Consider the following 57,671-nt stretch of genomic DNA (forward strand, 5'->3'; position numbering starts at 1 on the left):
TTCTTTTTAAATTCAGAGGTGAAGGTTCGTCGTTGTTGTTTTGGCATTGTAGAGATCCGCTCCTTAGCATGATAGGTTTATTCTACAAGCCCTTATTTTTTCTGTCCAACTAAGTGTAGACGATCCACGATCCAATATTGTGAAACTACGAGAGATATGGGGCGATTAATGATCTGGACTGCCCCTGCATTCTTCACAGTAGGTATATTCCTTTACCTTATATGTGTAATCATATTACGTTCAATAAACAAGTACTATTTTTGGCTGCAAACTTTAGCTTTTGTGTTGGTTGGAATCATCCCCGTTTATATTGTACCTTTGATTGCGGGGTTCTTTAAGACTGAGAATCTCTCCTTTTTATTTTCACAAGAGGGAGTATTATTTCTTTTGTTTTTCTCAAGCATCGCTGTTGTCTCTTCTTATGGAACCTGGGTAGCACAGAAAAGGCAAGCCAAGAGACCTTTTGTAATTCTATCTGTTCTAATCCTTGTTCTTTTTATAGTAGTCTAAGACAGGTTTTGTATGTACTACATCGAAAAGGGTCTCCGAATACAGGAGGAATATCTCTATGTATAAAACTTTCTGTTTGTTCTTATTATTATTCTCTTTTGCCCTGGTGAGCTGCACCCATAACAAAGAACCCAATCTGGAACATTCTACCCCCAGCGGACCTACTATCGCTTTGACGGTAGCAGTCTTAGGTAACAGCAAATATCCGGCCATACCACGTGTAAGCTATGTGAACGTTGGATTTAACGACCTGAATCAAAAGAACAGCAGAACGTTTGATGGTCTCATCATTTCCAAGGAGTATTTCGATGAGGCAGCACAGCCTATGAATAAAGAGTTTTTGAAACATATAAAATACCCTGTTTTCTTCATTGGAGCTGAAGAAATTTCAACAGCAGCGTTCTATGTAGACGGACTTGCCTTAGATCAGATTAAGGGTGACGACACATATGCATCCGGATTTGTCCGTACGGAACAAGGTGAATATAAGACTTGGGGACTCGGTCTGCCCAATGAACCCACCGATACGGATAAGGGGCTGAATATCCTGGTTAGAATCTGTAATATTTTGCAGGAGTACAAAATCAGTAAAAAGCCATAGATTTTTGCACTGAAGAGTGAAATTTAATAGGTTTCCTGGCTGTTAGGGAGATTCCCAATTTAAACTTAACAGTAGCTGTGCTCCAAAGAAGCCCTTGGCTTTGAGGGGTGTTTTTTGTTCTTAGAGAAGTGAGGCAGGGGGCAAGTTTGTGATTGCAAATTATAAATTTTTATGACGCTCCAAAATAGGCATACACACAGACTGGCTGCCGCGCATAGCCTATAGTGTAAGCATTTTCTTTTTATACGAAAAGGAGTGTGTTGGTCTACATGGCGGACAAGGAAAAGCATTATTTTGCGCGCGGCAATACAGCTGCTGGATTATATACGTTGTTTGAATCGGTGCTGGAGGGCCTCCAGACGATCTATGTACTTGGCGGCCGCACCGGGGCGGGAAATGCACGGGTGCTTCAAGAACTGGCTGCGGCCTGGAGCAGCAGAAATCTGACCCTGCACTATATTCACCAGCCGTTGGACAGCAGGCTGCTCGAAGGGATCATTCTGGAGGAGCAGCGGATTGGCGTAGTAGACGGCAATGCCTGGAGCGCGGACGCGGTGCTTGAAGGAGCTGAAATCCGCTATATTGACATGGAGAAGCTGCTGGATGCCGAAGCTCTAGAGCCATTCGCGGAGGAAGTGGCCGAACTGGATAAGCAGATCGCTCTGACTTACGAGGAAGCGTATGATACCTTTAACCGGACGCTCCGGATTCATGATGAGTGGGAGAAATTTTATATTGATCACCTGGACCGGGCTAAAGCGGATCAGTTGGCGGAGGATTTTGTCCAGCAGCATCTGGCTTCGGCAGAAGGAGCCGCAGGCAGCGGCAGAGAAATTCACCGTTTCCTCGGAGCAGCTACCTGGCAGGGAGCGATGGATTTTGTCCTGAATTTGACCCAGGATCTGAACAGCCGGATCTTTGTAAAAGGACGCCCAGGCTCAGGCAAATCGACACTCTTCAAAAAAATCGCCGCTGAGGCTAAAAACCGGGGCATCGACACGGAAATCTACCACTGCGGCTTCGACCCGAACAGCCTGGATATGCTGATCTTCCCTCAGCTCAGCCTGGCCATATTCGACAGTACCGCCCCTCATGAGCACTTTCCATCCCGGCAAGGCGATACGATCCTCGACGTCTATAAGCTTGCGATTGCGGAGGGAACGGATGAGAAGTACGCGGATGAAATCGCGGCGATCAAAGACCGCTACACCCGCTCCATGAAGGAAGCGATCGCTCTTCTGGAGACGGTTAAGGACTACCGCGACCGTATTACCTCTATCTACAATGATGCTCTGGATCTAAAGGCACTTCATGTGCTTACCTCTGACTTGCTGGCGGAAGTGGGAGCACAGGTTGCTGCGAGACCGTAACACGGTTGACCGGAAATGGACATACGACTGAGGTGCCAAAATACGGGCAGAAGGAGCCGAGCATTAGAGCTTGGACCCGAGGGCTTGAAATCCCTAGAACTTGAAACCCTAGAGCCTAGAGCAATGAGCAGTCAGAACACCAGGAAACGGGCCATTGAACACCGGAAAAAAGAGTGCCGCGGACTGCCACCAGGCATGGTAAGGAGAAGACAGACCGCGGCATATGCTTATACACTCTGATGGCATTTAGTAATGCACATAGAGTAAAGTTCATACAGTAATGCACATACAGCCAATCCAGGAATGTTCGCTTCTTCGGTAACGATTGGTAAAGCTCATACAGTAATGCACATACAGGAGAGCCATACAGGAAAGCTCATACAGGAAAGACCCTTCAGCATCCGCCTAACCGTGGTGCTGAAGGGTCTTTGCATTGAATTGGGAATGAAGTATCCTCGTGAGATTTGATCGCTTTTGAATAGGGAGAGGGAGCAGCCTTCTGAGCGGCGTGTGCTAAAGAGTCCCTCGGGTTTCCTCATCCAACCTCCCCGCATCGAACAGAGAATGGGCCTGCCCTCTTGAACGGATGAGGAGGGCAGGCCCCTTTTTAGTAAGTCTGGTTGTTAGTAAGGTGATCCGAGCTATTTTACTTCAGCGTGTAAGGAAGCTCAAAGATCCACAGGTCGGTTCCATTCTCCTTGGAGTCCGGCTTGTCCACACCAAAGTCATTGTCATTAACAATGACCAGCTTGTTGCCGCCGACAAGGGAGATCCCTTCAATTTTCTCGTTCGGATATTTGAAGTCTACCGCATTCAGAATCGTCTTCTTGCTAACCGGAGTAACGCCAGCTTTGATCAGCTCGGCAGGTGTGAGCTGTTCCAGTGTTTTGCCTGCTTTGCTTGTATCGTCATACTGCCCCAGGATATTGGTCGCTTTGGACAGATCGATCTGATAAATTTTCTTCAGCTGGGACTTGTCGCCTGCGTTCTTGTCCCGCTCGTCAATCAGCAGGGTATTCTCGTTGATCACGTTCAGGTCGGAGATGACGATATCTCCCTGCTTCAGATCCTTGAACTGCTTCGCATCGTCTGCAATATAAGCGTATTCCGCCACAGGCTGGAGTGTGGCCAGGTCCAGCTTTAGAATCCGCAGGGTGCGCGAATTGTCCACACTCTTATCGGGAAGGCGGAGCGGGCTCTGCATAGCCATGTACAGCCACTTGCCGTCCGGTGTAACCCCTACGGCTTCAGCTCCGCGGTTCTGGCGGCGGTTCAGGTAGGAAGCTGGCAGCACGTCCTTCAGTGGAAGCTCCGGTGTGTTCAGCTCAGCGCTGATTCCTTTGGGAGCGAGACGCTGCACGAGAGTACCATCGCGCTTCACTTGGACAAGGTATGGACCGTATTCATCCGAGATCCAGAACGTATCATCCTTGGGATTGTAGGCGAGGCCCTCCACATCCAGACCGTAAGGATCATAAGTGATAACGTTCTCAGCGGCCTGATCATAAGGCACTTCATCCCGTGACTTCAGGTTAGGCAGCCCGGTAATTTGGCTTGTGCCTGTGACCGGGTCTTTACCGTTGATTTTGAGTGGGATGGTCTCGAGCACCTTGATTTGATCTTGGTCCAGCTGGATTTTGTAGATGGTTGGTGTGTAATTAGGCAGCGGGAACGTCCGGCGCGTTGTGCCTTTGACGTCCACCTCTCCGTTAGGACCGCGGTCGGCGGTTGTGTAGAACACATTAACCGGGTCCCCCGGAAGATGGGCAAGGGAGGAGCCGATGCCAAACTTGATGCCCTTGGCGAGGTCTGGCTGATTCAGTGTATATTTGCCAGTCAGTTTGGGCTTGGCGGTCAGGGAAAGGGCTCCACTGATGTTGTCCCAATCCTCATAGACGCTTACTTTTGTGCTTTGGCCGTTCACCGTATACTCTAATTCTGCGGCATGAGCTCCCGAGGAGAGCAGGGGAAAGCTTCCGACCGAAAGGGCGGCTAGAGCAGCAGCGAACCATTTTTTCGATGACATATGTAAAAGACTCCTTCCATTCCTGTTTCATCGACTATTTTCGACGTATTTACGTTTATTCTAGTGTTGTTTTATTAACGGAATGTATGTATAACATTTGTTCTGTGTAAAACGTAAAAAGAGCATAAAGAGACTTCTCTTCATGCTCTTTCGTATGCTGTAGAACTGCCCGTTCCTTGCTGGGCCGGACGCCTGCTCCAGAACAGCCGGAGCGACATGCTGGCGCACCACAGGGAGAATATCAGGAACAGAATAGCCCAAAGCACGGCGGGCAGCGGGGTCATTCGTGCCAGATTGGCGGCGTCGCCTGCCTCTCCGGGACTGCGGATCGCAGCAAGAACCAGTGTGAGGGGCCCCATAACAGACTCCTCCAGACACAGGAAAGCCAGCAGCAGGTAATAGAAATTTCGAACAGCCGGACCCAGGAAATAGATGATCCCACTGATCAAGAGAAATAAACCAAGCCACCAGACACCGAATCCCCTATGCACAAAAAACACCATCATCAGCAGGGCGATTCCCATGAGGCCGATTAGCCCGGCCGCCTGCCTTCTCCGCTGATAACCGAGGAAGAGCAGCAGGGCGAACAGGGCGGCTAAGGTGTAGCCTGCCAGCGAGACCAGAATGGAGCTCCAGCCGGTGGACAGCAGGGAATACGTAACACCGCTGTGATCCGCATTGAGCTCAATCCGCATCACTCGGCCGGATACCAGGAGGGTGACAATGGCATGCCCCAGCTCATGCACCATGGTGTCCACTGTTCTGAACCAGGAAGAGAACGGAATAAGACGGGTGAGGAATGCCGAACCAAGAAGAAAAAGAATGGTCTTTAGCCATTTGTTCATGGAGTGGACGAGTTCCCTTCTATATAGAATAAAAAATAGATGCGGCTTGCTCTGGTATGAAACGGGTGGAACTTTTTGCTACAATAAGATAGTATGCGGAATAAATCCTCTACCCTTATACGTATGAAGTTAAGGAAGGGTTCATGGATGACCTTAGGGATTTTAAATTTGATGGGAGGTTAACAAGCATGAATGTATCTGAAGCGATTAGAAATAGAAGAAGTATCGGGAAAGTTAAACAGGACGACATCCCCGTAGAAACGATTGAGCGTATTCTTGAGGCGGGTACGTGGGCACCCAACCACAGATTGACCGAGCCGTGGAAATTCTTCGTACATAGAGGGGAAGGGCGGCAGCTTATCGGGAACGCCATGGCGGACATTGCGCTTGAGAAATATGAGGACCCGAACTCGGAGGAAGCCCACAAGGCGGTGGAGACCGCTCAGAGCAGACCGTTTCGCTCGCCGGTGATCATCACCGTGGCCGTGACGCCAAGTGACAAGAAAGGCGTAGTTGAGATTGAGGAATACGGGGCCGTCTTCGCCGCGATCCAGAACATGCTGCTGGAGATTCACAGCTTGGGCCTTGGCGCTGTCTGGAGAACCGGGGACCCGTGCTATCATACGAAGATGAACGAGCACTTCGGGCTTCGTCCGCAGGATAAAGTCCTTGGCTTCATTTATCTCGGCGAGCCGGACGTATCTGATCTTACAGGCAAGCGCACCCCATTCCAGGAGAAAACGGTGTGGGTGGATACACCGGAGAAAATTAAAGCTGACCAATAGAATGTCCCATCTCCAGAATCATTTCACACTCCTGCCTATTGATAATTTTTAAGTTCAACTTAGTATAGACAGGGCGGGACTGTTTTGCAGCCTAATTGTTTGAAAAGTCGCAAGGACATTTCAGGTTATGGGCCAAGCAAGTAAGTAAGCCCTCATACACGGACTCACATCCGTCTATGAGGGCTTTTTTAATCTTAATTATAGTTCCGGCGTATTCTTACTCCACCGCAGCCACCTCAAACACCGGCAGCGAGAGCGTCTGCCCACCCAAGGTGACATCCTCATTCTGGGCGGCCAGGGTTCCTGATACAGTAGTGTCTCCGACACTCATCAGACTGTTTGATTTCAGCAGGACATAGCTGTCTCCGAGTACAGCTAGCGGACCGTTGTCCGTAATGCTGACAATGCTGCATGTGAACTTCACTTTTTCACCGGGGTGCTGAAGCAGATCTTCGATCCGTATATCTTGATATTCAGATTCCGGTTTCACAGGTTCCCGGTACTGGTAGGCGCTGCCCGTCCAGGCATACACCGCGGTTCCCCCCGCTCCATTTCCTTCCGGGTTGTTCACCAGCAAGGTCCCGTCCTTCATGACCTGGTATCCATCTGCTTCGAACTCAAACAGCCTGCTGATTCTCTGGCCCCCTTCCACACCGAAGGCTGTGTAGTAGGCCAGGCGTGTTGAGGATTCGCCTTCTACCAGAATTACCGGCATGGTGCTGGTGCTCAGCTGTTTTTCGAAGGAAAGGCCTTTGATCTTTCTGCCCTGCACAAGCTCACTGCTGGATACCATCCGGGTCTGGCCCGAGGCATCCATGGCTGCATAGTAGATCCGGCCCGTCTCGTCTGATCCAGCCGCGTACACCTGTGCCCCGTAATTACCGCTTCCGCCAATCACATTAGCATAGTTCCGGCTGCTGTCCGCCGCCTGCAGGAGCCGGAGGGGCTCCGCCTTGGTCCAGGCCAGCTTGGCTGCGGAGATCTCCTCCGAGGTGTTCTTGTATGTGGACACCGCCTCATAAATAGCGATTGCCTCTTGGAACTCCCCCCGCGCGACCATCGCCTTTGCCTTTTTGATCAGACGGCTGTACTGCGTAGAGATATAGCCGGTCAGCGGCGACTTCACCTTCGCGGACTCCACGAAATTCACGAAGTCCCGTCCATGCTGAGCAAACGCTGTATAGTTCCCGGTCTTCAGATCGGCCCGCAGCATTTGATCCGCCAGCAGCTCTGCGGTTTTCTTAATCCAAGGAGCTTTTAAATTCAGCTGCTGATACCGGCTGTGAAGGGAGAGGGCTTCACTTAACATATTGGTGAACATGCCCTGCCCGGAGAGCTGGGACAGCTTCCGGCTGTCATATTTCTTGAACTTGGCGGACAGGCTGGCCGTCCGTTTGGCCTCGCTGCCGTAGTATCCGGCTGGCAGCTGCACCAGCAGCTCGCGGAACGACTCATTGGCATAGGATCGCTGCTCCAAATTGTTGTCCATCTGCCGGGTGAAGCGCTGCTCGAACTCCTTGAGCTTAGCCGCAAAATGGTCTGTGACTTGATAGGAAAGCGAGATTTGCTTGTAATAACGACTATATTGGCTCCCTGTCTTCATATACTTATTACGCAGGACAGACAGGTCCGAATAAGCCTGGATGACTCTTGTGTAATCCTCATCGGAATCAGGATCAGCCGAGACAGCCGCTCCATCCAGAGAGGCCAGTCTTGACTTGATTTCTGTGATCGGCGCCAATTCGGCCAGCCGGGTACGGATTTCACCTTCCTTGTATTCAATCCAGCGGTTATTTGCGGCTTTCTGGTACCACTCCTCGGCAGCCACCAGGTTCTTGCTCTTGTAGTAGCGATCAGCTTCCGCAATCCAGGCCATTTTCCGATTGATATAGTAGCCCTTAACCGCAATTAGCGCCAGCATCACACTGCACAATGAAATCATCAGATTACGCAGGGTTAGCGCATTTTTGATCGTCAGTAGAAATAGTCTCATACGTTATGTCCAAGTTTCTTATCTGTATTTTGAAAATCAGGGTCCCATTGGTACTTGCTGTTATAAATCTCGGCAACCTCCACAGCCAGATTGCTGAACTGCAGGTGCGGATCTGTTGTAACGATCCGGAACAGGCGCAGAAAACGGTCTTTGGGCAGCAGCCGTGCATACCTGCGGATGAACTCTGGATACAGCGTCACATACCGCTTCATCCGGACAATGGCGCCTACTGTGGCAGCCAGGATCTCCTTGCCGCCAGGCATGCTCAGGAACTCCGCTTCATGGTCCAGCACATACAGCAGCGTCCGTTCCTTAATCAGCTCAGGCTTGATCTTGGCAATTTCGCCGATGTACTCCGCAAGCCCTTCGTCAAAGTGGAACAGCAGCAGCGATTCAAGCTGCAGGTCCATATCCCGTCTTAGGATGAATGAGCGCAGCAGAGAGAGCTGCTGAAGGCGGTTGCGGTCACTGTCAACCAGCGTCCCGATCTCCCGAAGCATCTCGTAAGCAAGCCGCTCATTGTCTGGACGGATACCGACAGCTGCTTCGATATTAAGCCGGAGCCCCTGAATCAGCCGGTCCTGCTCCTGATTGAACCATTTGGAGAGCTTGCGTGGGGATTCCGTCTGCACCATCTGCCGCTGTACGATCCAGAGCAGCACGGTTAGGGCCAGCCCGCCCCCAAGACAGATTGCAATTTCCTGGAAGGTCGAGCTGAACAGCACGCCAGCCAGGGTCAGGAACAGGGCGACCAGCCGCTCCGTCTGCATTGAGCGCTTGGTGAGGCGAACCGCCATATGTTCTACAGGGATGAAGGCTGATTTGCCGCAGTGCATGCACTCTTTTTCCCAGAGAACCGTGAAATTATGACAGCTCCGGCATACCCTCAGCCGTTGAAAGGCATATCTGGTGCGCTTGAGCGGAGTGATCTGGACAGGAATTTTCTTCATCATGAGCGCTCCTGCCTGTCGTTAATGAGGGCCAGCACCTGACGGTCAATTTCCTCGCGAGGAAAGGGACGCTTGCGGTGAGTATAGTAGAGGATTATCCGGATCACTACAAAAAGAAACAAAATTCCCAAACATCCGTATGCAATCATATTACCGAATCCTTTCTATGGATAAGAGGTGTTTCCCGTCATTATAAAAGGCTTCTCTTCCTACTTCAAATAAGTTCAGATCCCCGGCGAAAAGCCGCACGAAGAGACATAATGGTTTGAACTTTGCGGTGTTTAATTATATCATAAAGGCATAGTAATGGTAGAAATAGTAAGTGTTATGTCGTATTATAATAGGTTTCCGTCATTTTAACGCTATCTTAATATCTTCTTAATAATATCTTAAGACCTGTTCCATAGAGTAGTATTATTCCGATTTCAAGCGAAGGAGTACCCGTATGGTTCCAAAGAAAAAACTAACTTTAGCGCTGCTGCTTGCCCTGTCCCTGCTCGTTCCTTTGGCAAGCGGGCTTCCAGTGGTGGAAGCAGCCCAGCAATCCTCACATATCGATGCCGTACTGGTTGTGGATGACAGCAACTCGATGAACAAGAGCGACCGCAACAAAATCAGCAATGAAGCCATGAAAATGTTCATAGATATGCTCTCCGCAAAAGGGGACAAAGTAGGCGTGGTCGCCTACACCGACCGCATTCAGCGCGAGAAGGCGCTGCTTGAGATCAAGTCCCCGGGAGACAAGGAGGACCTGAAGCATTTCATTGACGGGCTGGACCGTGGGGCCTACACCGATATTGCGGTGGGGGTGAAGGAGGCGGTCAAGGTGCTTCAGGACGGGGCGGACCCGTCCCACGAGCCGATGATCGTCCTTCTTGCCGACGGCAATAACGATTTCAATAAAACCTCCGGCAGAACCCAGGAACAGTCGGACAAAGAGCTGAATCAGGCGCTCGATGAGGCGAAGAAAGACGGAGTTCCGGTCTATACGATTGGACTTAACGCGGACGGCAAGCTGAACAAAGCCAGCCTTGGAGCGATTGCTCAGAAGACCGGGGGCAAGTCCTTTGTGACCGATACCGCGGATGATCTGCCGCAGATTCTGAGTGAGATTTTTGCCAGCCACCTGAAGCTGAAGATCGTTCCTATTCAGTCAATTACGGCGAACGGCAGCTATCAGGATGTCACGGTAAACGTGCCGAATGCGAATGTGCTTGAGGCGAATATATCGATTATGTCCTCCAAGCCAGTCGAAGCTAAGCTGTATGACCCTTCGGGCAAAGAAGTGGCTATCCCGTCAAGCAACGTTATGGTATCGAAGTCCAGAACCTACTCTCTGATCAAGCTTCTTAAACCGGATCAAGGTGACTGGAAGCTGAAGGTTAAAGGGGTGGCCAAGGACAAGATTGATATAAACCTTGTTTTCAACTATGACATGGAGCTGACGATGGACCCGGTTTCATCCAAGACCTACAGCAAGGGCGACAAGATTGATATTAATTCATACCTGGTCAGTGCCGGGAATAAAGTTCAGAACAACAGCTTGTATAAGGATATGAATGCGGTTCTGGTCGTGAAGGACCTGGATACCGGCCAGACCTCGGAGCTCAAGCTGGGTAATACGGGGGACCGTTTCAGCGGCACCTTCGAGATCCCGGATAAGCATAATTATGAGATTAAAGTACGCGCCGAAGAAAAGAGCTTCTACCGCGAGACCCCAGCTGTCAAGATCAATACCAAGAGTGCAGCGGCGGGCAGTGGAACAACGGCAAGCCCGGGGGATAAGGACAAGAAACCTTTTCCTACCTTGTATGTGATCCTTGGTGCTGTGGGTCTTGCAGTCCTTCTGGCGGCGGCCTACTTCCTGCTCCGCATGTGGCAGCGGGCGAACCAGGGCTTCGTCGGCCAGATGGTCATCGAGATCCGGGATGAGAATACCGGGGAGAAGACTTATCCGCAGTACAAGAAGCTGGCCGCCTTCAAAGGCAAGTTCAACCTTCATCAGCTGCTGCAGCTGGCTCCTGAGCTTCGGGAGACGGAGAAGATCATCTTCACGCCAGGCAAAAACGACCGGATCGTGCTGAAGAACCTCAGCCCGAATACAATTGAGAAATCCGGCCGCGCCGTCGATGCCAGCAAGGGGCTTGAGCTGAAGAGCGGCGACCGCCTCACAATCCCGCTGATCGGGGTGGATCAGACGATCCTGCTGGAATATCTGGTGTAAGGTTTGGTAAATTGGGATGCCTGCCTGGGTGCTCTGGAGGCCGCTGCGCTGCCGGATCGTTCTTCCGATCGCTGTTGTCTTCTGATTTCCTTGATTAGATAGTAGAGGATGAAATCAGAAGACAAAGGCGAACGCTGCGCTTCTCCAGAACGATTCCGGCTGCTCCGCTGGGCTCAAGCACGGAAGGCAGCTTCCCAAATTTAACAAGCGGTTTGTTTGGGGTAAATGTATCAAAAGTGGCGTTTTGATCGTTATAACTATGGGATCAAAACTTTGAACATCTTTTTGGAAGGTAGAGTTTCTGTAAAAACGGGCAATTTGCTTGGCCTGACTTGCCATTTTTGAAAGATGGTTGTGGCATGAATTTATCTCTCCTGCACACTAAGAAGTGTACTTATTGTTACTTTAATTAAAGTTTCTTGGCTCTACCTTTAGTCCGTTTTAGGTTCGGGTAGCACAGCTACTGTCTAGACTCATGAGTGGTCGGGAGCTGTGTCTTGGAATTTGGTAACGAAATCGCTGGGGTTAGCAAAGGGAGTGTTCTTGTGGATGATTCTTGTTGATGATGGCTCCTGCCGTAGGCGACAAGGCCAACAATCCGTGAGATTCTTGGCGACGGTAGCCCCTGACAGGGGTAACGAGGCTAGTGGATGGATTACAGCCAGAGCACCCGTAACTCCTAGGGAAGCCCCGCATGCGACGGAGATTTCCCCCCTGAGCATGTAACAATATCGCACTAGCCCAGCGGAGAGGATGGAATCGTTCTGAAGAAGCGCCAGCGGTCGCCTTTGTCAGCGGATTTCCACTCTAAGTGGACAATCAAAGAAATCTGCTGACAACAGCGATCGTAAGAATGATCCATCCGCGGAGCGGCCTTCGAACCGAAGATGGATGCTCATCGCACAGCCCTCGGAACGTATAAGGCTGAGCATTCGCAATGAGATCATTAGGCAGGCTTAAGAATGATCCATCCGCGGAGCGGCCTCTGAACCAACGAAGGGTGGCCGCTTGCAACCTGTTTTCACTAGAAACGTAATTTACTCATCAACACGTGCCTATATCGCACTCACCATAAATCGAACTAATGAATTCAATTATTCGGAGCAAACAGAAAGAGATGATTTGTTTGCTCCGGCCACTTTAGGGGGTCAACTTATGAAACCGATAGTAAGAGAACATATTCAGCAGCTGGACGTTTCGCTCGGCGGAGGTATCGTCAGTGAGAAGATTCGTGTAGACACCATCGACAATCCGATTCTGATCATCGGCCTTGGCGGTACCGGGATCGACGCCCTGCTGCGTCTGAAATACCAGATTAACCGCAGATTCAAGCTGCCTGAGGACCCGATCTCCAAGAAGCGTCAAGAGAAGCCGAACAATGTGGAATTTCTGGCTTTTGAGACGAACGAGCAGGACCGGGGCAAACGCTACAAAGGCATCGGCCTCGATCCAATCAATGAGTTCGTGCTTCTGTCGAACGCTGAAATCGGCGGCCTGCTGCAGAACCGCAGCATTTTGGAACCTTACATTACGGAATGGCTGTCGCCCGAGCTGAGTATTACCGATGGCATGAATGGAGCTGCTGGGGTGCGTCAAGCAGGGAGACTGCTGCTGTTCACCAAGATCAACCAGGTCGTTCAGGCGATCGACAAGAAGATCAAGACGCTCTCCGTAGGTACTAACAAGAAGCTGATGGTGTTCCTGCTCACCGGACTTTCCGGCGGTACAGGCAGCGGTACGTTCCTGGATATTGCGTATATTGTACGGGGGATTATCGAGAGAGACCATGGCTCAGCCGGCATCGACCGCGTGAATACATTGGGGTATCTTTTCACACCGGACATCAACCTTGCCAGCAAGGCGCTAAGTGAACATACCCGTGAATATATCAAAAAGAACGGTTACGCTGCCCTCAAAGAGCTTGACTACTGGATGAACGTGGACAGCCGGGGCGAGCGGTTCCGCCAGCAGTATGGAAACATTTTGACCGTTAATTCCCCGCTTCCGCCGTTCAACCTGTGTCATTTGATTTCGGCGACCAATACCGAAGGCAAGCTGCTGGAGAACGCTTATGATTACTGCATGAACGTCACGGCAGAGAATATAACGAACTTTATGGCGAGCGAGGAGAAGCAGTCTGGCGAGGAATTTGCCATTCATGACTATATCAGCAACATCCGTACGAATATCGCCCAGATGAACAAGGTATACCCGGCGAACTATGAGTACAACATTATCGGGGCCTCCTCAGCGGTGCTGCCGATTGAGGAAATGACCACTTATCTGGCTTTCCGCCTGTTCGGCAAAATGGAGAAAATGTTCCACAAAGCGCCGAATCAGGACGATGTGGAGAAGTTCGCACGCAAGCTCGGTATTGACCTCGATACGATGGTCAAAACATTCGAGTCCCGCGTTCCCGAGCCGCTTCCGGGCTATCAGAACTCCGAGCGCCTCAGCTATACCAACGTGGTGAAGCAGCAGGTTGTGAATATGGATACGGAGCTGGAGCAGAACTTCCTGGCCCGCGCCCGCGAAGAGTACATCAAGGCGAAAAAGCAGCTTCCGGGCGAAATAGTCTCACAGTTCTCGGATCAGATCCGCCGCCTGTTCCTTCATCCAGAGCAGGGACCGTTCTATGTCTCCCGTCTGATCTATACGGAGAAGGGCTTCAGTCTGCTGAAGATGCTGCTGTCCTATATTGAGACGCTGCGGGAGAACCTGACGCGCATCCCGCGGGACATTGAGGCGGCAAGGGAGCAGTCGGAAGAGAAGCTGGGCGATGCCAAGAGCGCCTTCGTGTCCAAGGACAAGAAGAAGAACGCTTATATTGAAGCGAAGATTAATGAGTACTGGCTGCATGCCGATGTGGAACGCACAGAGCAGATGATTGAATTTTACGAGGACCTGTATGACCTGTTGAACAAGGAAAATAACCGGATTTACAACGTATTTACGGAAATTTTGAACGCGCTGAACTCGATTTTTGCCAAAAACGGGGACATCCTCCTCAATGGAGAAGAGCAGGAGGATCACAAAGGGAACAAAACGTACTACTGGAATATTGTCAGTGTGCCTGACATTTCCAAAGTGGTTGGCAACTTGATGGATTCCAAGGATGTGGATGATCTGATCCGCGACTTCGCTCAGGAGCTGCTGGATCATTCCAACCAGTGGATCAAGGAGCAGGAGATTGACATTGTCAGCTCCATCTCCGAATTCCTTACCGACAAGTTCGGTGATCTGATCACCCAGTCGATGGAGGACTTCCTTCTGATGAAATATGGCAAGGATGAGTCGATCGAGAAATTCGTAGAACGCAACATCGCCAGCAAGCTGGATGATGAGGCTGTTCCGGTATTCCATTTAAGCAACAGCTCAGGCAATCTGTACTTCCCGTCCTGGGGCTTTGTGTCGGTGCCGGTTCAGGCGCCAAGCATCCTCAAGGGGATCAAGAACTATCAGAACAACGCGGTGGGCAAGTCTCACTTTACGGTCAAAGAAAGTGAAGTGAAGAACCGGATTTTCTGGCTGAATACGAAGAACGGGGTACCGCTCTTCGTCTATACCCCGCTGAAGGTGTATGAAGAGAGTTATGAGCGCACAATTTTGGATAAGGAAGGCATTGGGCGCCACCTGGTGCAGACGGACAAGAACAACTGGACGTATCTGCCTTCCCCGATTCCTGAGAAGTCGTGGGGCGATGTATACTCGAATGCCCGTGTTCAGGCTTACAATGCCCGGGTGCGTGCCGAGTTCGACAAGGCCATTGAGCTGAAGGTAATTACCGAGAAGAACATCGACCAGAATACAAGCAACCGGTATGAGGTTGTCTTGACCCGGCCGTTTAACCTGGCCGAAACGCTCCGGCCTTATGATATGCAGGTGTCTTCAAACAAACCGAATCTGGGAGAGGTCAAGCGCGCTCTTTCTGAGCTTAGAAGGCTGCTCTCCCAAGGATTAGAGCGGGAAGGCAGCAAGGATATTTTCGGCAGCATTAATGAAGATATGGCCAAGGAGAACCTGATCCGTTCCCCTGAACTGCTAGCCCGTGTCCGTGAAGAGCTGGAGAAGTACCGGGTGATTCAGGAGCAGGCTGCTTCCCTGGAGGCTCTGCTTGGACAACATCAGGATGAGGAAAAATGGCTGGATCAGTTCATTGAGGCGTTGTACACCGGAACGATTACGAAGAAGGGTGCGCTCTACGTATACGACCGTGATCCGGAGGAGGAAGCCTGGGAACCGTTTGCGAATCTGATGAAGAGCCGGAACTTCGCGGAGTTTGAAGTGTATGGCAGCTTCCGCGCTCTAGACGAGAAGAGCCGCAGCACCCTGATGCGCAAAGCGGATCGCCGCGATGCGGAGATGACCGCTTCCGAGGACATCACTCCGCTCCTGTCGAAGCTGGAAGAGCTGTATGAGGCTTTCCTGGAAGCTAGAGACCAGCTGGAGTACGAGCGGGTGGAGCTTGCCAATGGGGAGGAAGCTTACCAGTTCTACAAGCAGATGACAACGAAGCTGAACGATATCCGCAGAAGGTTGAAATAGCTTATGAGACAACTATTAGAGCAGTATGCAGCCGATTACGCTGCGGCGGAGGAAGGCTTAAGCCGCAAGCAGGATGATCCGAGCAGCATTCATTATCCCGCGGTCTACCTGTTCATCGGGGATAGAATCGCGGAGGCGATTGATCCGGTCATTCGGATTCATGATAAGAAATGGGATAACAGTGCAGGGGTGATGTACTTTCATCTGACTTCACAGGAGGGATCGGCGGCAGGGGTAACGGCCGCCTTTTCCCCTTCTTATGGAGAGGGAAGGCCTTTCCCGCCCGCACAGGAGCATCCGCGCGTAGTCCGCTACCGGGTGCCGGAGCCCAGGTATGCGGTGCCTGAAGAAGCCGGGCCCAAAACCTGGCGTCCCGACTTGTACCGCGCCTTCTACCGGGAGCCGCAGCCGCTTCTGGAGCTTAACCGGGCCCTGCGGCGGGTCAGCCAGCGGATTGCAGATTACGGCAGATTGTACTCTTCTTTCGACCGGATTCATCTATCTGTGATCACACAGGCAGGAGATCCTCTGAACGTGTTCGTGCCGGAGGTAACTATACTGGCGAATACGATCTTCGGCCAGTCCTTCAAGTCGGTCCAGACCGACCTGTTCACACTGGTCAGCGAGCGGGAGGATGCCGAGGCCTTTGGATATACCGGGGCTGCGGGCATTGCTTTCCTACGGGAGCTTGAGCTGATGCAGCAGACCGATTATACCTTTACGGCCCCGCTCTTAATGACCGAGGACGGTCTTTCCATCCCGGTGAGTCATCCGGCGTCTCCTTTGTTTGATCTGGTCTATATTTTGTCAGACAAGAATGAGCGGGGAGTAACCCCGCCAGGGGGCATGCGGGACAACGATGAGATCATCTGCCAGATCAGCCTGCTGAAGAACCGGCAGCGGAAGGATTCGCAGTATGAGTCCGTGTCTGGCGCAGCATACAACAACACCTCCTTCAAAAATAACATCATGACCGAATCCGGCCGGCAGGGCTATGTCTCGGCCGGTTTTGCCAAGGTGAAGCGGCCGAATGAGTCCATTGCCCTGACTGTGCTCTACCACTTCTACAGGCAGCTCATCCGGCGGATGAACGGCCCCTTGGAGTGGAAGAACACGGAGAAGCTGGCTTTCTTCGGCCTGGATGCAGACACCTTGGCCGGGCAGGCGCGGCGGATCGTCCCTGACGAGTCGCGGCTTGCCGATATGAACGGCATCATGACCCAAGGGGTCAGCTTCGCTGCGCTGCGGACAATGACGCTTCGCGAAGCGGAAGCCGCGTTGTTCGGTGGCGGCGGCGAGCTGTTCTTCCGCGATAACTATCAGCGGGAGGTCGACAGCGCACTGGCCGGGCTCCGGCTGGATGAGGAGCTTGAGGCCACAGTGCGCCGCAGCCGGAATCTCCACCCGCAGGTGGGATTATTCCACCTTGCGGAGTGGACGGACGACGCCGGGGGGCCGGGCAGCCTGCGGGAGGTCTACCGCTCACGGATTCGTGAGCTGGCCGGCCAGCTTGAATCGGCGAAGGCTGAGCTGGATCAGACCTATCAGGGCCTGGTCCAGGATCAATCTTTTCCTCGTATGCCGATGATGGATAAGCACAATGTGCGCAGCTTTATCCGGCATTTTATCAGCGTGGTATATACCTTGAAGGTGGATATCCTGCTGTTGGATACCCAGCTGAAGCTGGCCCGCCGCCTTGAGGCAGAGCTGGACCGCCTTCATGCTGGCTTTAGAATGCAGACGCGGCAGCTGGAGGAGCTCGAAGACACGCTGCGCGGGAGCGCTGTGCAGAGCATCCGGCTGGCCGATGACTATATCGGGCAGAACCTGATGGAGTACTACGAGCGGGTGACCGAGGAGGTTATGGCGGAGCTTGAAGCCCGGCGGGGAGCGGACATCTGGTTCGACGACCGGTATATGGGGAGCCCTGCGGCACTTATGGAAGGCGGGGTTCACAGCCTGGTGGATCGGATGATTCTGGTATGCCGCAGAGATATTCTTACAAGTGGACCGTTCGCGCAGACGTTCGAGGAGGAACTGCTTCGGCGTGCGAATGTGGCGGTGGAGTATGACAATAAGCAGGTGCTCTCCAAGGATGAACTGTTCAAGAAGCTCTACCGCACACTGGAGGAACACGCCGTCATTAATGTCAGATTGTTCGACTACACGCATGAGCACCGGTATGAGGAGAAGTATTTCTTCGGGGATGCCGGGAGTGAATTTATGAAGTATGCGATGGATGCGGATGAATCGTCGCGGATCTACAAGTTGGGTATGGTCCATGAGAACCGCACCAGCGGGGTAGAGAAGCTGTGCCTGATGGGTGGTTTTCATCTGGAAGACCTCATGTTCTACCGCAACGGCAAAATCTACTACGAGACTTATCTGCAGAACGGATACAGGTTCCACGGGATAGATCCGAAGGACCTGCCGGAGCTAAGATAGCTGCTTGGACGCTCTGTGGTGACATAACAATTTGCCATAGGTATCCACGGAAATAATAAATAGAAAGGGTGCGTGGTTACAATGCAGCGAAAATTCAATCTGCTCCTCACACTGTTCAGTCTGATCGGGGGCGCTGTAGGTTTCGCCATTGGGGAATGGCTGCTGGGTGATTTGAGTGGACGATGGCCGAATATCGTTGTGATCGGCCTTTATTTTGGAATTATGGCTCTGTGTGTAGGGCTGTTCTGTCTTGTGGCGGAAATGATTAAACCGCGCTTGAACGGCATGTCCTGGCGGCAGCGTTATGTGGATGCTTCCTGGAAGCTGCTGGTCCCGGCAACCTTAGGCATCCTGCTTGTGGCCGGGCTTGCGTTGGAATTTGTCTATGAGCTGAACGGCGGGGGCGTCAAGCAGGTTAAGGATATTGTCATGATTATGGACAGCTCAGGCAGCATGAAACAGAATGACCCGAATAATGACCGGTATGATGCCGCCAAAAAGCTGGTGGATGAGATGGATGGGGACAAAAGGGTTGCTGTGTTCACATTCGATGATAAAGCCTCCCTGGTGCAGCCGTTTGTCAGCTTAAGCTCCCGGTCGGCCAAGGATGAAGTGAAGACAGCGATTGATGGCATCCAAGCCACGGATGGGGGGACAGACATCGGCCTTGCGTTAGGAGACGCGATGAAGCACATTACGGCAGAAGGTACGCCGGATCAGAACACGATGGTGATCCTGTTGTCGGATGGAGTTAGTAATATTGATCTGCAGACAGCCCTAGCGGATTACAAAAGCAAGCAGATTAAAGTGAATACGGTCGGTCTGAACCTGGTTGATTCCGCGGGTTCAAATCTGCTCAAGGAAATTGCGACAGAGACCGGAGGAACCTATAGCGATGTGGCTAAGGCCGGAGATCTTAAGTATGTGTTCCGCCAAATCTATGACAAAGATACGCTCGGTGAGCGGACCCTGGTGACCGAGCGGACCGGACCTGCCGCAGACAGCACGTATTATATGATTCTGCGAATCGTGGCTCTTGTTGTTATTGGGGCAGCCCTTGGGCTGGCGCTCGGCCTGATCTTCGATAACCGTTATCTCGCCCGCAGCTTTGGCATCGGCGGGGTGGTCTCGGGTCTGCTGGCCGGCCTGATTCTGGAATTTGGCCTAAGCGGGCACGGGTCCGCTGACATGCTCTGCCGCCTCTGGGCTGATCTGGTTCTTGCCGGAGTGATTACCTTGTTTGCCTGGATTATTCCGGTTAAGGAGCATTTTAAGGCTTCTGGAGGTCGTGTTCGGCCAGGGCAGGCTGGAAATGCGGACGGATTCGGAGGCAGACGGAAGGACAGCTCCAGCAGAGGGTTCTGACGGAGGGTTTTGGGAGAGGGGCTTGAGCAAGTCTTATTAGGGCGCGCAGCAGGCTCTATATTAGGCCAAAAGCAGACCAGAAGTAGGCCAAAGATTAAGCCCAAGCAAGCCTTGCGTGTCTTTATATATCAAACCCAAGCAAGCCTGCTTGTTTCCACTGATGCACATGACGGTGCAAACCGCCATACTCAAGCACGAGCCACAGGAGGAGAAGAACGATGCGGTTTATCGATCAGGATGAGCCATCTGCCCCGGTCCCGTTCCCGGTGATCGGCGAGCTGACCCACCGGGTTGATGATGACCGGTGTACACTGCGCTGGCGTTGGCCGGAGGGAATCCAGGCGGTGTATATCCACAAGTCTCCGGCGGGAAGCGGGGGAGCGGATTACCAGGCTTCCGTGCCTCCTGCCGGGGAGCTGCGGCTGTATACCCGGGATGAGTACAAGGCCAATAACGGCTATCACGACCGGATTCAAGAGATCGGTCAGCTTGTGTATACCGTGTATGCCAGCTGGTCTGAGCAGGGGGATACCCTGCTCGCCAGGCAACATGACGGTGCCAACCGGACGGTGGCCAGCACCGGCAAGGCGAAGATTTATTACTCGGTCCGCGAGAAGAACGGTCTGTTCAGCAAATATAAAACCGTACAAATCACGGTGACCGCCGAGGTCCCGGTGGCCAAGGATGTACTCTGTTATGTGAAGAAGCAGGGAGGGTATCCGGCGGACCGGGAGGACGGTACCGTGTACCCGTTTGTCACCCCTTTTGCTGCAGGAAGAAATGTGCTTCCGGTCATTGAGGTTGGCAAGCAGGATCATGTCCGGCTGTTCTTCACGGATGGGCCTAAATACGGCCATACGTATGTGCTGATTCCGGAATAGCCTTGGGAAGGGAAGGAGGAACAAGTCGATGAGTTTTTTCAATTTATTCAAAAAGAAGCCTCAAGCGGCACCGCGCCCGCTTTATTACGATATTGTGTGCCCGTACTGCTTCAGCAAGTTCTCGCCGGAAGAGGTGGTGTTCCGCGCTGCGCATCACCGGGAGGATGATGAGGATTACTCCCTCGGTGAGGACTACGAGCTGAATAAATACAGGGAGCGCTTTGGGCTCGATACGGTGTATGACATCGAGGCCATTCTGCATCCGCAGGATATTCATGAGGAACACCGCATTTATTCGGACCATGTGCTGATCGGGCTTAATGACAGATACGGCGTTGTTACGCGGCGCAGACTGTGCCCGAGATGCCATAATGAACTCCCGGTTACAGCGGGAAAGGTGCCGAGCAACATCATCTCCATCATTGGCGCCTCGCAAGCGGGGAAATCCGTGTATATGACCTCACTGATTCACACGCTCCAGCATGAGACGGCTGATCACTTCGGAGCGGCATGCATGCCGCTGACGGCTGAGATCAGCCGCAAGTTCCGCTCCGCGTATGAGGAGCCGCTGTTCGAGCGGGGCGACCTGCTGGCTTCCACGCAGAAGGAGAAGATGCAGGAGCCATTTATTTTCCAATTCGTGTTCAAGGATGAGTCCAAGCCGCCGCTTACGCTGGTATTCTTCGATGTTGCCGGGGAGGGCATGGTCGATCAGGATTATCTTGGACTGCATGGGCAGCATATCAAGAACTCCGCCGGGATTCTGTTTATGGTCGATCCACTGCAAATCCGGTCGATCCGCGAGAAGCTCCGTATCAAGCATGGGGATACGCCTGGAGAATGGGTGTCGCAGTATGACGAGCCCCGTGATGTGGTACTGACTTTGTTCGGTGACTTTATCGCTTATGAAGACAAAGGCAAGACTGATATTCCTACCGCCGTGGTGCTGACGAAGAGTGACATGCTGCGGGCTTTGGCGGATGAGGAAGGGGAGTACATCAAGAAGAACAGCAATATTTTCAACAATGCGGTGCATCGCCGGACGCTGAATTTGACCGAGTTCGAGAACATTGATGGTGAAGTGCGGCATTTGATTGAGAAGGTGGATCGGCCGTTCAAGGGCACGATGGACGTATATTTCAAAGACACAGCCTACTTTGCCGTATCGGCGCTCGGAAGCAATCCGGTTAACCAGAAGCTGCAAGGCGTGGTGAGCCCGATCCGCGTGGATGAGCCCTTCGTCTGGCTGCTGTACAAACTGAATTATATCGAGGGGAGTGAGGCTTAAGTGAGTCACTCCGCTTCTATTCAGCAGCAGATGTACACCCGCGAGCGGCGCGGGATCTTTCGTCAGACTGAAGGCTTCGACACCGTAGCCAGATCAGGAGGCCTGGAGCCGGGTTGGATCAAAAAAGTGCTGCATCCGTTCTGCGTCTATGACGCTCCAGCCGAACTGACGGCCCGCGGGGAGAAGGACGGCGCGGCTTATCCGGAAGCCGTTCATCTTTTTCATACAGACAATGGGGATACGGTGTTGGGCCGGAGTCTGTTTCAGCCAGCCGACTTCACGGGTCTGCGCAGCGCCTTTTTCTCCCATAACTATGTGATTCCCGCAGCCAGACTGGAGGAATTGGTCCAGGATTACGGTATGTTTTTACACGCCGATTTTGCCCGGGGATATGATATTGGGCAGGGTGACGAGCTTCCGGCCTTGGATCGGCTTCCCGTGCGGCGGATGGAGACGGGTTCTGTGGTAGAGAATCCGTATGAGCTTCTCAAGGAGCTTAAGATTTCGGAGCCGATGTTCAAGCAGCTGCTGTCTGCAATATTATCGGCCGTAACTGGCGGGCGTAAAGTGTACGTGGCACTGGACGTTCCGGCTGCATACATCTCCGAGGCTGCCTTGCCGCTGCTTGAGCTGCTGTATTCGGCTTTGCCGCACCCGGTTCGGAGAGTGCTCGGTTTCGTGTCTTATGCGAAGGAGCCGCAGAGCCGCAAGGGAATCCATATTTCTTTTGTAGAACGGGGTAGCCTGCGTCCCGGTGACCGTGGTATTGAGAAGGACTATACGTTCGATCTGGCTTCAGGCCGGGTAACGAATGTGGATCTGGATTGGACTAAGCAGCCTTACTTGGATATGGCCTGGGAGCTGCTGGGCCGGAAGGAGCAGCTTGAGGACTTCCACCGGTTCTCGGATATTATGCTGCGGGACATGGGCCAGGAGAAGGCTTTGTCCATAGCAAGCTATCATGAACTGAGCGTGTTGTATCAGGTGGAAGGCGGCAATGAGGGGCTGTATGAGAGCCATAAAATATCCGTGCTTCGCGGGATACTGGAGTATCTCCGTCCCGAAGGGGCATTGGCGGCCAAGGAGCGGCTGAACGATCTGTTCCTTGCCCGGTTCGACCGTGAATTCGATGCGGTGAAATCGGGGAGGGTGCCTGATCCGGCGATAGCCGAATGTATTAAGGACTACTACCGGATTGATCCGAAGAACAATGAGCGGCGTGTGGTGGAATACTTCATTCGGGCAGCAGCCAACGCCCGGAAGGAGCCTGCGGCTTTCAGTAAGCTGAATGCGCTGATTGAGAACCATCCGTCCCTGCGCAAGGCTTATTTTGACCAGGTTCTTAAGGATGACCAGTTGTCCGCACTCCTGTTTGTGCCGTATATCGAGGACCGCTTCCGTTCAGCTGGAAATGTCCGTGAAGTAGTCAGCGTGATTCAGGAATGGGACCGGTTCTATCCGGGAGTATGGGATAAGAAAGGACTGCGTGAGCTTGCGCGTTCAGAAGTGACCAGCAGGCTGCAGCAGGCGAAGGATATAACGGCCGCGGCGGGTGAGGTTCTAGCCATGGTCGATGGACAGCGCGAGCCGTTCAAGGGAGCGAATCAGCGCGAGACCGGGGCGGAAAATAAGCGACAGCCTAGACAGCGGGCGAATAACAGCAATACGGCTTCCGAGGCCAAAGAGCTGAGCGGCTGGGATGTACTGGATCGGCCTGGACTGAGTGATCAGGGGGAAGCCAGCGGCCATGGCAGCGTTGGAATTATGGCCGACCTGGCGTCAGCGGTCCGGCGCATTCTGCTGGCTCTGCTGGATATGGAGAAGCTGACCAAAGAGGCCTTGTTAAGTATGGAATTTATCGCTTGGGCTGGGACAGGTGATTTTGGCCCGCAGAAGCTGGACGCCCAGATGAAGTCGAAGCTGGCTGTTCTGAAATCCTTGTATGCCTGGTTCGGTCAGGCGGAGCCGGATGTGCCGGTCTTCGATCAGCTGAAGCCCAAGGAGATGGACGAAGTCCAGCGGGTCGGGCGCCGGTGGCTGCGTGCCGAGATTGGTGCAGGCCGGTTTGACCGTCTGACCCTGGCTTTTTACAGAGGCGGCGCGGATGATTCCATGGATTACGCAGGTCTCGTAGAAGGGTTGCGGTCTTACGCGGCCGGGCCGGATACGATCTACCGGTTCTTCCAGTGGTCCGAGCGGCAGCCGTTGTATCTTCGGGGAAGCAAGCTTGCGCCTGCTTATGAGGCTGCTATTATGTCCTATTTCCGGAAGCATGACCGGGATGCATTTAAGAAGCGGGCCAACTGGAAGGACCACTTTGACAAGGCTGGCCGTGTGCTGAAGCCGGTCTATGAGCGGGCGAAGCAGGAGCTGGCTTCTCCGCTGGCCCGGATGTTCCGGGGAAAGAGAACTCTCCTGTTCGGCCTGATTGTGGTGCTGCTTGCGGCAGGAATATGGGGAACGCTCCAGCTGACAGGGACCTTCGACAAGAAGGAACCTGTAGCTGTGGTTCCCAATGTGCCGGACAAGCCGGTTCAGCAGGGGACGAAGGAGATAGAACCCCTTCTTCCAGAGCGGGCGGTTTATGCGGAGCAGGTGATGGGTAAGGACGGCAAGGAGGCCACCCGTTTGGTGTTCTTGTTTCGATCCGGGGAGGAATGCCGGGCTTTTACAGCGGACTCCGTAGTGGTGGACACGGGGGATGAGAAGGCCAAGAAGCAGACTCTCCCTCTGAATAAGTTGAGTCATTCCTGTGCCGAGAAGACTTCTGGTAATGATTCTGAAGGCAGCACGCAGAACTCCGGTAAGACCGGCAAGACTTCAGAAAAGGGTGATCCGGGCACTTCAACCGAGGGCGGCACGGAAGCGGATAAAACTTCCGGTTCATCGGCAGGGAATGCCGGTATGGGCGATAAATCGGCCACCCAAACGGACAGCGATGGCAGGAAAGACGACGCGAAGTCGGTATCACAGGCCGGTAAGGCTGGGACTGATGCCATAGGGACAGGAGCAGCAGGTACGGCAGACTCGGCGAGTACTTCTAATGCTGGCCAATCTAAAGGAGTTAAAAGCTCATCCTCTGGCAAGAAGGGTCAAGACAAGGGCCAGGCCTCTTCATTCGCTATTGATCCTAAGCGGTATGCGAATCAGGTCACAGCTCTGCTGAGCAAGGCTTACAGCATCCCGTCCGGGAGCCGATTAAACGCGGATAATCTCGAATTTGAGTTTGTTACCAAGTCGGTTGATAACAAAGAGTGACAGGTCTCTTTTGGTTCCGTAAAGCTTTATCCGTCCAGATTGACTCGGCCTTAAACAACTGTAGTCTGGCAATAACAGCGAGCGACTACAATTAAGTACAGGTTAATGCAGTAAACAGTAAGTACAGCTAACAGCAACTAACAGCAACTATATAAAATGAACTCTAGAATTAACTAATTTGAGCTTCGATCCCGAGTGATTCTGAAGAAGCGGAGCGTCCGCCTTTGTCTCCGATATGCCCCACTGATAACTAGTTCAGAGGATTTCGGAGACAACAGTGGTCGTAAGAACACTCGGCATCGCAGCTCCCGAATAGGGAACCTTAATAAGTTCATTTAATATAACAGCAACCAACTAATAGCAACTACCCATAATTCTTAGCCACTCACCCCTTATCTGGAGCCTGTTCGCACAGCACGGATAAGGGGTTTTTAATATTCGCATTTTACTATTATTTTTTTGATATCATAGCTGTGTGAATATAATTGATACGCAAAACACGAACATTAAAAGATTTTAAATTTGACACATTCGTGTTTTTGTTTTATATTCATCTTGTTGCCTTGTTCAACATCATGAGTTCGAAAATTTATCGCTGTTACTGTTCGTATATCCCCGATAATACGGTTTGGGGGTTTCTACAAGGGACCATAAATTCCTGGCTACGAATAGGGTGCTGCCGCATACCTATTCATGTAGTCAGGTTTTTTTTTTCGTGGAATTTTAACTTTTATTTAGGCTTAGGAAGAATTAGAGAAGCATTTGAACGATACCTTACACCTCAGGAGGAACCATGAGTAAATATGATGTGATCGTCGTAGGTGCCGGACCGGCAGGGATTTTTGCATGTTATGAATTGAGCCTTAAGGCTCCACATTGGAAAGTACTGCTGGTGGACAAAGGACATGATATTTATAAACGCCGCTGTCCGATCCTGGAAGAGAAGATTAAGCTGTGCCCGCCAGCTGCCGGAAAGAAGGAGTTCGCCGGATGTCTTCCGGCCTGCTCGATTACTGCAGGATTTGGGGGCGCTGGAGCGTACAGCGACGGTAAATTCAATATTACAACCGAGTTCGGCGGATGGATGACGGATTATGTGGCTCCCTCCAAAGTGCTCGAATTGATTAAATATGTGGATAGTATTAATTTGAAGCACGGGGCAACACCACAAATTACCGATCCGATGACTCAGGCGATTAGGGAGATTGAACAGCGCGGATACGCGGCTGGGCTTAAGCTGCTGAGGGCGCAGGTGCGCCACCTCGGTACAGAACAGAATCTGGAGATTCTTAAATCCATCTATGAGTATCTTAAGACTCGTATTGACATGGCCTTTAAAACCGAGGTGGAAGATATCCTAACGGTCAAGGATGAGTCGGGGGAACTCCGGGCGCGCGGAATTACATTGAGGAACGGGGAGGTCCATGAGGCGGACCTGGTGATGATCGCTCCTGGACGGGATGGCTCGGCATGGCTTACAGACATTCTGAAGAGGCGTCGTCTGAGAATGTACAACAATCAGGTGGATGTTGGTGTGCGGGTAGAGACCTCCGATGTGGTCATGAGAGAGATCAATGAACATTTGTATGAGGGGAAATTCATCTATAACACTTCGGTGGGAACCCGGGTGCGGACTTTCTGCAGCAATCCTTCAGGTCATGTTGTTGTAGAGAATCACAGCGGGGTTATGGCCGCCAACGGCCATTCCTACAAAGACCCTGCGCTCGGCTCTTCGAATACAAACTTTGCCCTGCTAGTTTCGCATAAGTTCACAGAGCCTTTTGACAAGCCGAATGAGTATGCCCGTGAAATTTGTCAGCGGGCCAACGATTTGTCGAACGGCGGGGTTATTGTGCAGAAGTACGGCGACATTATCCGTGGACGCCGCTCTACAGAGAGCCGGATTGCGGAGGGCTTCCTCGAGCCGACCTTGAAGGAGGCTGTGCCGGGCGATCTTGGACTTGTGCTTCCTTACAACACGATGAAGAGCCTGATCGAGATGGTTGAGGCGCTGGAGAAGGTTACGCCGGGGATTGCTTCAGAGCATACCTTATTCTACGGAGTGGAAGCAAAGTTCTACTCCGCCCGCCCGAAGCTGGATGAGACGCTGGAGACGGAGATCAAGGGCTTGTACTGCGGAGGGGATGGCGCCGGGATTACCCGGGGGCTTGCCCAGGCAGGTGCAGCGGGAGTGTGGATCGCCCGGGGCATGATGGACAAGGCGGGAGTATAGGGGGCTTAATGAGCTGTACAGATGCTGCTCGCTTGTCTGCAACCTTTTGCTGATAAAAAATACACCGAATCATTACCGCTGTGCCCTTAGGCAGGCGGTATCTTTTTTGTGTGCGGCTTCGGCACCTTCAAGGTGACCATAAAGTATCTATATAAGCTAAGTTATTGATTTGCATGTATGACAGACTGTGAAATGTTCTATATCAGGAATTTCATTGCAAATTAGAATTGAATCATCTATTATGGATATTGGAAGTCTATATTGGTGATAATCATGAGAAGGGAGGGGGGAAACTTGCAGTTCTCCAAAAGTACAGATTATGCCCTACACGCCTTAATTCATCTGGGAAACTCGGAGCGTTGTAACAACATCGGGATCAAGGAATTATCCGGGACACTTGGCGTTTCCGAAAGCTATTTATCCAAAATCATGTCCAAGCTGAGGCAGGATGGAATCGTACGTGCTGTGCCAGGGGTGAACGGTGGTTACGAGCTTGCACGGCCTGCGGAGCAGATTACGTTTCTTGATGTGATTCAAGTGATTGAAGGAAGACAGAAGTTATTCGTAGGCTCCAATTCGAGTTCGCGGCAGCCATCGGTTGTTAGCTGAAGAGGAGGCTGCATAGCGGGGAATGAAACATCCGGAAAGAAGGGAATGCTTGGTTGAGAAAGCTATGTACGGCGCGGAACAGCATCTGTACCAATATTTGCGGGAACACACGATCCAGTCGGTACTGGATAAAGCTTTCAAGCGTTGTACCCATAGGGAAAACAAGAAGTGATACGCTTCTTGTGCTTTAATTATGGATATTATAGATCATTAATAGTTATATTTAAGAGACGTAAACAAGTGTCTCTGTTCGACTTGTCGCAGGCATTCGGATACGGGATCTCGGAGGACGAGATGAGATCTTTGACGAATTTGGCAAAACGAACATTTCGGGTATCTATAGCGCTGGGGATGCAGCTTCCCGACTGCATCGGGTTATTACCGCGCTTCGACAGGCACATTTGTCGCTGTGGTCATCAACAATGACTGAATACAGAGAGTTGGAGGAGAAAAAATGAGCACGACAACTAATAAGCGCGGCCCGATCATGTTTGCCCTGATTATCGGCATGTTCGTCGCCGCTTTGAATGAGACGCTAATGGGCAATGCCCTTCCCGAATTGATGAAATCGTTCGAAGTATCTGCGGCAACGGTCCAGTGGCTGTCCACCGCCTACATGCTCGTCGTTGGTGTGCTTGTACCGGTAACTGCAATCTTGCAGCAGTTGTTCACGACACGGCAAATATTTCTGTCGGCTATGGGGCTGTTCTTCGCGGGAACGGTCACCTCGGCAGTGTCGCCGGAATTCGGGGTGCTGCTTGTCGGGCGGATTATCCAAGCGATCGGAACCGGCATGCTGCTGCCGCTTGTCATGAACGTCATTATGACCATTTATCCACCAGAAAAGCGGGGAGGCGCAATGGGGATGTTAGGGCTCGTCGTCATGTTCGCACCGGCGATTGGTCCGACTATATCAGGTTTAATCGTTGACGGGCTTTCATGGCGCTGGCTGTTTTACCTTGTCATACCGTTTGCGCTGCTCTCCATTATTATAGGAGCCGTTGTCTTGAAGAATGTGTGGGAAGTGACGAATCCGCGAGTGGACTTCTTATCTATAGTATTGTCGACGATCGGCTTTGGCGGAATTGTCTATGGGTTCAGCAGTGCCGGGGATCATGGCTGGTCGCAGCCCGAAGTTATCTGGACGATCGTAGCGGGTGGTGCAGCGTTGGTGCTATTCATTTGGAGACAGCTAATATTGAAGCAGCCTGTCATGGATCTGCGTGCATTTAAATATCCGACCTTTGCGCTTGTTGCGGTGCTGCTGTTTGTGCTTATGATGACCTTCTTCTCATCCGCCATCATGCTCCCGATGTTTATGCAAGGCGTACTTCTGGTAACGGCATTCAAGTCCGGTTTGATCCTTCTTCCTGGCGGGATTATCAATGGGTTCATGGCCCCGGTCTCCGGCAAGCTGTTTGACAAGTTTGGGCCGCGTGTTCTGGTCATCCCAGGATTGATCATCGTCGCCATCTCATTGTGGCAATTTACCCGCTTCGACGAAACTACGGGCACCAGCTTTCTTATAGCTGTTCACATTGCACTGATGATTGGCATCGCGCTAGTCATGATGCCTGCACAGACAGCTGGACTTAACCAGTTACCAAGCCATCTGCACCCGCACGGGACAGCGATCTTAAATACACTGCAGCAGGTATCCGGCGCAATTGGCACTGCCCTGTATATCAGTATTATGTCAAGCGGGCAGAAACAGTATTTGAGCGGTGCAAGCGATCCGCAGGCTCCGGCGGAAATCGCCAAAGGGCTCGCAGCCGGTATCAACAACGCATTCTGGTTCGGCTTCATCATCGCGCTCGTTGCGCTCGTGCTCGGCCTTTTCATCCGTAAAGAAAAATCGCCGGAGCAGGAACAGGCGGCTGGATGAATCAGACCGTTCGTTTGGGAATTTCATAAAATCATAAGGAAAGCGTGGGGAATACTCATGAACGATTTTTTTAATGCAGCTCTATGGGAAAAAGCGTGGAAAGACGAGTCCGATGTGAAAATCGACAGGATGAAGAAGAGTGGAATTGATCCTACCAGGGCTTTTGACCACAAGGCCAAGACCTTCAACGAACAATCGCTTAGCGAAGAGGGAAAAAAACGAACGAAACGAATCATGAACTGGCTGGAAAGACAAGGAGTTCAATTCGAGAACAGCTCCATTTTGGATATTGGCGCTGCTTCAGGCGTGTTCGCAGTGCCGTTCGCGGAGAGAGGGGCCCGTGTAACCGCCGTAGAGACTTCTCCCCCGCTGATCGAATTGCTGGAAGAAAACATCTCGAACTTCGCCGAAGATCAGGTGAAGATTGTTCCTGTACCGTTTGAAGATATTGACGTAGAGGCCAAGGGCTGGAACCAGGCCTTCGATTTCGTCTTTGTCTCGATGAGTCCGGTCGTTCACAATTGGGAGAGCGTGGAGAAGGTGCTTAAGTGTGCTCGAAAGTTCTGTTATATCAGTATGCCGGTACTTCATACAGAGCACAGCCTAGTGAAGGAGGTTTGGCCGCTCGTCACCGGTCAACCCTATCATTCGAAACTTACGGAAATGGGATATTTATTGCATCTGCTGTATCTTAAAGGTTATGCATACGAATCGTTGATCACGCGCGAAGGGAAAACGACGGAAGTCTCCAGAGAAGCAGCGTTGCAGGAAGCAATGACTTGGCTCGGCCATCACCGCCTGCCTGTTGACGAGCGGAATCGGAAGATCATTGCCGACTATCTGGAGCAAGCTTATCCGTCCGGCAAAATCGTCATTCAGGAGGGAGGACGTTTTGGCAAAGTACTGATTCGATTGCAGGATCAGAACATGTATTAGAGAGTGGAAACAGCGACAACCGTGGACGAGAACATAGAGTCCCTGATTGTCGCTGCTTCATTGTATTATAAACTTCTCTTATTATCTATAAAGGCTTCATCTCTGGAAGCTCTGAATCACTTCTGCCTATTCGTAATATCCTTCCGTTGATTTGCGAAATTGTTTGAATTGATTCGCATCATGCCCGAACCACACTTGGGAATTTGTTCGGGCAGCTAGTGTACGGATCTTCTCAACGGTGTTCCGGTAGCCGATCGAATCGTATATGATGCCCGGTGGCTTGACGGGTGGACCGTAACTCTCTGCCGTATAAATGGTGTCGGAAGCGAGGATGATGCCGCCTGTTTCCGGCATTTCAATGTGCAATCCTAACATGCCCCAGGCATGGCCGCTGCCAAAATTAACAATTTTGATGCCTTCAGCTAGATCCAGGCTGTCTTCATTGCGTTTGACGGTTCGCCATTGCAATTGGTTTTTGATCCAAGCATCGATGTCCGCCCACACATAGGCCCCTTCCTTTTGGTTACGGGCATAGCTTTGCAGCGTGCCATTCAGTTCATCTTCATGGACGATAATCGTAGCGTTCGCGAAGATCTCCAAACACCCGGCATGATCCAGATGCAAATGAGAGGCAACAACATATTTGATTTCTTCAGGTCTAATATGGAGCTGCTCCAGCCGGTTATGCAGGTAGCATTCCTCGCTCGCCACCCACGGGAACGCCTGCTGAGTGTATTTGGTCCAGCGTCCTTCACTGCCCATGGAGTTCGGGTTGCAAGCCGTATCGAACAAAATTTTCCCCTCTGGATGATCGATCAATACCGTATAGATCGGAAATTCCACGAACTGTGTTGGTGCATTAGGATTCCTGATCGTAGCTGGGTTATGCATGGCGATCATCCAATTTTTATCCATGCTCATACGACCATTATCCATCACATACAGCTTGGGGCGGGCTTTATTAATATTCGGCATATTCATTTCTCCTCCTATTAATTCGAAGTTTTGTAATATTTATGTTCAGCTTTGCCAGCTTATAAGGTTGCTGTTGGCTTGCAAGCCCTCACTGCGTTTATAACCACAACGTGAGTAACCATGGTTTCTCCTTTACTGGCATAGACATACAATAATGGATAAACTAAACTTACGTAAGTAGGCACTTTAAAGTGTCCTGGGAACTTTCAAGTGCATAGGAGGGCAATCATTTGACATCTTCGGCCAAAATAAAACAACCCGACATCTCTTTGACGATTTGCGGTTATAGCAGAGTTCTTGAAATCATCTCCAACAAATGGACGGCACTCGTCATTTATGCATTGGAAAACGGAAGCATTCGATACGGGGAAATTGAAAGAAGAATCGAGGGTATTTCAAAAAAAATGCTCACTCAAACGTTGCGTAAGCTGGAATGGAATGGGCTGGTCCAACGCCATATCACACCAACCGTGCCCCCAGCTGTCGAATACTCGCTTACTCCTTTGGGGGAAAGCTTGCTCCAGCCGATGAGAGAACTAAGACAGTGGGGTAGGGAGAATTATTGGTCTGTCGAAGAGGCAAGAGGCAATTATGATCTAAGAAAATAAAGCTACCATCATCCCGGCAGCGTCATCTTTGTGTTAACTATACCCTTCAACGTCGCCACGTAAGTCTAATAATTTATTTTTATAAGACAGCAGCCCAACTCATTTTCCAGTAAAGTGAAACCTTTAGAGAGAAATATCTGTCAGGTATGTGTAAGATATTCCCAATCTGAAGGAGAGTTGGATGAATATGTCTTCGTATAAGAAAGCTGCCACTGCTGCCGTACTCGGACTCAGTTTGTTAGGAGGAGCTGCTGCCGGATCGGCTCAAGCTTCAAGTATATCGTTCAAGGATGTGTCCAAGAGCTATTGGGGTTATTCCAGCATCCGTTGGGGAGCTCAGAATAAGCTGATAACCGGGTACCCTGACGGTACATTCAAGCCGAATAAGGCGGTGGATGGGAACGAGTTCCTGGCCATGCTGATCCGGGCTTATCATCCGGCTGATCTGAAGGAGGGCAAGGGCACGGGAAACTGGGCATCTGCCTATCTCAGCTATGCCAAGAAACTGGGCTGGAAGACTGCAAGCACTGGCGCGGGATTTACCAGGGCTGAGGCAGCCGTCTATCTGGCAAATGCCACCGGTCACAACTACAGCACAGAGAATTCAATCTTGTATCTAATGGATCAGGGATTAATACAGGGCAAAAGCGGTCTAAGCCTGGCCGGTTATCAGCAGCAGGACAAAGTGACAAGGACAGAGGCACTTGCGCTTATCCAACGTCTGAAAGGGAAGATCAGCAAGCTGAAGGCTGTTTCCTCAACCCGGCAGTCGTACCTGGGGGGAAATATCCAATATAGAAATGACAAGTATGGCTTCACCCTGAAGCTTCCTAAAAGCTGGGCTGACAAATATGAAGTTCGAGATACGGTGGGGAAAGACGGCTACGTAAGCTTAGACTTCATCAGCAAGGCTGCGAAGAAGTCCGCCTCAGGCATTGTATTCACGATCGGAATCTGGCCGGAGAAGGTCTGGAAAGCAGATGAGAAAGAGATCAAGGGACAGATCCCCATCTGGCAGCTTGCGGGGAAGGGCGGTAAGGTCTATGCGCTTCATACTCCAACCGATGTGCAGGTTCTGTCTGATGATGCCAAGGCTAAGAAAGAATACGATCTGTTATTCGCAGGGGTGAAGAAGCTGAAGAGCACCTTTAATTTTACAAAATAAAAAGACACTTCTGAGTGTGCGCCTGCATAACAGGCTGGGCTCAGAAGTGTCTTTGTTTGTAAGCGGAAGTGCAGCATAGCTTTGTGTTTTGAACAGCATGCTGTGAATTTCACCGATATCTGAAAGCTGACCCAACTACCTGTGAGCAGCATTCAGCGGGACCAGCAGCAGCTATGCCTTATGAAGTGTAAAGACAGGCTCGATCCGGCCAACGGTCTCGCCCAAATGATTGCGGACCACTGGGGTTAAATGGGCATCCAAAAGCTGCTGTTCCCCGGATGCCAGCACCCCGAGCTGACGCAGTACTTCCAAGGCGGCCGGATATGCGGCCCGGCTGTTCCCGTCATCAATCTTCAGGGCAATTCCAATGCCCTGGTTCAGCAGGGCCGTGCAATGAACCCCTTCCGCGCCAACCTTGGCGATCACTTTGCCGCCGAGCACCCGGGTGACATCGGAATCGTACTCGCCCGTTCCGCTGACCATTTCCGGGTGGGCGACCATGGCCCCCGTCACCCGCTTTATAGCGGAGGCTCGTTCGGGGGCAAGCGCACTGGGATCACCAAGCTGTGCATAGGCGGCAGCCAGCCGGTTCAGGGGCAGCATCAATGTGGGGATGCCGCATCCATCCACAGCTGAGGAGATTTCATCCTCCTGAACCCCGGCTAGTTCTCTAAGCATCTCTCTCACCCGCAGTTGGACCGGATGGTCCGGGTTCCGGTACAGATGCGGGTCGCTTCCCATGTATTTTGCCAAGGCCAAGAGACCGGCGTGATTGCCGGAGCAGTTGTTATGAATAGGGGACGGGTGTCCCCCGCTGCGGAGCAGCTCCTCATAGGTTGACTTCATGTAAGGGGGGTGCACTCCGCAGGTCAGGGCCTCCTCGGTGAATCCCAGCTTGTCCAGAATACTATGCACCGTCCTGGTGTGCATGGGCTCTCCATTATGGGATCCGCAGCACACTGCGAGCTCATGCTCATTAAACCCGTAATGATCCGCTGCGCCGGATTCTACCAAAGGTACAGCCTGGATAGGCTTAAAGGCGGAACGGGCATACAGGGATCTGCCCGGATCGCCTACCGAGAACAGCAGATTTCCTTGCAGGTCGACTACTGCAATGGAGCCGCGGTGAACACTTTCGAGGTTAGCCCCCCGGCTAACCGTTACCAAAACCTCACTCATGCCTAAACCCCCCGCTTAGTAGGCAGAAAGCGTTCCTCTCCCTGCGCTGGTCTGTATCGTTGTACCTTATGGCGGAAGAGCGTTGAGGTCTTTGACTTGGCTTGCTCTACTGCCCCCGGCTGGCTGATGTCAGTCAGGAACCGCTCAACATGATCGAAATTGTCGTGCAGCACGAGAAGGAGATCACCGGGCTCTGTCAGCAGCCAAGCTGCATGGCAGGCCTTATATTCATCCGGGACAATCCGGATTGCGGATGTCTCCATGCCGCTCTGTAATGCGGCTTCACGGAGCAAACCAGCTGCCTCAAGAGGCTTCCTGCCCCGAAGGTTCCCATCCTCCTTGATGACGAACAGGTCCGAGCTCTCGGCAATCAGCCTGCCCATCTCAACGATCGCTTCATCAGGACGGTCGCCGGCCGCTGAGGCGGCTGTAATCAGGCGGTTCACGCCCATCTGCGACAGCGTGTCGTAGATGGCCTTAACACCAGCCGGATTGTGGGCATAATCGGCGATTACATAACGCCCGTCGATCACGGACAGATTGAAACGTCCGCGGTTCATTTTCATATCCGGGAAGAAGGTAATGATGCTGCTGCGCAGCTCAGCAATGGACTTTCCTAGAGCGTGAGCTGCCGCCAGTGCGGCAAGCGCATTCGCAATATTATGACGGGCGAATCCGTTGATGGTGATTGGAATGTCCTTGATCGGAAGGAATCTCCATGTATGTCCTTCTGAAGAGCAGACGAGCCAATCATGATCGGCATACCAGGCCGTGCCTCCTGCCTGGATCGTCTGTTGAATCAGCTTGTTGCCCGCATTCAGCGAGAAGTAGACGACCTTACCATCGGTGTGTTCGGCCATCGCGGCACAGCCCTCATCGTCCGCATTAAGGATACAGGTTCCACCAGGTAGAACCACTTCTGGAATTAACCGCTTTACCTTGCGCAGGTCTTCCAGCGTCTCGATGCCATCAAGTCCCAAATGATCCTCGGCCACGTTGGTGACAATCCCGACATCACAGTGGCGGAAGGCAAGTCCTTCACGCAGAATTCCACCCCGGGCGGTCTCAAGAACGGCCAGATCCACCTCGGGATGAGACAGGATCTTCCGGGCACTGCCTGGCCCGCTGCAGTCACCGGTGTCGATGCAGGTGTCGTCAATCCAGACTCCGTCGGAATGGGTAAGTCCGATCCGGCGGTTCTCCTGCTTAAGCAGATGGGCGGCAAGCCGGGCTGTGGTTGTTTTGCCATTCGTTCCGGTGACAGCCACGATGGGAATCGCGGATTCTTCCCGGGATTTGAATAAATAATCGACTATCGCTCCGCCAGCATCACGGCTGTTTCCTTCGGAAGGATAAAGGTGCATCCTGATGCCTGGGGCAGCATTAACCTCAAGAATGACAGCATGTCCCTCCTCATAAGGCACGGTTACGTCTGGGCTGATCATATCAATCCCGGCGATATCCAGGCCGATCGTCTGAGCGGCAAGGACAGCCAATCGGCTGTAGGAAGGATGGACCTGATCGGTAACGTCTATAGCCGATCCGCCAGTGGACAGGTTTGCATTTCCGATAACCCGGATGGTGTCTCCGGCGGCGGGAATAGCCTCAAGGCTGAGATTCCGCTTGGATAGACAGCACTCGGCCAGATCAAGCGGAATTTTGGTCATAGGCTTCTCATGATCTTCCCCGCGCAGCGGATTGTCATTCTCGGCTTCAATCAACTGACGAATCGTATGAACCCCGTCGCCAGTGATGGAGGGCGGAAGCCGTAGGCTGGCTGCCACGAGCTTACCGTCCACTATCAAGAAGCGGTAATCATCTCCGCTGTAATAACGCTCAATAATGAATTGGGTATAATCCTTGTGCTCCTCGGTTACATAATCATAGGCGCTTTGCAGCTGCTCCAGATTCAGGAGATGGGTCACTACGCCTTTACCTTGCCGGCCGTCAACAGGCTTGATCACAACCGGGTATCCGACCTGCTCACCTGCTGCCTGAAGCTCTTCGCGTTTCTCAATCACCACGCCCCCCGGCACCGGAAGCCCCGCGCCTTCAAGCAGGCTTTTGGTCATCTCTTTGTCACAAGCATTCTCAACCGCAAGGTAAGAGGTCTGACTGGAGACGGTAGCCTGGACAGATTTTTGTTTTCTGCCGGTGCCCAGACGAAGGAAGCTATCGTTGCCTACCCGCTGGACAGGGATTTGCCGGGCCAGCGCAGCCTGATAGATCGCCTCTGTGCTGGGCCCCAGCTTGTTCTCATAGTAGAGCTGGGCTGTCTTGGCAATCAGAGGCTCCGCGTCAATGTGCTCCTTGCCTTCCAGAATGGCTTCAACGATCTCCATAGCGCCATAGAAGGCCTGAATGCCGGACTCCTTCTCCCGATAATCATAGGTTACATAGTAGATTCCGGGACGGGTCTCGCTCGTAATTGTCTTTCCTCGCTTCACCTGGATGCCCGCCAAATGCTGAATCTCCAAGGCGATATGTTCAAGGATGTGTCCCATCCAAGTTCCTTCCTCAAGCCGTTCCACGAAACCGCCTGCGTATCCCTTTGAACATGTATGCGTTTTCAAACTAGGGAGAACGGTCAGCAGTTTATGGGTGAAGCCGGGAATCATATTTGAGGGTTTATGCTCAAGATCCTCCAGATCAAGCTCAATCCAGATGGTCGGTTTGTAGCTGTGCAGGTTCGGACCGGATAAGTATTTGATTTTATTAATCTTCATGTTGTTCTCCTCCTGCGGCTTTTATCAGCTCACGATTAATTAGATCGAAAGTGTAACCTCTGGCTAGGGAGTGAAGCCTCACTCCAGAAATCGTGATGTCATGGTTGTCACCATGTGATGTGGTATCCACAAAAGTGAGCTTTTTGCCGTCAAACAAGGTCACGGAGTGTTCTCCAAGCACCTCGAACAACTGGCCTTCCTCTTTTACCCAAATAGCGGTATTCTCGTCAATTCCAATCCCCATAATCTGAGGATTGTGAGCAATGGCGGTCATGAGTCTTCCGAATCTGGCCCGCTGTGAGAAATGCTGGTCAATGATGGCGTCATCGACGAAATCAAAACCGGCCCCCATCTCCACAATGGTCTCGTCTTCGATATCTACTGAAGACATAATCATATGTCGGCTCATGACAGCTGCTCCTGCGCTCGTCCCTGCAATTAGCAGACCATGGTGCTGCCATAGGTCCTTCAATTCAGCATAGAACCGGGTTCCGCCAAGAATACTGGTGAGCCTGACCTGATCCCCTCCCGTAATGAAGAGGGAACTGCAGCTGCCCAGAAGCTTAGCTGCCTCGGGATCTTCGGCCTTCTCACGTGTATCGATATGGAAGAGGACCGGTTCGGAAGCCCCAAGCTCTTTGAAAATCCGGGAGTAGGTTCCACCCAGTTCTTCAGGATATTCGGTAGCGGTGGTCAGAATCCCGATGGGTCCTTTCTTTTCCCGGGAAATATCGACAAACTTAGTAAGGATCTCCCGAGAATCTTCTTTATCTTCATTCCCGCCAATGATGAGTAAATCACCCTTCGACATTCTATGCACCAGCCTTTGAGGAAAATATTCTATATAAGTTGAACTATTGATATACCCGTAGGGCAGTCGTATGAAATGTTTCTTAGGGCTGCTTGCCTAATGGTAATTCTCAAGGTCAGCTTATATATTTTCATAGATAAATAGATGTTGTGCCTATCATTAACCTTGAACTATTTTGAGTGAACCAAAACTCCTATTTTATGTTGGTTTTACAAAGAAAGCGCATTCATTTTTCGATTATCTTGTATGATAGAGAGGCAACATATTTTCCAAATCAGAGGAGGAATAAATGACGTATGAACAACAATTGGAGAAAAAGGCTGCTCAGTGTTACCTTGGCCTGCACGCTCGCATTAAGTGGAGCGGCTGTACTCCTGCCGCAGGCAGCGGTGGCCGGAATGGTACCTGCGCAGGCAGCTGATCTTGATGCTGGCCAAGTTCAAGTTCAAGATCCTGTAGAAACTCCAGTCACTGCCCAGGATAGCTCAGCTAGACCGGGTACTTCTGAGAGTGCTGCCGCTGCCGAAGAAGGGGCGGGGAAGACGGATTCCAGGTTAGACCTGAGCACAGCGGCAGTCCCGCTTCCGAATGGGCAGGGCAAGAAGGTGCTGTTCGACAACGCCCATGCCCAGACTGCCGGTGCGGCGGATTGGGTTGTTGACGGCGCATTCTCTGATTTTGCCAATGGATTGAGAAGTGATGGATTTACCGTGGATGCGTTGGAAAGATCTATGCCTTATACCTTCGGGGAGCAGGCCGTTACTTATGATAAATTGAAGAATTATGATGTGTTTGTTATCGGAGAAGCAAATATTCCATATAAGAAATCAGAGCAAGAAGCGCTGCTTCAGTTCGTACGTGAAGGCGGCGGGGTGTTCTTCATTGCCGACCATTATAATGCTGACCGTAACAAGAACCGCTGGGACTCTTCCGAGGTGTTCAACGGCTACCGGCGCGGTGCCTGGAGCAATCCGGCCAAGGGCATGAATGCCGAGGAAGCCTCATCTCCGGCGATGCAGGGAATTGAAAGCTCCGACTGGCTGGCGGACAATTTTGGCCTGCGTTTTCGCTATAATGCGCTGGGTGATGTCAACGCCAGTGATGTTGTCAGCCCTGACCAGTCCTTTGGCATTACCCAAGGGGTTGCCCGTGTAGCGGTTCATGCCGGCTCTACTCTGGCTATCCTGGATCCGCAGAAGGCCAAGGGGCTTGTATATGTCCCAACCGGTGTCCCAGCTTGGGGCAATGCGGTGGACAGCGGCGTATACAATGGAGGCGGACGTGCGGAGGGGCCTTTTGCGGCAATCTCCAAGCTGGGCCTGGGCAAGGCCGCTTTTATCGGGGACTCCTCACCGGTAGAAGATGTCTCGCCGAAGTACGTGCGCGAGGAGAACGGCAAATCCAAAACCACTTATGACGGGTTCAAGGAAGTGGACGATGCCACCTTCCTGGTTCAGACCGTAGAGTGGCTTGCCAATAAGGAGAGCTACACGAGTCTGGGGGAAGTGCCGGGATTAACGCTTGACACGCCTACACAGCTTCTGCCATTCGAGAATCCGGCCGATTCCACGGAGCCTAAGCCGGAGCCATGGGCTGCTCCGGAAGCCGGCTACAAATGGTATGATCCATCCACATTCAAGCCGGGTTCTTACGGTTCATCCAAAATTCCTGATCCGAAGCCGGTCTACGGGTTCGTGAAGCAGAAGCAGCTGCCGAGCGAGCAGGAGTTCCAAATCCGCGTAACTGCGGATAATCTGACACCTGGGCAGGTGCTGTCTGATCTGAAGGTAGGGATCTATCTGGCTGGGGGCCAGCAGATCGCCAGATTTAAGAATGCAAACGGAACCTGGTCTGATTATAATTACAGCCCGCCGTTCAGCTTGACAGGCAATGCGTCCGGTCATGCCGCAATGGAGCTTACAGTACAAATGAAGTCTGGTTCCCTGGGCACAGCCAGCTTGAGATTGAAGCAGGGCAGCACTAATGTTATAACTGAAGCGGTTACGATTGCCAATGTGCCGGCTGAGCCGCTGCCCGGAGACCATCCTCAAGTACCAACGGTTGTTCCGGTTGCTAATGCCCGGCAAGCTGCCGATGGCACTGTGGTCACGGTAGAAGGTGTTATTACTACAGAGCCGGGCCTGTTCGGAGGCCAGGGGTTCTATCTGCAGGACAGCAGCGGCGGGATTTATGTGTTCCAGAATGCCTCCGGCTATCACGCTGGAGACAAGGTCTCGGTCAGCGCCTCCAAGACGGTCTACAACGGGGAGATTGAGCTTGAGAATCCGGTTCTGATTGAGAAAAAGGGAACGGCAGAGCTTCCCGAGCCAGTTATACAAACGGCGTTGTCCGAGAACAATCAGGGGCAGTTCGTTACCTTGCAGCAGGTAACCATCCAGAACTATAAAACAGCGGCGCCAGCCGGATCATTTGAGTTCGATGTTTTGTCCTCAAGCGGGGTAGCTACCCATGTGCGGGTAGATGGAAGAACCGGCATAAGTGCTGAGGCGTTTATGCAGAAGTACCCAGCAGGAACAGTAGTAAATATCTCGGGAATCTCATCGGTCTTCAAAGGCGCTTATCAGTTAAAACCTGTGTCGGAGAAGGATGTGCAGCCTGCCGATTCGGCTGCTCCTGTGACACAAGTAAGTGCAGGAGACAGTAAGATTGGCGAGGGGCAGTATAATCGGACCGAAGTCACGCTGACTTTTGCCGCAACGGATGAAGGCACGGGGGTAGCGCGGACGGAGATCAGGGTGAATGACGGGGAATGGACACCAGTGAGTGAGCCTGTAACCTTGTCTGCAGAGGGCAGATTCAGCATAGAATACCGTTCTGTTGATAAAGCAGGAAACGTGGAGACGGCCAAAGCCATTGTTGTTAATATTGATAAAAAAGGACCTGTCATTACGCTTCCAGCCGGAACGACATTCTATCAGACGGATGCGGCACTTCCAGCCGCGCAGGTCGTGGATGCAGTTAGCGGCGTGGCTAAGACGGAATATACCGTAGATGGCAAATCTGTGGCCGATCCGTCCAGCATTGCCCCGTGGACCCTGCGCCTTGGTAAGCACACACTTAAGGTAACTGCCACGGACAAGGCAGGCAATATCTCCACGCAGCTGTTTACACTCACAGAGACGATTGATGTGGATCACTTGGACGAGCTGGTGGATCTAGGAGCATCCAAGAAGTGGATTACCAAACAGGCGGAAGTGAAGAAGCTGCAAAATAAAGTGGTATCGATCCAACAGGCTAAGAGCAAGAAAGAGCAGCTTGTAAGGCTGGCAGCGTTCGGGGCTGGGGTAGCAGCCCAGACAGGCAAGTCGATTACACCGCAGTACTCTGCGCTGGTGCTTGCGGATCTGATCTATATCGGCAAACAGGCGATGTAGCTAGGCGTTCTGATAAAGGGTAGAGAAAGAAGCGCGGAATTCCGGCACTGCCCAGTGCCGAGCAGTCTCTGATTTCCAATGACAATGGTAAAATCAAAAAGTGAAGGCACCGGATTCGAGTCCGGGGCCTTCATCTTATCTATTTTATGATATTTCGAAGATGTTCTACTCGGTCTTCTATTGGTCGGACATGCTGTTGATCAGGCCTGCGGCTTGCAGGAAGCGTTCCATAATCACAGCAGCCTCTGCCCGGGTCATGTTCTGACCAGGATTTAATTTCCCCGCATCCCCCTTCATCATGCCATGAAGGATGGTAAGTGCCGCAGCAGACTTGGCCCAGTTAGAGATCAGGTCCTTATCCCCGAACAGCTTAAGCTGCTCCTCCACTTGAGTATCCGAAACGGAAGTATCCATATGGACCAGCTTCATCGCTTTGGCCAGTATGGTCATGGCTTCCTCCCGAGTGATATTTGAATTCGGATGGAAGGCATTGTTCGGATCACCCTGCACAAGCCCTTCGTTCACCGCGGTGGATACCGCCTCCTGGAACCAGTCCTTGGAGCTAACGTCTTTGAATGCGGCCGGTTTATCCGCGGGTTTGAGCCCAAGAGCCCTGACTATAACAGCAGTGAATTCCGCCCGGGTGATAGAGTGATCCGGCAGGAACTTCGTGCCGTTCGTTCCTTGGAGTATCAATCTGGATGCCATGTTCTCAATGCCGGCTCGGGCCCAGTGACTAGAGATATCAGTAAAGGTGGCTTTATGGGAAATCACAGCGTATAGGCTGTTGCTCATACTGTTGATCACCGCATAATATCTGCCGTCTTTCTTAATAATTTTAGTCGGAACATGGGTGAGCTTACCTTGAGTGGAAATAACCACGCCTGTCGAGAACCTTGCAGGCATGGCTCCCTCAGGAAGAGCGATGATCCGCTCTACATAACCCGGAAAGCGGTCAATCGCAATCTCTTTTCCCTTATATACAGCCTTGATTGTAAATTCCACTCCAGGGCTGATCAGGATAATTTGCCCGATTCCTACATGAACTACTTTAATTGTGTCTTTAGGCAGCTTGGTTACCTCGATCCGGATCTGGATGTCCTGGAGCTGTGCATCCGGGCCGAACTTGTCTGCCACGGTCTCCGGATGAATGCGGTCTGCCGGAAGGGTATAGGTTGCTGTTTCTGTCTGAATCACCAAGGTGCCATGTTTGGCGTTCAGCATGTTGTATAAACGCGCATTCAGCAGGGAGACTACGGAGTCCGAGTTATTCTTAACCGGAATGGTCATGATGACTCCATCTTTTTCTTTATCCAGATGGGCACGCAGCTTGGTCTCATCCAGAGTCACCTGGGTAATCTGCTTTCCGTTCTCGGATTTGACCTCAGCGGCTGCCATTTGTCCCAAGGAGACTCCGTTGATCAGAATATCCTGATTTGAGACAACCGGTGGCGTGCTTCCACTACCACTACCGCTGCCACCGCTGCCGTTACCGTTACCACCACTGCTTCCATTTCCACCGCCACCGCTTGAGCCTCCACCAGAAGAAGGAACAGGGGAAACCTCTATAGTCACAGAAGCTTCATTGGAGTAATCTTTACCGTCTGTAACGCGGTAAGTGAAGGTATATGATCCATAGTCATCCGCAGTAAAGGTGAGCTTGAACGTTCCTTTGGAGGCGTCAGTTAGAGTCAGCTTGCCCTTAGCCGGAGGTTTCACAATTTCGTAGGTAAGGCTGTCACCGTCGATATCGGAGGCTGACAGTGTGCCGGAGTATTCTGTCCCGCCAGTAGCTTTAAACTGAAGATTCTTGGCGACAGGGGCATCGTTGACCGCAGTGACTTCAATGATGATATTCCGTATGGTTGGATCATACGCTCCACCACCGCTTGCTTTCCAGTTGAAGGTGGTGGAGCCGTACCAGTCTGCATCCGGCACGAAGGTTAGGCTGGTTAGATCTTCAGCGGCTATCTCTTGCCCGGCTTTTACCGCTGTCCCGCTTAGCTTAAGGACTCCGTGTTCCGGAAGATTAACCACTTGTATCTTCTTAAGTGAGTCAAAGTTGAAATCTTTGGCCCTAAAGTTCAGGACTGTATCTTCCTTGGTGCTGAGAGCTTGAACCAGTTCGATGGTGTCCTGATAAGATTCACTTACATTACCTGCCTGATCCTTAAACCGTACATATACCGCCTTGGTCCCATAATTTGTATCTGCAAGGGTCCAGGTTTTGGAGGTAGTGTAGTTTTCCTCACTGCCCCATGTCTGGCCGTCATGAGATAATTGCATTTGTATTGTGCCAATATTGTCCTCGCTGGAGAGAGTCAGGGTAACCTCCTTAGAGCCTGTATAGGCTGCTCCCCCATTAATGACAATCGAGCCGGTTGGTGGTGTTTTGTCCAAGGTGAATTTCACGGTCGCTTTGTTCCCCGCCTCATCCGTTACAACCAGCGTATAGCTGCCTTCCTTCTGAATGGTCGAGCCTTTGGTGAACGGTTCGTTATTAAGCAGGGCGGCGCCTTCATCGAACGTAATAGTTAGATCGGAATTATAAGACTTGCCATCCTCAACCCCGCTAATTACCGGTGGCTTGGTATCTATAGTGAACGTTATGATGGTGCTGTTGCCCGCAGTATCCTTTACATTAAGGACATGCTTGCCTTCAGCGGAAACCTCTGTGCCGCTAGTGAACGGCTGTCCATCCAAAGTTCCTGTACCTTCTTCGAAAGAAATAGTAGGGTACTTGTTGTAGAATGCCTGATCGGATACACCGGTTACTGTCGGTGGGGTCGTATCGAGAATGATGTCATCTGACACAGCTTCGGAAATATTCCCTGCTGCATCGATGAACTGCACGTACACCTTTTTGGAGCCATCTCCTCCAGTGAGAGAATACTCTCTGGTCGATTGATAAGGTTCCGGCGTGCTCCAGCTGTTTCCATCCGCAGAGAATCGAACCTGCTTCACACCAGAAGCGTTAGGAGCGCCGGGATCATTCCCGGTTAAAGTCAGCGTAACCTTGGAATTACGGGTGTACACCTCTCCGGCGTTGATCACGATTGTACCGGTCGGCTTCACCGTATCGACGAAGAAGTTGATCGTGGCTGCATTCCCGGCTTCATCGGTTACAACCAGCTTGTGAGGACCGTCTGTGCTAATCGGTGTGCCGCTGAGATAGTTCTGGTCATCGAGCTTAGCGCTAGCGGTTCCTTCATCAAAAGTTGCTTTAGGAGCCGTGTTATAGATGCCTCCTTCAGTAACCCCTTGAACCGTAGGGGCTAGGGTATCCAACATGATCGTATCCGACACGATGCCGGAAATGTTCCCCGCCTTGTCTGTAAACTGGGCATAGACGGTTTTAGCTCCGTCACCGTCCGTAAGGGTGTAACTCTTGGTGGTAGAGTAAATTTCAGGTGAGCTCCATGTCTCCCCATCTTGGGAGAACCGCATCTTGTCAAGCCCAGAGCTACCCCCGCCTCCCGGATCGCTGGCTGTGATAGCGAGGCTGACGGTGGCCGACTTCGTTGCAGCCGCCCCATTGTTAATAGATATGGTTCCTGTTGGGCCTGTCTTATCGATGATAAAATTCAAGGTTGTCGTGTTTCCAGCCGGATCGGTAACCACTAAGGTGTTTCTTCCTTCCCTGGTTATTAAACTTCCTGAGGTATACACGCTTCCGTTCAGCGTTGCCGTCCCCTCGGCGAAGGTAGCAGTCTGGTCGGTTCTATATACGGCATCATTGGCTACTCCGCTTACTGTAGGCGGGGTGGTGTCCAGAATAATATCATCCGAGAAGGAGACCGTCTCTGTTCCGTCGCTCAGCTGCATATACACTGTTTTGGTTCCGTCGCCTGCAGCAAGGGTCCACGATTTCGTGGAACTGAATTCCTCCCAATCTGACCAGGACTGATTATCGTTAGAAAAACGCATTTTCAATGGGTCTCCATCCGGATCAGTTCCAGACAGATCCAGATTGACGTGAAGTGAATTGGTAAGAGTCACGCCGGAGTTAATGGAGATAGTACCCGTTGGCGGCTCGTTTGCTGCGTAGGTTACTTCGAGTATCGGGACGGTCGAATCATTGTTTTCACTGGCATAAGCAGAAATGCGTGTACTAACTGGGTCTGATTCGTTGCCTGTTAGAATGAGCGTGACGTATCCATTGGCTCTGAATTTTTTAACGATTTCTGTTATATCTGCAGTTTGAGGTTTCGAGTTATCACCAAGAGTATTCTCGGGATTGAGTCGCACGTAATTGTCAGGAGATTTAGTTTTGTCATATTCAGGTAGAGATTGAGAGTTTTCATCCCAATTCACATTATTTGAACCCCAAATTTCTATATATTGATTGGGTTGAAATACTTGCTCTCTTGTTTTAAGTTTTAAAATTGCTTGAGTAATTTTTCCGGGTACACTCCCTAAATCAAATTTTAGTACGCTCCTTTCAATTGTATCTAGTCCATCTTGCTTTAAATGTCCAATATACAAGTCGATATCGTCTATGCGTTCTCCATTCTGAACTGATCCGGGATCCGCGTTCCACGGATAACTGAAGTTCAGATCGGCTACCGGATTTTTAGTAACCGTTGTTCCACTGCCATCAGCAGAAGTATTAGCCACCGCAAATGGTTGAAGTATCCCCACGAACAGGACAAGGATCAGCCACTGTGAAATTCTCTTCATATATTACCTCCCTATAAATAGAGATCTAGAAATCCCAGACATTAAATAACCTTGCGGCCTGAACTAAGGTGAATTTGAAATGACCTGAGCCCAAATTAGGGTCAGGTCATGCTGCGTATCTTCAACCGCGTGGAGGGAAGCTCCCCTCTAAAGCGATGATAAAGTTCACCGCCAGGTACGGCTGCATGTTATTGTGGGGCAAACTAGACCCGGTAACGCCAATTGCCAGAGGATTCATGTTCTGGTTAGAGGATGGCGAATAAGCAGGAGGTCCGACCCGTCCTGCCGTCTTCGTCCATACCGCATTCGTCGGCTCTGCAACCCCATTGGTAGTATTCTGGCAGGCCGGAATATGGGTGTGGACAGGCATTTCCGTTGTCAACAGCGTTACACTAGCCGTTCCTCCTGGACTTCCCAAAGGCCTTGGCGTAAGGCCAGGGCCTTGCCCTTGATGCATAGGTGCCCGGCCGCGAAGATCGGGAAGAGCGAAGGTCGTTTTCCCGTCCCCCCCGTAGGTGTTGCCCAAGAGCGAGAACAAAGGTGTGTTGTTATGAATGGGCACTATACTCCCGTCACAGAAGGCCCAGCCCTTAGGCGCAAAGGTCCCCGCAAAGATACGGATTTCCCCAACATATTGATCCATAATCGGCCTCCTTAATTCCTTGGCGGATAAAATCCGGTAGTTGCAATACAAAAGGTTAGAACACTGTACGGCTGCATATTGGTATGCGGCTGGCTGCCGCCGCTTGTTCCTAAAGCTGCTGGGCTCATGGTTGTGTTCGGCTCAGTCGCATAGTCTGCGGAAGAAGGCTTACCCCATACTTTTCCGGAAGGATCATTGGATGTGGCGCCGGTGGCATCTCCCATGGCCAGGTGATTATGGGCTGGCATCTCCTGTGTAGTCAAGGTATGAGCGGACTCACCGGCGGCTTGTCCAAGAGTGATTCCATTTCCCGGGTGCACAGGAACCCGGCCGCGCAGATCAGGCAGCGCAAAATTGTTAACCCCATCTCCGCCATAGGTAGTCCCAAGAAGGGAGAACAAAGGTTGATTTGTAGCGATTGGAAGAAGCTGCCCGTTGCATTCCGCCCAGCCTCTGGGCGCATAATTACAGGAAAAGGCACGGATTTCACCTAAAAAAGTCTCTGCCATTTGAATTTCCCCCTATAAAATTAATGATTAATCTCGCGAAGGGTAGACACCATTCAGCGCAATAATAAAGCTGATCGGCAGATATGGCATCATATTGCTGTGCGGCTGACTGTTTCCGGCAGGACGGATAGCCGAAGGGCTCATGCTGCCAGTCGGAGCAGCACTGCTGTACGGCTTCATGCTGCTGCTAAGTCCCCATACGTTGTTGGTAGGGTCTACGAGTTCCCCGCTGCTCATATTGGCGTTAATAGGATGGGAATGCCTTGGAAGCTGGTTGGTTGTCAGAGTTACGGCCTCCACACCTGCCTTCTGTCCCAGAAGATAGGTAATGCCATCAACTCGACTTTGTCCTGTGTGAACAGGAAGTCTCCCGCTCAGATCCGGCAGGGCAAAGGTGGTGACCCCATTGCCTCCGTAGGTTGTGCCGATAAGCGCGAAGAGAGGCTCGTTCTCACTGATCGGAAGCAAGGCTCCGTTGCAGAAGGCCCATCCCGCAGGCGGGAAATTGCCCGCAAACATGCGGATCTCACCCAAATACGGCTCACTCATGATAAGTCTCCTTCCGTTATGAAATTGTCTGATTGCTCCATACCATCTCCCAATAGGTTTCGGTCTGGCTGCACGGCAGGAAGCCGTGACGTTCGTAAAGTCTTCTGGCTGGATTCGTAGGAGTGACTGAAAGAAATAGAGGAATTTCCTGGCTGCCTGCTTGGCGTTGAAGTTCGTGGAGTAGGGCGCTTCCAATCCCCTTGTTGCGGAAAGGGGGCAGCAGACAAATATCAATGAGGCGGATACTCTTGGTGTCGGATTGGACTAACATTCTTCCGGCAGGCTTTTGATCATAGGAGATGATGTGGTTGATTGCCTGTGGGTACTGCAATTGATAGGACTTAGTCTGCATGGTCCACTGCATGAACAAGAAGGATTGAATTTCTTCTTCTCCCCAGCCCCATGTCTTCACCTCATCCCATCTTCCCGAGACAAACACTTCATATAGAAAAGGCTCATCTTCGGGCAATGCCTTTCTGATTTCCATGCCTTAACCCCTCAGGAATTTAGTAGAGATGTACTATGAAAATAGTGCTATTTAGAAATACCATAGAGGATTTGTGTTGTCAATTCTTGTTATTCACTTCTTTCTAAATGAAATGTGATATGGAAGAAGGAGGAAATTGTTCTCGCTGAAATGTAAAGAATTCTATGAAAAGGAAAGAACTAATGAAGGAATAAGACTATTAGAAGAATGTAATTTTTAGATTTCAGATCGTGTTTTAGGGAGAGAGCAAGCAAAGAAAAATGGTCCTTATGTACCGAAAAATTACCATATTTAGTAAGTTAGCAAATCAGATGAGCTATCCCGCGGCCAGCCTGGCCTGCTGTGAATTTCACTGATTTTCATGGAATTCTGAAAATAGTACATAGGCTATAACATTTCCAGGAGTCAAAATGGAAGTTTACTGGAAACCAGGACAATGTAAGCATTTACATAGATTAAATCTATAAGCTAGTATCGGCGTAGGGTACAAATTAGAAATTGTATCCAACAAAACCAATTGAAAGGCAGGGATTATTTATGAAAATGGCTGTGCTCAAAAATCCGGTATTGAGAAACAAAATTGGGTATGAAGGTGAGAATCCTTCAGGAAACGTGCTGGAAGAAATTAAAGATCATGATGTTGTAGGCGCAATCAGCTGGGGAACGGTTCTGACAACCCTGGCTTGTCTGGGTGCCAGCTATGCTCTAGGTGACAAAGGGCAAGTATGTACTGCAACCGTAGAATGCATCAATAACTGCCGGAAATAATTATCGGTCTTACGTATAAGTCGTTGGCATAGGGCAGACCAACCAGCTGCCTTATGCCAATGTCAAAACAAAGGGAGGCATTCGCATGGAACTCACAGCAGAATCCGTTCAAATTACCGGCAAGGATATTGTGAATTACTGGCTTGGTCTGTTTCCCGAGATAGAGAACGAGGATAAGTTACAAGAATTATTACATATGATTGGTGAGTTAAGCCTTGAATGCCTGATTGATGAAACTATGCAGAGACAGCAGGAGCTGGTTTCGGTCCCTCATGAAAGATTTGCTGCTTTGATGGATAAGCCGCTGGCTGAATATCTAATCACTCATGCGGACCGCTTGGAACGTTATGTCCCCTTCTGTCATTTCTTCCTTCCTGTTGTAAGTCATGAGCTTGGCCCGTTCCAATCGTGCCTTGCTGAAATGGAAATTGTAGAGGATCCAGTCCTGTTTACTGAGCATACGGTAAAACATATTCTGGACAGCCTGTTCGAGCTGGCCTACCGGGTTATCGTGCTGGAAGTAAACGCGGCGCGGATGAGCGGGCAGCTGAAAGGGGCAACGTCCCAGGAACGCTTAACTTATTTTGCCGATGTCCTTCTTAAAGATAAAAGTTACCTACTAAGCATATACGAGGAATACAGCACTCTAATTGAGGTTTTGAGTATTACCACACGAAATTACTTTAATTTTACTCTTGAAGTACTGCACAATACGGCGACAGAGAAGATGAGCCTGGAATCTGTGTTCTTCATGAAGGAGCCGATGGGCCGGGTAGTCAAGCTGGATACAGGAGCAGGCGATGGTCACAAGGGTGGTAAAGCGGTATCGATCATGCACTTCACCAGTGGAAGCAAGCTGGTGTACAAGCCTAGAAGCCTGGAGCTGGAAATAGGCTTTAATGAGCTGCTTCACTGGCTGAACAATCAGGCGGCAAAGGCTGGGAAGGTTCTGGACTTTCGGACAAGCCGGGTGTACAGCTTGCAGGACTGCGGGTGGATGGAATTTATCGAGAATGAGGAGTGCCCGGATTACCAGGCGCTTGAGAGGTTCTATGTCCGCTCAGGTCAAATTTTATGCCTGCTGTATGTGCTGAACTCCGTCGATTTCCATTTCGAGAACCTGATTGCGTCGGGGGAACATCCGATGCTGATTGATATGGAATCCATCTTCCATGCGGTGGCCAAGGGAGAGAAGAAGGAGGAGCACAGCGGTTATATCAAAGCAAGGAAAGTTATCAATTCTTCCGTCAATATGATCAGTCTTCTGCCTACGGTCCTTAGCAAGAGATCGGGAGCCGATGAAATCAGCTTTGACCTTGGCGGTTTAAGTGTTCATGAAGAGCAGACCATTCCTATTAAGTCGTTGTTTATCGATGGAATTGAAACGGACCTCGTCAAGGTGTTGAGGCAGGACAGTGTCATCACACCGAAGTCCAACAATCCCGTATTTGAAGGGAGAATTGTCAGCTCAGAGGATTACGTCCGGCATCTGAAAGATGGATTCAGCCAAATGTATCTATGGATCATGAACCACAAGCGGGAGGTCGAGCATAAGGTCAAGATGATCTTCTCGGCCATGAGAAGCCGCCTGATTATGAAAGCGACGGCCTTCTACGGACAGCTTCTGAAGATCGCCGCCCATCCTGACTTTATGAGATATGAGGCCGACCGCCGGATGATTCTTCACCGGGTGGCCCTTAAGGCGAGTGAGGTTCAGAAGTGGATCGTCAGATCCGAGTATGAGGATCTCTACCAGAATGACATCCCTTATTTTACCGTGGATATCAATGATACCCGGGTGATTAATTCACGCGGCGAAGCCTGTGAGGATCTGCTGGAGCGGAGCTCGATGAGTGCGGTGCTGGAGAAGCTGGAGTCTCTTTCCCTGGGCGATTTGAACAGACAGAATGAGTTTATCGAGATGTCTTATTTCAATAAAAGAACGGACGAAGCCGATCTTACCGGTATTCAGCTGGGGACCGGCCCGCGCAAGCTGACTCCCGAACGCTGGCTCCAGGTGGCGGAGGAGATTGGTGAGCACATTCTGGACAGCAGCATCAGCGGCAGGAATGATGCGGGGAACCCCGACAAGTTCTGGATTAGCACGAGCCTTCAGGGCTTTGAGGAGAATATATGGAAGCCCGATGTTCTAGGGTTTGATTTATATAACGGGAATGCCGGCATAGCCTTGTTCCTCGGATATTTAGGGAAAATTACCGGCCGGGCCGATTTCAAGGAAGCCGCCTTTGAGGCCATGGAGATGCCAAAGAGCATCATGCAGACGCTGGAAAAGGATCAGCCTTACTCGATCGGAGCTTTCACCGGCCTCCCGGGTATTATGTATACGCTGCACAAGCTGGCCGATCTATACCGGGATGAGACGAGCATGGATTTCATCAATGCTCACATGGACACCCTTGGACAGGTGCTTCTGAAGGATGAGATTCACGATGTGATCGGCGGAGCAGCCGGGGCTATGGCCGTTGCGCTCTCCATGTACAATACGCCGAATGAAAAACTGAAGAGAGCCTCGCTTAAGCTGGCCATGGCCAGCCGCGATCAACTGATGCGGTCCGCGAGGCAGCAGGAAGAGATGATCTTCTGGCCTTCCGTCGGGGATAAGTCCTACTCGGGCTTCTCCCACGGCAGCGCCGGAATTATCACATATATGCACAAGCTTTATACCCTGTGCGGGGACAAAGAGATTCTGGCGGATTTGGGCAGAGCCCTCCGGTTCGAGCGGAGCCTCTTCTCTGCCGGGGATGGCAACTGGTTCGTGTCAGACCGCCGGGATAAGGTAAGCCATGGCTGGTGTCATGGGGCCCCTGGAATGTTGGTCAGCAAATTGCTGCTGCTTAAGACGGGCTACTCGGATAGTCAGCTTGAGCAGGAGATTGAGACTGCGGTTCACACCACGATGAAGTACGGTATCGGAAACAATCCGACTTACTGCCATGGGGATCTCGGCAATCTGGCCGTGCTCCGCTTCGCTGGAGAGTTAACCGGGAACCATCAGCTGCTGAACCAATCCAACATCGCTTATCAAGAGCTCTTTGACCAAGTGCTGTCGAAGGAGTGGAATCAGAAGAACATGAAGAGCGGCTGGTCGCTAAGCCTGATGATTGGCATCACAGGTTTTGGATACTCGATGCTCAGACAGTATGCGCCAGATGTGGTTCCTGAGTTTCTCTGGCTGGAATAGAAGCTGATATATCGGCGGGCAACCGCCTATATATAAATATTTTAAATCATGAGAGGAGAATGAATGATGAGAGCAGAACTGAATCAGATTTCCGGAATGATCGAGGAGAACGAGCTTGAACTGTTGGCGGGTAACGAGGATGTCAAAGGCGGCTGGACACCGGTAGCCACAGTGGTCATCTCGGTTATTGGTCTCACCATGAATGCAACTCCATGCCCTACATCCGCTTGTACGAAATCCTGTTAATTCCGTAAGACTCAGATTAGGCAGGGGAGCACTGGCTCTCCTGCCTAATCTCCAATTCCAGTTACCAGAGGGAGGATTCGTATGGCTGTTGAGATGAGGGACAATGAGTGGGTTAGAGGGCTGGCGGACTTCGAGGTTGCCTGGGATCATCCGAATCGGGACATTCAGGCGTTTCATTTGTTTTTTGCGAGATTCCTCAGCGGGTTCCAACAGGAGGTTGCTCAGCTGCTGGAGCGGCTGGAACGAGAAAGCAGGCTTCAAGTGGAGAAGGAGATCATTATCCCTGAGATTGTGGACTCTCTGGAAAGTGAACTGTCCTCACTAAGCATTCGGACCTTAATCTATGAAATCAATGAGAAAAGAATACTTGGCCTCCTGCAGGGGGACACCCCCGAACAGAGGTACGAATATTATCACAGCCAATTTTTAAATCATGAGCCGTTCTTTGAAATTTTGAATAAGTACCCGGTACTTTACGACTTGATCCTTCAGCTGATCCAAGGGCGGCTGAGGCTCATCGGTCACGCCTTAATCCGTCTGGCTCAAGACCAGGAGCGGATTAGAGCAGACTTTGGAAAGGATTTTGCCAAGATAACCCGTATCCGGATTACCTCCGGGGATACCCATAACGATGGACAAAAAGTTCTCAGTATCTCGACAGATACCGGGAAATTCTTATATAAACCGCACAGCCTGTCCACGGACTGCCTGTGGAACGCGTTGGTGGATTTCATGAACGAACAGGGCGGATTGCGGACCCGTATTCATTACGTCACAAGCATCGATCGTGGAAGCTACGGCTGGCAGGACTACGTCGAAGCCGCGGAATGCGGCAGCACACAGGAGGTCGCAGCCTATTATTACCGGCTCGGCGTTAATTTGGCGCTGCTCCATACGATTGGAGCTACGGATATTCACTTTGAGAATCTCATTAGCGCAGGTGAGCATCCGTATATTGTGGATCTGGAAACCCTCATTGAGAACAAGACCATGGAAGCGCCGTACACCGGCAGCCTGGTGGAAGAATTCAACCGGATGATTAACGAGTCGGTGCTGGGCACGGCGGTGCTGCCGCTGAATTTCAAGAACAGCATCTTTGACTTCGACATGAGTGCAATGTCCAGTATGGAGGAGCAGACCTCGGATTTCTGGAAAATGTTCGTGGTGCTGAACAATTTCACCGATGAGATCAAGCTTGAGCGGCTGCCAGGCACGATAGGCAGGGCCTCGAATTTTGTGGTACTGAACGGGGAGAAGGTGGAGCCTTACCTTTATATTGAGGATTTGTTGGAAGGCTTCGAAGACGGATACCGGCTCATTTGTGAGCATAAACAGGAATTCAAAGATGGTCTAACCTCGTATTGCGGCATTCATCCGGTAACCGTAAGACAGGTGCTGAAGCCGACCAGTATTTATGCCAAATTCCTTGAAGCGTCCTCACATCCGGTCTATTTGAAGTCAGCTGCAGACCGGCTGAATCTTCTATCCAAGCTGAAGACGAGGAAAGATCAGGAGAATCCGAAGATTCTGCTGCAGAGAGAGTATGAGATTTCAGCACTGTTCCAGTGTGACATCCCGTACTTTACGACAACCATGAATTCCAGGGATCTGGAATGCAATAACAAGGGCAGCATACCAGATTATTTCAACCTTACGCTTATGGATATTATTATGAACCGTCTGAACCGGATTTCGCTGGACCAGCTGGAGACCCAGCTCTTTCTCATTCGCTCGTCGCTCTCCACCTCCGTGACTAACAATTGGCTCAGGGAGCCGGCCGGAAGCTTCCCTAGGCTGAACCGCCAAATTCCTTATTTCAAGAGCGGTTCCAATTATGTGGAGTACGCAAGGGGAATCGGAGATCACTTGTCCCGCATGGCGGTGTGGAACAAGGAGGGGACCGCCTGTACCTGGCTCGCCCAACTGATTGACAAGGAGCGGCTCAGACTCGGGGCACTGAACTATTTTCTGTATGAAGGGGGTGGGGTCATTCTGTTCTTGTACACCCTGGCCAAGGAGACTGGGGAAGACCGTTATTTCAAGCTGGCAGAAGCAGGGCTCAGAGGTATTGAGGATCAGCTGGATGGAGCCGGAATGAAGGCAGCACTCTCTTCCTTCAACGGGGTGGGTTCTCTTATTTATCTTTATTACACTGTATACCGGATGTTCGGCGATATGGCGGCATATGCCAAATACGGGGAACAGCTCGATTATCTTCTGAAGGAGACCGATCTAACAGGGCATCATGAGCTGGATTATGTATCCGGAGTCTCGGGACTTGTGACCCTGCTGCTGAATATTTACGACCAGGAACAGGACTCAAGGTTGCTTGAAATCTGTAAACCTTTGGGTGAGTATCTATATCAAGGGATCAAGGACCGGGAGGGAATTGCTTTGGCGGGGCTGTCCCATGGCTGGTCAGGTGCGGCACTGGCTTTACTTAAGCTGGCGGCATGTCTGGAAGAGGAAGATCAGCCCCAGCGTTACAAAGACCTGGCCCTTCGGCTGCTAACGCAAGAGAATGAGCATTACAGCCAGGAGAAGGGGAACTGGCGCGATCTAAGAACCGGAGAGGAAGAGGCCGATCCGGTCTACTGGTGCCATGGCGCTTCCGGCATTGCGCTCAGCCGAGCTGAGATGCTGAAGATTGCAGAGCCAGAGGATCGTCCAGGATTGGAGGCGGATCTGCGCCTCGGAATCCAGAAGCTGCTCTCTGACGGCTTTTCTCCGCGGCTCGATCACAGCCTGTGCCATGGGGTATTCGGCAACCTGGATATACTGGTGACGGCCGGAAAGTCTCTCGGCGAAGCTGAATGGACCCGCACCGCCCACACGGAAGCTGCACGGGCGCTGGAACAGATCAAGGCATCCCGCGTGATCTGCGGGTTGAGCAACGCATTTGACCTGCTGTCCTTCATGGTGGGGTTAACCGGGATCGGCTACACCCTGCTGCGTCTGAATAATAACAGGCTTCCTTCCGTGTTGGCCATGGAAATCTACCACTAACTTCCGCCCTCCCGGGTCCGAAAGGAAGATACGATGCGAATACCAAGGAGAAGGCATGTTCCTTATATAAGCCAGATGGTGCAGACCGAGTGCGGGTTGTGCTGCTGTGCGATGATCCTGAACTATTACAAGAGCCATGAGACTTTGCTTGACCTCCGGGAGTTCATTGAGGTAGGCCGGGACGGTTTGTCCATGAAGCAGCTCCAGGGTCTGTTCACCGGACGGGGCTTCGAATCGAAGATGTACAAGGCGAATGTGGAACAGCTCAAGAAGTTCCAGCTGCCGGTGATTGTGCATTGGAACCACGAGCATTTTCTTGTGGTGGAGAAGTTCACCAAGGATGGGGTTCTGATCGTAGACCCTGCCAGTGGGAGCCGCAAAATCCCCGAGGCCGAGTTCGAAGAGAAATTCACCAATTACGTGTTGACGGCTGTTCCTACAGAAGACTATGTTCCACGCAAAAGGACCCGGAGAAGTCCATGGCTTCACGTGCTTAAGATGCTGCTTGAGAAGAAGCGGCTGATGTTCGCCGCCCTGTTGATCTCGGTTGTCAGCTACCTGATTATGCTTCAGATTCCCCGCTTTGTGGAGATGATCATCGACAAGGCGGCTTCGGCTACCGACGTGCAGTGGCTAAATGCCTACCTGCTGGGGATCGGTGCGATTACTCTGCTGTATTTGTTCGTGCTGCTGGCCCGGGGAATGAGTTATATTGTGCTGAATGTGGCTGTAAGCCGGGAGCTCGTGTCCAAGACGTTCCTGCATCTGCTGAAGCTGCCCTTTAAGTTCTTCGATGTCCGCACCTCAGGGGACTTGATCTACAGGCTGGGGAGCATCAATGGACTTAGAGAGCTTCTGACTACCCAGCTCATCGGGGGATTTGTCGATCTTGGTGCCATGGTCTTCATTCTGTATTACATGCTCAGCAAGTCTGCCTTACTTACACTTGCCGCAGTGGGCATCTGCGCACTTAACGTATTGTTCATGGCCCTGACCCGGAAGTCGATTGCCGACTCCATTAACAATGAGATTGTGATGCAGACCAAATCCCAGTCGATTCAGGTTGAATCCCTGTTCGCCATTTCCTCAATCAAGATGTCAGGCATGGAGGATCAGGTGTATGCCAATTGGGACGGGAGCTTTGAGCAGGTGCTCGATAAGTATAAGAAGAGATCTGTCATTCAAAATATGTATAACTCAGTGAACGGCACCTTCCAGACGATTGGACCGATACTGATCCTGGTTGCCGGGATGTACCTCACGTTCAACAAACAGCTGTCGATCGGTGAGGTGGTGGCTTTTCAAGCCTTATCCTTGACCTTCTTCGGCCTTAGCACCTCCCTGTTTGGTGTATACACCCAGTATCTTCTGGCCACGACCTATCTAGAGCGGGCTAACGACATCTGGGAGCAGCAGCCGGAGAGGGTACCGGATAATCCGGTTAAGCATGAATTGAAAGGAAGCGTTGAATTAAGGCAAGTCAGCTTTTCGTATACCGCCCATTCTGATCGGGTGCTCAAAGATATTGATCTTCATATAGAAGCCGGTCAGAAGGTTGCCATTGTGGGTTCCTCCGGCTCCGGCAAAAGCACACTTGGCAAAGTGCTGGTAGGCCTATATTCTCCGGTGAGCGGGGAAGTTCTATACGACGGAATTCCAATGGGGGCGCTCGACCGCAAAGAGCTGTGCAGGCAGATGGGGATTGTTCCCCAGGACATTACGCTGTTCAATAAAACGATCTATGAGAACATTGCCATGAACAAAGAGGTGACCATGGAGGAGATTATTGAGGCAGCCCAGATCGCCCAGATCCACGAGGAGATTATGGCTATGCCAATGGGTTACCGCACCGTGATTTCCGAGATGGGGATGAATCTGTCGGGCGGGCAGCGGCAGCGGGTGGCTCTGGCGAAAGCGCTGCTGAATCATCCCAAGCTGATCATTCTGGATGAAGCAACCAGCTCTCTGGATGT

The 57,671-nt window shown here is 51.4% G+C and carries 34 protein-coding genes, 1 pseudogene and 1 riboswitch (1 of these 36 running past the window's edge); of the genes and pseudogenes, 22 read left to right on the top strand and 13 right to left on the bottom strand.

Going from position 1 to position 57,671, the window contains the following annotated elements; genetic code table 11:
- The first annotated feature begins 568 nt into the window (after positions 1 to 568).
- Positions 569 to 1,111 (top strand): hypothetical protein, encoded by a 543-nt coding sequence (locus KJS63_RS18400; RefSeq protein WP_213620475.1) that lies wholly within the window; start codon positions 569 to 571, stop codon positions 1,109 to 1,111.
- A 269-nt stretch (positions 1,112 to 1,380) separates the two neighbouring features.
- The gene (locus tag KJS63_RS18405) at positions 1,381 to 2,481 is read left to right on the top strand and encodes a hypothetical protein (RefSeq protein WP_213620476.1); all 1,101 of its coding nucleotides are present in this window, start codon (positions 1,381 to 1,383) and stop codon (positions 2,479 to 2,481) included.
- Between the two features lie 646 nt (positions 2,482 to 3,127).
- On the opposite strand, the gene KJS63_RS18410 is transcribed toward KJS63_RS18405, so the two are convergent.
- Positions 3,128 to 4,507 carry an esterase-like activity of phytase family protein gene (locus tag KJS63_RS18410; RefSeq protein ID WP_213620477.1) on the bottom strand — a complete coding sequence of 460 codons (1,380 nt, stop codon included), beginning with the start codon at positions 4,505 to 4,507 and terminating at the stop codon, positions 3,128 to 3,130.
- A 140-nt stretch (positions 4,508 to 4,647) separates the two neighbouring features.
- A complete protein-coding gene (locus KJS63_RS18415; protein WP_213620478.1) occupies positions 4,648 to 5,352 on the bottom strand; it encodes a M50 family metallopeptidase in 705 nt (234 codons plus the stop codon).
- A gap of 188 nt (positions 5,353 to 5,540) precedes the next feature.
- Between KJS63_RS18415 and KJS63_RS18420 the strand changes: the two genes are divergently transcribed.
- Positions 5,541 to 6,137, top strand: a complete 597-nt coding sequence (locus tag KJS63_RS18420) for a nitroreductase family protein (RefSeq protein WP_213620479.1) — start codon at positions 5,541 to 5,543, stop codon at positions 6,135 to 6,137.
- A gap of 217 nt (positions 6,138 to 6,354) precedes the next feature.
- Here KJS63_RS18420 and KJS63_RS18425 read toward each other — a convergent pair whose 3' ends face one another.
- The gene (locus KJS63_RS18425) at positions 6,355 to 8,130 is read right to left on the bottom strand and encodes a hypothetical protein (RefSeq protein WP_213620480.1); all 1,776 of its coding nucleotides are present in this window, start codon (positions 8,128 to 8,130) and stop codon (positions 6,355 to 6,357) included.
- Positions 8,127 to 9,083: a hypothetical protein gene (locus KJS63_RS18430; protein WP_213620481.1), complete on the bottom strand. Its 957-nt coding sequence runs from the start codon at positions 9,081 to 9,083 to the stop codon at positions 8,127 to 8,129. Before KJS63_RS18430 ends, KJS63_RS18425 begins: the two co-directional genes overlap by 4 nt.
- A gap of 442 nt (positions 9,084 to 9,525) precedes the next feature.
- Here KJS63_RS18430 and KJS63_RS18435 point away from each other — a divergent pair, with 442 nt between their 5' ends.
- The 11 genes and pseudogenes from KJS63_RS18435 (at position 9,526) to KJS63_RS18485 (ending at position 30,749) form a co-directional block, all read left to right on the top strand.
- On the top strand, positions 9,526 to 11,304 hold the full coding sequence (locus KJS63_RS18435) for a vWA domain-containing protein (protein ID WP_213620482.1): 1,779 nt from the start codon (positions 9,526 to 9,528) through the stop codon (positions 11,302 to 11,304).
- 1,155 nt (positions 11,305 to 12,459) lie between these two features.
- The gene (locus KJS63_RS18440; RefSeq protein ID WP_213620483.1) at positions 12,460 to 15,849 is read left to right on the top strand and encodes a tubulin-like doman-containing protein; all 3,390 of its coding nucleotides are present in this window, start codon (positions 12,460 to 12,462) and stop codon (positions 15,847 to 15,849) included.
- A 3-nt stretch (positions 15,850 to 15,852) separates the two neighbouring features.
- A complete protein-coding gene (locus KJS63_RS18445; protein ID WP_213620484.1) occupies positions 15,853 to 18,294 on the top strand; it encodes a transcription initiation factor TFIID in 2,442 nt (813 codons plus the stop codon).
- An 81-nt stretch (positions 18,295 to 18,375) separates the two neighbouring features.
- Positions 18,376 to 19,659, top strand: a complete 1,284-nt coding sequence (locus KJS63_RS18450) for a vWA domain-containing protein (protein ID WP_213620485.1) — start codon at positions 18,376 to 18,378, stop codon at positions 19,657 to 19,659.
- A gap of 218 nt (positions 19,660 to 19,877) precedes the next feature.
- Positions 19,878 to 20,540 (top strand): beta-mannanase, encoded by a 663-nt coding sequence (locus KJS63_RS18455; protein ID WP_213620486.1) that lies wholly within the window; start codon positions 19,878 to 19,880, stop codon positions 20,538 to 20,540.
- 28 nt (positions 20,541 to 20,568) lie between these two features.
- The gene (locus KJS63_RS18460) at positions 20,569 to 21,828 is read left to right on the top strand and encodes a TRAFAC clade GTPase domain-containing protein (RefSeq protein ID WP_213620487.1); all 1,260 of its coding nucleotides are present in this window, start codon (positions 20,569 to 20,571) and stop codon (positions 21,826 to 21,828) included.
- Complete coding sequence (locus KJS63_RS18465) at positions 21,829 to 25,086, top strand: GAP1-N2 domain-containing protein (RefSeq protein ID WP_213620488.1); 3,258 nt, start codon at positions 21,829 to 21,831, stop codon at positions 25,084 to 25,086.
- Positions 25,087 to 25,671: 585 nt separating this feature from the next.
- Positions 25,672 to 25,771: riboswitch (purine riboswitch) on the top strand.
- Between the two features lie 108 nt (positions 25,772 to 25,879).
- Positions 25,880 to 27,319, top strand: a complete 1,440-nt coding sequence (locus KJS63_RS18470) for an NAD(P)/FAD-dependent oxidoreductase (protein WP_213620489.1) — start codon at positions 25,880 to 25,882, stop codon at positions 27,317 to 27,319.
- Between the two features lie 294 nt (positions 27,320 to 27,613).
- A pseudogene (locus KJS63_RS18475) lies at positions 27,614 to 28,100 on the top strand (RrF2 family transcriptional regulator).
- Between the two features lie 282 nt (positions 28,101 to 28,382).
- Complete coding sequence (locus KJS63_RS18480; protein ID WP_213620490.1) at positions 28,383 to 29,813, top strand: MDR family MFS transporter; 1,431 nt, start codon at positions 28,383 to 28,385, stop codon at positions 29,811 to 29,813.
- Between the two features lie 57 nt (positions 29,814 to 29,870).
- Positions 29,871 to 30,749, top strand: a complete 879-nt coding sequence (locus KJS63_RS18485) for a class I SAM-dependent methyltransferase (protein ID WP_213620491.1) — start codon at positions 29,871 to 29,873, stop codon at positions 30,747 to 30,749.
- 126 nt (positions 30,750 to 30,875) lie between these two features.
- Here the strand turns inward: KJS63_RS18485 and ahlS are convergent, their stop codons facing one another.
- Positions 30,876 to 31,724 (bottom strand): AhlS family quorum-quenching N-acyl homoserine lactonase, encoded by an 849-nt coding sequence (gene ahlS, locus KJS63_RS18490; protein WP_213620492.1) that lies wholly within the window; start codon positions 31,722 to 31,724, stop codon positions 30,876 to 30,878.
- 230 nt (positions 31,725 to 31,954) lie between these two features.
- Between ahlS and KJS63_RS18495 the strand changes: the two genes are divergently transcribed.
- Both KJS63_RS18495 and KJS63_RS18500 read left to right on the top strand, forming a co-directional pair.
- Positions 31,955 to 32,332 (top strand): winged helix-turn-helix transcriptional regulator, encoded by a 378-nt coding sequence (locus KJS63_RS18495; protein WP_213620493.1) that lies wholly within the window; start codon positions 31,955 to 31,957, stop codon positions 32,330 to 32,332.
- A gap of 181 nt (positions 32,333 to 32,513) precedes the next feature.
- Complete coding sequence (locus tag KJS63_RS18500) at positions 32,514 to 33,497, top strand: S-layer homology domain-containing protein (protein ID WP_213620494.1); 984 nt, start codon at positions 32,514 to 32,516, stop codon at positions 33,495 to 33,497.
- 171 nt (positions 33,498 to 33,668) lie between these two features.
- Here KJS63_RS18500 and KJS63_RS18505 read toward each other — a convergent pair whose 3' ends face one another.
- From KJS63_RS18505 to KJS63_RS18515, 3 genes are read right to left on the bottom strand one after another with little or no spacing between them, the layout of a single operon-like run.
- A complete protein-coding gene (locus KJS63_RS18505) occupies positions 33,669 to 34,676 on the bottom strand; it encodes an asparaginase (RefSeq protein ID WP_213620495.1) in 1,008 nt (335 codons plus the stop codon).
- Positions 34,677 to 34,678: 2 nt separating this feature from the next.
- Positions 34,679 to 37,402, bottom strand: coding sequence for a cyanophycin synthetase (gene cphA, locus KJS63_RS18510; RefSeq protein WP_213620496.1), 2,724 nt, complete (start codon positions 37,400 to 37,402; stop codon positions 34,679 to 34,681).
- Positions 37,392 to 38,213: a cyanophycinase gene (locus tag KJS63_RS18515; protein WP_213620497.1), complete on the bottom strand. Its 822-nt coding sequence runs from the start codon at positions 38,211 to 38,213 to the stop codon at positions 37,392 to 37,394. Before KJS63_RS18515 ends, cphA begins: the two co-directional genes overlap by 11 nt.
- A 296-nt stretch (positions 38,214 to 38,509) precedes the next feature.
- Between KJS63_RS18515 and KJS63_RS26295 the strand changes: the two genes are divergently transcribed.
- A complete protein-coding gene (locus KJS63_RS26295) occupies positions 38,510 to 41,608 on the top strand; it encodes an OmpL47-type beta-barrel domain-containing protein (RefSeq protein WP_244862675.1) in 3,099 nt (1,032 codons plus the stop codon).
- A 177-nt stretch (positions 41,609 to 41,785) separates the two neighbouring features.
- Here KJS63_RS26295 and KJS63_RS18525 read toward each other — a convergent pair whose 3' ends face one another.
- The 5 genes from KJS63_RS18525 to KJS63_RS18545 all read right to left on the bottom strand — a co-directional run bounded on the left by KJS63_RS18525 (position 41,786) and on the right by KJS63_RS18545 (position 48,476).
- The gene (locus tag KJS63_RS18525; RefSeq protein WP_213620498.1) at positions 41,786 to 46,288 is read right to left on the bottom strand and encodes an S-layer homology domain-containing protein; all 4,503 of its coding nucleotides are present in this window, start codon (positions 46,286 to 46,288) and stop codon (positions 41,786 to 41,788) included.
- A 121-nt stretch (positions 46,289 to 46,409) separates the two neighbouring features.
- Complete coding sequence (locus KJS63_RS18530; RefSeq protein WP_213620499.1) at positions 46,410 to 46,931, bottom strand: phage tail protein; 522 nt, start codon at positions 46,929 to 46,931, stop codon at positions 46,410 to 46,412.
- An 11-nt stretch (positions 46,932 to 46,942) separates the two neighbouring features.
- Complete coding sequence (locus KJS63_RS18535) at positions 46,943 to 47,440, bottom strand: phage tail protein (protein WP_213620500.1); 498 nt, start codon at positions 47,438 to 47,440, stop codon at positions 46,943 to 46,945.
- A 27-nt stretch (positions 47,441 to 47,467) separates the two neighbouring features.
- Complete coding sequence (locus KJS63_RS18540) at positions 47,468 to 47,989, bottom strand: phage tail protein (RefSeq protein WP_213620501.1); 522 nt, start codon at positions 47,987 to 47,989, stop codon at positions 47,468 to 47,470.
- Positions 47,990 to 48,005: 16 nt separating this feature from the next.
- Complete coding sequence (locus KJS63_RS18545) at positions 48,006 to 48,476, bottom strand: GNAT family N-acetyltransferase (protein WP_213620502.1); 471 nt, start codon at positions 48,474 to 48,476, stop codon at positions 48,006 to 48,008.
- Between the two features lie 537 nt (positions 48,477 to 49,013).
- On the opposite strand from KJS63_RS18545, the gene KJS63_RS18550 reads away from it, so the two are divergent.
- From KJS63_RS18550 to KJS63_RS18570, 5 genes are all read left to right on the top strand, one after another.
- Positions 49,014 to 49,244 (top strand): plantaricin C family lantibiotic, encoded by a 231-nt coding sequence (locus tag KJS63_RS18550; RefSeq protein ID WP_082926755.1) that lies wholly within the window; start codon positions 49,014 to 49,016, stop codon positions 49,242 to 49,244.
- An 85-nt stretch (positions 49,245 to 49,329) separates the two neighbouring features.
- Positions 49,330 to 52,446 (top strand): type 2 lanthipeptide synthetase LanM family protein, encoded by a 3,117-nt coding sequence (locus tag KJS63_RS18555; protein ID WP_213620503.1) that lies wholly within the window; start codon positions 49,330 to 49,332, stop codon positions 52,444 to 52,446.
- A 63-nt stretch (positions 52,447 to 52,509) separates the two neighbouring features.
- A complete protein-coding gene (locus KJS63_RS18560) occupies positions 52,510 to 52,692 on the top strand; it encodes a class II lanthipeptide, LchA2/BrtA2 family (RefSeq protein ID WP_148449253.1) in 183 nt (60 codons plus the stop codon).
- 81 nt (positions 52,693 to 52,773) lie between these two features.
- Complete coding sequence (locus tag KJS63_RS18565; protein ID WP_213620504.1) at positions 52,774 to 55,698, top strand: type 2 lanthipeptide synthetase LanM family protein; 2,925 nt, start codon at positions 52,774 to 52,776, stop codon at positions 55,696 to 55,698.
- Positions 55,699 to 55,731: 33 nt separating this feature from the next.
- Positions 55,732 to 57,671: the 5' portion of a peptidase domain-containing ABC transporter gene (locus tag KJS63_RS18570; RefSeq protein ID WP_213620505.1), read on the top strand. Its footprint extends 229 nt past the window's final position; only the first 1,940 of its 2,169 coding nucleotides appear in the window; it begins with the start codon at positions 55,732 to 55,734; the stop codon falls past the right edge of the window.

The organism is Paenibacillus sp. J22TS3, from assembly GCF_018403205.1.
In the GTDB taxonomy this organism is placed as follows: Bacteria; Bacillota; Bacilli; order Paenibacillales; family Paenibacillaceae; genus Fontibacillus; species Fontibacillus tuaregi.

Bases quoted from the DNA above. Each gene is read 5' to 3' on its own strand.
- KJS63_RS18560 (WP_148449253.1), top strand. From the start codon at position 52,510: ATGATGAGAGCAGAACTGAATCAGATTTCCGGAATGATCGAGGAGAAC.
- KJS63_RS18535 (WP_213620500.1), bottom strand. From the start codon at position 47,440: ATGGCAGAGACTTTTTTAGGTGAAATCCGTGCCTTTTCCTGTAATTAT.
- KJS63_RS18400 (WP_213620475.1), top strand. From the start codon at position 569: ATGTATAAAACTTTCTGTTTGTTCTTATTATTATTCTCTTTTGCCCTG.
- KJS63_RS18500 (WP_213620494.1), top strand. From the start codon at position 32,514: ATGAATATGTCTTCGTATAAGAAAGCTGCCACTGCTGCCGTACTCGGA.
- KJS63_RS18405 (WP_213620476.1), top strand. From the start codon at position 1,381: ATGGCGGACAAGGAAAAGCATTATTTTGCGCGCGGCAATACAGCTGCT.
- KJS63_RS18455 (WP_213620486.1), top strand. From the start codon at position 19,878: ATGCGGTTTATCGATCAGGATGAGCCATCTGCCCCGGTCCCGTTCCCG.
- KJS63_RS18565 (WP_213620504.1), top strand. From the start codon at position 52,774: ATGGCTGTTGAGATGAGGGACAATGAGTGGGTTAGAGGGCTGGCGGAC.
- KJS63_RS18505 (WP_213620495.1), bottom strand. From the start codon at position 34,676: ATGAGTGAGGTTTTGGTAACGGTTAGCCGGGGGGCTAACCTCGAAAGT.
- KJS63_RS18435 (WP_213620482.1), top strand. From the start codon at position 9,526: ATGGTTCCAAAGAAAAAACTAACTTTAGCGCTGCTGCTTGCCCTGTCC.
- KJS63_RS18460 (WP_213620487.1), top strand. From the start codon at position 20,569: ATGAGTTTTTTCAATTTATTCAAAAAGAAGCCTCAAGCGGCACCGCGC.
- KJS63_RS18480 (WP_213620490.1), top strand. From the start codon at position 28,383: ATGAGCACGACAACTAATAAGCGCGGCCCGATCATGTTTGCCCTGATT.
- KJS63_RS18425 (WP_213620480.1), bottom strand. From the start codon at position 8,130: ATGAGACTATTTCTACTGACGATCAAAAATGCGCTAACCCTGCGTAAT.
- KJS63_RS18555 (WP_213620503.1), top strand. From the start codon at position 49,330: ATGGAACTCACAGCAGAATCCGTTCAAATTACCGGCAAGGATATTGTG.
- KJS63_RS26295 (WP_244862675.1), top strand. From the start codon at position 38,510: ATGAACAACAATTGGAGAAAAAGGCTGCTCAGTGTTACCTTGGCCTGC.
- KJS63_RS18515 (WP_213620497.1), bottom strand. From the start codon at position 38,213: ATGTCGAAGGGTGATTTACTCATCATTGGCGGGAATGAAGATAAAGAA.
- KJS63_RS18545 (WP_213620502.1), bottom strand. From the start codon at position 48,476: ATGGAAATCAGAAAGGCATTGCCCGAAGATGAGCCTTTTCTATATGAA.
- ahlS (WP_213620492.1), bottom strand. From the start codon at position 31,724: ATGCCGAATATTAATAAAGCCCGCCCCAAGCTGTATGTGATGGATAAT.
- KJS63_RS18485 (WP_213620491.1), top strand. From the start codon at position 29,871: ATGAACGATTTTTTTAATGCAGCTCTATGGGAAAAAGCGTGGAAAGAC.
- cphA (WP_213620496.1), bottom strand. From the start codon at position 37,402: ATGAAGATTAATAAAATCAAATACTTATCCGGTCCGAACCTGCACAGC.
- KJS63_RS18415 (WP_213620478.1), bottom strand. From the start codon at position 5,352: ATGAACAAATGGCTAAAGACCATTCTTTTTCTTCTTGGTTCGGCATTC.
- KJS63_RS18525 (WP_213620498.1), bottom strand. From the start codon at position 46,288: ATGAAGAGAATTTCACAGTGGCTGATCCTTGTCCTGTTCGTGGGGATA.
- KJS63_RS18550 (WP_082926755.1), top strand. From the start codon at position 49,014: ATGAAAATGGCTGTGCTCAAAAATCCGGTATTGAGAAACAAAATTGGG.
- KJS63_RS18530 (WP_213620499.1), bottom strand. From the start codon at position 46,931: ATGGATCAATATGTTGGGGAAATCCGTATCTTTGCGGGGACCTTTGCG.
- KJS63_RS18430 (WP_213620481.1), bottom strand. From the start codon at position 9,083: ATGATGAAGAAAATTCCTGTCCAGATCACTCCGCTCAAGCGCACCAGA.
- KJS63_RS18410 (WP_213620477.1), bottom strand. From the start codon at position 4,507: ATGTCATCGAAAAAATGGTTCGCTGCTGCTCTAGCCGCCCTTTCGGTC.
- KJS63_RS18540 (WP_213620501.1), bottom strand. From the start codon at position 47,989: ATGAGTGAGCCGTATTTGGGTGAGATCCGCATGTTTGCGGGCAATTTC.
- KJS63_RS18420 (WP_213620479.1), top strand. From the start codon at position 5,541: ATGAATGTATCTGAAGCGATTAGAAATAGAAGAAGTATCGGGAAAGTT.
- KJS63_RS18445 (WP_213620484.1), top strand. From the start codon at position 15,853: ATGAGACAACTATTAGAGCAGTATGCAGCCGATTACGCTGCGGCGGAG.
- KJS63_RS18450 (WP_213620485.1), top strand. From the start codon at position 18,376: ATGCAGCGAAAATTCAATCTGCTCCTCACACTGTTCAGTCTGATCGGG.
- KJS63_RS18470 (WP_213620489.1), top strand. From the start codon at position 25,880: ATGAGTAAATATGATGTGATCGTCGTAGGTGCCGGACCGGCAGGGATT.
- KJS63_RS18440 (WP_213620483.1), top strand. From the start codon at position 12,460: ATGAAACCGATAGTAAGAGAACATATTCAGCAGCTGGACGTTTCGCTC.